This is a genomic window from Actinophytocola xanthii (assembly GCF_001921205.1).
In the GTDB taxonomy this organism is placed as follows: Bacteria; Actinomycetota; Actinomycetes; order Mycobacteriales; family Pseudonocardiaceae; genus Actinophytocola; species Actinophytocola xanthii.
In genome coordinates this window covers 1-56,413 of the sequence record NZ_MSIE01000027.1, presented here as the reverse complement: position 1 = coordinate 56,413, position 56,413 = coordinate 1, and the positions used below count along the sequence as shown (strand labels likewise).

General features: G+C 71.0%; 57 protein-coding genes, 2 tRNA genes and 1 riboswitch (1 of these 60 cut by a window edge). Of the genes, 16 read left to right on the top strand and 43 right to left on the bottom strand.

Going from position 1 to position 56,413, the window contains the following annotated elements:
• Window positions 1-73, bottom strand: the start of a protein-coding gene (locus BU204_RS15670) for an ABC transporter ATP-binding protein (RefSeq protein WP_075126411.1). 683 nt of this gene lie to the left of the window's left edge; 73 of the gene's 756 nt are visible here — the first part of the coding sequence; it begins with the start codon at window positions 71-73; its stop codon lies beyond the left edge, outside the window.
• 65 nt (window positions 74-138) lie between these two features.
• Here BU204_RS15670 and BU204_RS15665 point away from each other — a divergent pair, with 65 nt between their 5' ends.
• The 3 genes from BU204_RS15665 (at window position 139) to rpsT (ending at window position 1,702) form a co-directional block, all read left to right on the top strand.
• Window positions 139-1,077 (top strand): SPFH domain-containing protein, encoded by a 939-nt coding sequence (locus BU204_RS15665; RefSeq protein WP_075126410.1) that lies wholly within the window; start codon window positions 139-141, stop codon window positions 1,075-1,077.
• A 6-nt stretch (window positions 1,078-1,083) separates the two neighbouring features.
• Window positions 1,084-1,296 carry a hypothetical protein gene (locus BU204_RS15660; protein WP_075126409.1) on the top strand — a complete coding sequence of 71 codons (213 nt, stop codon included), beginning with the start codon at window positions 1,084-1,086 and terminating at the stop codon, window positions 1,294-1,296.
• Between the two features lie 145 nt (window positions 1,297-1,441).
• Window positions 1,442-1,702 (top strand): 30S ribosomal protein S20, encoded by a 261-nt coding sequence (rpsT, locus tag BU204_RS15655; protein WP_075126408.1) that lies wholly within the window; start codon window positions 1,442-1,444, stop codon window positions 1,700-1,702.
• Between the two features lie 96 nt (window positions 1,703-1,798).
• Here rpsT and holA read toward each other — a convergent pair whose 3' ends face one another.
• Window positions 1,799-2,776 (bottom strand): DNA polymerase III subunit delta, encoded by a 978-nt coding sequence (gene holA, locus BU204_RS15650; RefSeq protein ID WP_075126407.1) that lies wholly within the window; start codon window positions 2,774-2,776, stop codon window positions 1,799-1,801.
• A gap of 300 nt (window positions 2,777-3,076) precedes the next feature.
• Window positions 3,077-3,203: riboswitch (SAM riboswitch) on the top strand.
• Window positions 3,204-3,214: 11 nt separating this feature from the next.
• Between holA and thrC the strand changes: the two genes are divergently transcribed.
• Complete coding sequence (thrC, locus tag BU204_RS15645; protein WP_075126406.1) at window positions 3,215-4,474, top strand: threonine synthase; 1,260 nt, start codon at window positions 3,215-3,217, stop codon at window positions 4,472-4,474.
• On the opposite strand, the gene BU204_RS15640 is transcribed toward thrC, so the two are convergent.
• From BU204_RS15640 to nadD, 7 genes are all read right to left on the bottom strand, one after another.
• On the bottom strand, window positions 4,455-6,863 hold the full coding sequence (locus BU204_RS15640) for a ComEC/Rec2 family competence protein (RefSeq protein ID WP_083661353.1): 2,409 nt from the start codon (window positions 6,861-6,863) through the stop codon (window positions 4,455-4,457). The genes thrC and BU204_RS15640 overlap by 20 nt on opposite strands.
• A 154-nt stretch (window positions 6,864-7,017) precedes the next feature.
• Window positions 7,018-8,220 (bottom strand): helix-hairpin-helix domain-containing protein, encoded by a 1,203-nt coding sequence (locus BU204_RS41290; protein ID WP_233160350.1) that lies wholly within the window; start codon window positions 8,218-8,220, stop codon window positions 7,018-7,020.
• Window positions 8,221-8,361: 141 nt separating this feature from the next.
• Window positions 8,362-9,219 carry a DegV family protein gene (locus tag BU204_RS15630; RefSeq protein WP_075126404.1) on the bottom strand — a complete coding sequence of 286 codons (858 nt, stop codon included), beginning with the start codon at window positions 9,217-9,219 and terminating at the stop codon, window positions 8,362-8,364.
• 6 nt (window positions 9,220-9,225) lie between these two features.
• Window positions 9,226-9,969 (bottom strand): diglucosylglycerate octanoyltransferase, encoded by a 744-nt coding sequence (gene octT, locus BU204_RS15625; RefSeq protein ID WP_075126403.1) that lies wholly within the window; start codon window positions 9,967-9,969, stop codon window positions 9,226-9,228.
• A gap of 4 nt (window positions 9,970-9,973) precedes the next feature.
• Window positions 9,974-10,588, bottom strand: coding sequence for a histidine phosphatase family protein (locus BU204_RS15620; protein WP_075126402.1), 615 nt, complete (start codon window positions 10,586-10,588; stop codon window positions 9,974-9,976).
• Complete coding sequence (gene rsfS / locus BU204_RS15615; protein WP_075126401.1) at window positions 10,585-10,986, bottom strand: ribosome silencing factor; 402 nt, start codon at window positions 10,984-10,986, stop codon at window positions 10,585-10,587. The genes BU204_RS15620 and rsfS overlap by 4 nt, the downstream gene beginning before the upstream one ends.
• Before the next feature lie 70 nt (window positions 10,987-11,056).
• On the bottom strand, window positions 11,057-11,653 hold the full coding sequence (gene nadD, locus BU204_RS15610) for a nicotinate-nucleotide adenylyltransferase (RefSeq protein ID WP_075126400.1): 597 nt from the start codon (window positions 11,651-11,653) through the stop codon (window positions 11,057-11,059).
• Between the two features lie 121 nt (window positions 11,654-11,774).
• Between nadD and BU204_RS15605 the strand changes: the two genes are divergently transcribed.
• Window positions 11,775-13,880: a RecQ family ATP-dependent DNA helicase gene (locus BU204_RS15605; protein ID WP_075126460.1), complete on the top strand. Its 2,106-nt coding sequence runs from the start codon at window positions 11,775-11,777 to the stop codon at window positions 13,878-13,880.
• A gap of 33 nt (window positions 13,881-13,913) precedes the next feature.
• On the opposite strand, the gene proB is transcribed toward BU204_RS15605, so the two are convergent.
• From proB to BU204_RS15575, 6 genes are all read right to left on the bottom strand, one after another.
• A complete protein-coding gene (gene proB, locus BU204_RS15600) occupies window positions 13,914-15,044 on the bottom strand; it encodes a glutamate 5-kinase (RefSeq protein ID WP_408608012.1) in 1,131 nt (376 codons plus the stop codon).
• On the bottom strand, window positions 15,041-16,726 hold the full coding sequence (gene obgE, locus BU204_RS15595; protein WP_083661346.1) for a GTPase ObgE: 1,686 nt from the start codon (window positions 16,724-16,726) through the stop codon (window positions 15,041-15,043). The genes proB and obgE overlap by 4 nt, the downstream gene beginning before the upstream one ends.
• 87 nt (window positions 16,727-16,813) lie before the next feature.
• Window positions 16,814-17,071, bottom strand: a complete 258-nt coding sequence (gene rpmA, locus BU204_RS15590; RefSeq protein ID WP_075126399.1) for a 50S ribosomal protein L27 — start codon at window positions 17,069-17,071, stop codon at window positions 16,814-16,816.
• Between the two features lie 12 nt (window positions 17,072-17,083).
• Window positions 17,084-17,395 carry a 50S ribosomal protein L21 gene (gene rplU / locus BU204_RS15585; RefSeq protein ID WP_075126398.1) on the bottom strand — a complete coding sequence of 104 codons (312 nt, stop codon included), beginning with the start codon at window positions 17,393-17,395 and terminating at the stop codon, window positions 17,084-17,086.
• Window positions 17,396-17,561: 166 nt separating this feature from the next.
• Window positions 17,562-21,236, bottom strand: coding sequence for an Rne/Rng family ribonuclease (locus BU204_RS15580; RefSeq protein ID WP_456297886.1), 3,675 nt, complete (start codon window positions 21,234-21,236; stop codon window positions 17,562-17,564).
• Window positions 21,237-21,562: 326 nt separating this feature from the next.
• Window positions 21,563-22,276, bottom strand: a complete 714-nt coding sequence (locus BU204_RS15575; RefSeq protein ID WP_143229532.1) for a TIGR03936 family radical SAM-associated protein — start codon at window positions 22,274-22,276, stop codon at window positions 21,563-21,565.
• A gap of 283 nt (window positions 22,277-22,559) precedes the next feature.
• On the opposite strand from BU204_RS15575, the gene BU204_RS15570 reads away from it, so the two are divergent.
• Window positions 22,560-24,128 (top strand): S8 family peptidase, encoded by a 1,569-nt coding sequence (locus BU204_RS15570; protein ID WP_083661351.1) that lies wholly within the window; start codon window positions 22,560-22,562, stop codon window positions 24,126-24,128.
• 11 nt (window positions 24,129-24,139) lie between these two features.
• On the opposite strand, the gene BU204_RS15565 is transcribed toward BU204_RS15570, so the two are convergent.
• Window positions 24,140-26,056 (bottom strand): TIGR03960 family B12-binding radical SAM protein, encoded by a 1,917-nt coding sequence (locus BU204_RS15565; protein WP_075126395.1) that lies wholly within the window; start codon window positions 26,054-26,056, stop codon window positions 24,140-24,142.
• A gap of 106 nt (window positions 26,057-26,162) precedes the next feature.
• Here BU204_RS15565 and BU204_RS15560 point away from each other — a divergent pair, with 106 nt between their 5' ends.
• On the top strand, window positions 26,163-26,573 hold the full coding sequence (locus BU204_RS15560) for a DoxX family protein (RefSeq protein WP_075126394.1): 411 nt from the start codon (window positions 26,163-26,165) through the stop codon (window positions 26,571-26,573).
• Between the two features lie 6 nt (window positions 26,574-26,579).
• Here BU204_RS15560 and BU204_RS15555 read toward each other — a convergent pair whose 3' ends face one another.
• The 4 genes from BU204_RS15555 to BU204_RS15540 form a co-directional block, all read right to left on the bottom strand.
• Window positions 26,580-27,419, bottom strand: coding sequence for an ABC transporter permease (locus tag BU204_RS15555; RefSeq protein WP_075126393.1), 840 nt, complete (start codon window positions 27,417-27,419; stop codon window positions 26,580-26,582).
• Complete coding sequence (locus tag BU204_RS15550; RefSeq protein ID WP_075126392.1) at window positions 27,416-28,228, bottom strand: ABC transporter permease; 813 nt, start codon at window positions 28,226-28,228, stop codon at window positions 27,416-27,418. The genes BU204_RS15555 and BU204_RS15550 overlap by 4 nt, the downstream gene beginning before the upstream one ends.
• Entirely contained in the window at window positions 28,228-29,157 is a 930-nt protein-coding gene (locus tag BU204_RS15545) for an ABC transporter ATP-binding protein (RefSeq protein WP_075126391.1), read from the bottom strand. Before BU204_RS15545 ends, BU204_RS15550 begins: the two co-directional genes overlap by 1 nt.
• A 93-nt stretch (window positions 29,158-29,250) precedes the next feature.
• Window positions 29,251-30,438, bottom strand: a complete 1,188-nt coding sequence (locus tag BU204_RS15540) for an FAD-dependent monooxygenase (protein ID WP_075126390.1) — start codon at window positions 30,436-30,438, stop codon at window positions 29,251-29,253.
• Between the two features lie 69 nt (window positions 30,439-30,507).
• On the opposite strand from BU204_RS15540, the gene BU204_RS15535 reads away from it, so the two are divergent.
• Window positions 30,508-31,146, top strand: coding sequence for a TetR/AcrR family transcriptional regulator (locus tag BU204_RS15535; RefSeq protein ID WP_075126389.1), 639 nt, complete (start codon window positions 30,508-30,510; stop codon window positions 31,144-31,146).
• Window positions 31,147-31,196: 50 nt separating this feature from the next.
• Here BU204_RS15535 and ndk read toward each other — a convergent pair whose 3' ends face one another.
• Window positions 31,197-31,604, bottom strand: coding sequence for a nucleoside-diphosphate kinase (gene ndk / locus BU204_RS15530; RefSeq protein WP_075126388.1), 408 nt, complete (start codon window positions 31,602-31,604; stop codon window positions 31,197-31,199).
• Between the two features lie 237 nt (window positions 31,605-31,841).
• Between ndk and BU204_RS15525 the strand changes: the two genes are divergently transcribed.
• Window positions 31,842-32,204, top strand: coding sequence for a GntR family transcriptional regulator (locus BU204_RS15525; protein WP_408608011.1), 363 nt, complete (start codon window positions 31,842-31,844; stop codon window positions 32,202-32,204).
• Here the strand turns inward: BU204_RS15525 and BU204_RS15520 are convergent.
• The 4 genes from BU204_RS15520 to BU204_RS15505 form a co-directional block, all read right to left on the bottom strand.
• Window positions 32,197-32,721 (bottom strand): SgcJ/EcaC family oxidoreductase, encoded by a 525-nt coding sequence (locus tag BU204_RS15520; RefSeq protein WP_083661345.1) that lies wholly within the window; start codon window positions 32,719-32,721, stop codon window positions 32,197-32,199. The genes BU204_RS15525 and BU204_RS15520 overlap by 8 nt on opposite strands.
• 146 nt (window positions 32,722-32,867) lie before the next feature.
• On the bottom strand, window positions 32,868-33,245 hold the full coding sequence (locus BU204_RS15515) for a DUF4233 domain-containing protein (RefSeq protein WP_233160348.1): 378 nt from the start codon (window positions 33,243-33,245) through the stop codon (window positions 32,868-32,870).
• Window positions 33,242-34,603, bottom strand: coding sequence for a bifunctional tetrahydrofolate synthase/dihydrofolate synthase (gene folC, locus BU204_RS15510; RefSeq protein WP_075126387.1), 1,362 nt, complete (start codon window positions 34,601-34,603; stop codon window positions 33,242-33,244). Before folC ends, BU204_RS15515 begins: the two co-directional genes overlap by 4 nt.
• A 3-nt stretch (window positions 34,604-34,606) precedes the next feature.
• The gene (locus BU204_RS15505) at window positions 34,607-37,237 is read right to left on the bottom strand and encodes a valine--tRNA ligase (RefSeq protein ID WP_075126386.1); all 2,631 of its coding nucleotides are present in this window, start codon (window positions 37,235-37,237) and stop codon (window positions 34,607-34,609) included.
• Between the two features lie 276 nt (window positions 37,238-37,513).
• Between BU204_RS15505 and BU204_RS15500 the strand changes: the two genes are divergently transcribed.
• Entirely contained in the window at window positions 37,514-38,371 is an 858-nt protein-coding gene (locus BU204_RS15500; RefSeq protein WP_075126385.1) for a hypothetical protein, read from the top strand.
• A 69-nt stretch (window positions 38,372-38,440) separates the two neighbouring features.
• On the top strand, window positions 38,441-38,692 hold the full coding sequence (locus tag BU204_RS15495; RefSeq protein ID WP_075126384.1) for a mycoredoxin: 252 nt from the start codon (window positions 38,441-38,443) through the stop codon (window positions 38,690-38,692).
• A gap of 9 nt (window positions 38,693-38,701) precedes the next feature.
• Here the strand turns inward: BU204_RS15495 and BU204_RS15490 are convergent, their stop codons facing one another.
• The 3 genes from BU204_RS15490 to BU204_RS15480 form a co-directional block, all read right to left on the bottom strand.
• Complete coding sequence (locus BU204_RS15490) at window positions 38,702-40,237, bottom strand: phytoene desaturase family protein (protein ID WP_075126383.1); 1,536 nt, start codon at window positions 40,235-40,237, stop codon at window positions 38,702-38,704.
• A gap of 4 nt (window positions 40,238-40,241) precedes the next feature.
• A complete protein-coding gene (locus tag BU204_RS15485) occupies window positions 40,242-40,472 on the bottom strand; it encodes a hypothetical protein (protein WP_075126382.1) in 231 nt (76 codons plus the stop codon).
• Window positions 40,473-40,549: 77 nt separating this feature from the next.
• Entirely contained in the window at window positions 40,550-41,119 is a 570-nt protein-coding gene (locus tag BU204_RS15480; protein WP_075126381.1) for an ArsR/SmtB family transcription factor, read from the bottom strand.
• Between the two features lie 82 nt (window positions 41,120-41,201).
• Here BU204_RS15480 and fdhD point away from each other — a divergent pair, with 82 nt between their 5' ends.
• On the top strand, window positions 41,202-42,029 hold the full coding sequence (gene fdhD, locus BU204_RS15475; protein WP_075126380.1) for a formate dehydrogenase accessory sulfurtransferase FdhD: 828 nt from the start codon (window positions 41,202-41,204) through the stop codon (window positions 42,027-42,029).
• Here the strand turns inward: fdhD and BU204_RS15470 are convergent.
• From BU204_RS15470 to BU204_RS15445, 6 genes are all read right to left on the bottom strand, one after another.
• On the bottom strand, window positions 42,016-42,606 hold the full coding sequence (locus BU204_RS15470; protein WP_075126379.1) for an RBBP9/YdeN family alpha/beta hydrolase: 591 nt from the start codon (window positions 42,604-42,606) through the stop codon (window positions 42,016-42,018). The two genes, fdhD and BU204_RS15470, sit on opposite strands and share 14 nt — an antisense overlap.
• A 14-nt stretch (window positions 42,607-42,620) precedes the next feature.
• On the bottom strand, window positions 42,621-43,922 hold the full coding sequence (gene clpX, locus BU204_RS15465) for an ATP-dependent Clp protease ATP-binding subunit ClpX (protein ID WP_075126378.1): 1,302 nt from the start codon (window positions 43,920-43,922) through the stop codon (window positions 42,621-42,623).
• 248 nt (window positions 43,923-44,170) lie between these two features.
• Complete coding sequence (locus tag BU204_RS15460) at window positions 44,171-44,803, bottom strand: ATP-dependent Clp protease proteolytic subunit (protein WP_075126377.1); 633 nt, start codon at window positions 44,801-44,803, stop codon at window positions 44,171-44,173.
• 20 nt (window positions 44,804-44,823) lie between these two features.
• Window positions 44,824-45,414, bottom strand: coding sequence for an ATP-dependent Clp protease proteolytic subunit (locus tag BU204_RS15455; RefSeq protein ID WP_075126376.1), 591 nt, complete (start codon window positions 45,412-45,414; stop codon window positions 44,824-44,826).
• Window positions 45,415-45,571: 157 nt separating this feature from the next.
• Window positions 45,572-46,942: a trigger factor gene (tig, locus tag BU204_RS15450; protein WP_075126375.1), complete on the bottom strand. Its 1,371-nt coding sequence runs from the start codon at window positions 46,940-46,942 to the stop codon at window positions 45,572-45,574.
• A gap of 127 nt (window positions 46,943-47,069) precedes the next feature.
• Window positions 47,070-47,146, bottom strand: a tRNA-Pro gene (locus BU204_RS15445).
• Window positions 47,147-47,229: 83 nt separating this feature from the next.
• Here BU204_RS15445 and BU204_RS15440 point away from each other — a divergent pair.
• Window positions 47,230-47,300, top strand: a tRNA-Gly gene (locus BU204_RS15440).
• Between the two features lie 49 nt (window positions 47,301-47,349).
• On the opposite strand, the gene BU204_RS15435 is transcribed toward BU204_RS15440, so the two are convergent.
• The 8 genes from BU204_RS15435 to BU204_RS15400 form a co-directional block, all read right to left on the bottom strand.
• Window positions 47,350-48,501, bottom strand: coding sequence for a tyrosine-type recombinase/integrase (locus tag BU204_RS15435; protein ID WP_075126374.1), 1,152 nt, complete (start codon window positions 48,499-48,501; stop codon window positions 47,350-47,352).
• A complete protein-coding gene (locus tag BU204_RS15430; protein ID WP_143229528.1) occupies window positions 48,498-48,695 on the bottom strand; it encodes an excisionase family DNA-binding protein in 198 nt (65 codons plus the stop codon). The genes BU204_RS15435 and BU204_RS15430 overlap by 4 nt, the downstream gene beginning before the upstream one ends.
• 30 nt (window positions 48,696-48,725) lie before the next feature.
• Window positions 48,726-50,300, bottom strand: a complete 1,575-nt coding sequence (locus BU204_RS15425; protein ID WP_075126372.1) for a replication initiator — start codon at window positions 50,298-50,300, stop codon at window positions 48,726-48,728.
• Window positions 50,297-51,796, bottom strand: a complete 1,500-nt coding sequence (locus BU204_RS15420; protein ID WP_075126371.1) for an FtsK/SpoIIIE domain-containing protein — start codon at window positions 51,794-51,796, stop codon at window positions 50,297-50,299. Before BU204_RS15420 ends, BU204_RS15425 begins: the two co-directional genes overlap by 4 nt.
• Before the next feature lie 316 nt (window positions 51,797-52,112).
• Window positions 52,113-52,337 carry an AMED_5909 family protein gene (locus BU204_RS15415; protein ID WP_075126454.1) on the bottom strand — a complete coding sequence of 75 codons (225 nt, stop codon included), beginning with the start codon at window positions 52,335-52,337 and terminating at the stop codon, window positions 52,113-52,115.
• Between the two features lie 129 nt (window positions 52,338-52,466).
• Complete coding sequence (locus BU204_RS15410; protein ID WP_075126370.1) at window positions 52,467-52,682, bottom strand: hypothetical protein; 216 nt, start codon at window positions 52,680-52,682, stop codon at window positions 52,467-52,469.
• A 92-nt stretch (window positions 52,683-52,774) separates the two neighbouring features.
• Window positions 52,775-52,954, bottom strand: a complete 180-nt coding sequence (locus tag BU204_RS15405; protein WP_075126369.1) for a hypothetical protein — start codon at window positions 52,952-52,954, stop codon at window positions 52,775-52,777.
• A 56-nt stretch (window positions 52,955-53,010) separates the two neighbouring features.
• A complete protein-coding gene (locus tag BU204_RS15400) occupies window positions 53,011-53,451 on the bottom strand; it encodes a hypothetical protein (RefSeq protein ID WP_075126368.1) in 441 nt (146 codons plus the stop codon).
• A 113-nt stretch (window positions 53,452-53,564) separates the two neighbouring features.
• Here BU204_RS15400 and BU204_RS15395 point away from each other — a divergent pair, with 113 nt between their 5' ends.
• Genes BU204_RS15395 through BU204_RS15385 form a run of 3 tightly spaced genes read left to right on the top strand, consistent with a single transcriptional unit; the run spans window position 53,565 to window position 55,742 of the window.
• Complete coding sequence (locus tag BU204_RS15395) at window positions 53,565-54,347, top strand: GntR family transcriptional regulator (RefSeq protein WP_075126367.1); 783 nt, start codon at window positions 53,565-53,567, stop codon at window positions 54,345-54,347.
• Window position 54,348: 1 nt separating this feature from the next.
• Complete coding sequence (locus tag BU204_RS41935) at window positions 54,349-55,236, top strand: DMT family transporter (protein WP_075126366.1); 888 nt, start codon at window positions 54,349-54,351, stop codon at window positions 55,234-55,236.
• A gap of 35 nt (window positions 55,237-55,271) precedes the next feature.
• Window positions 55,272-55,742 (top strand): NUDIX hydrolase, encoded by a 471-nt coding sequence (locus BU204_RS15385; protein ID WP_075126365.1) that lies wholly within the window; start codon window positions 55,272-55,274, stop codon window positions 55,740-55,742.
• Window positions 55,743-55,902: 160 nt separating this feature from the next.
• Here BU204_RS15385 and BU204_RS39145 read toward each other — a convergent pair.
• Window positions 55,903-56,413 (bottom strand): NYN domain-containing protein (locus BU204_RS39145; protein ID WP_143229527.1); only part of this gene is annotated, 511 nt, incomplete at its 5' end.

Sequence of the window (56,413 nt, the reverse complement as noted above, 5' to 3'; positions counted from 1 at the left end):
GGTCGATGTGGTCGACCGCGACGGTCCGGTCGAACCGCTTGAGCAGTCGTGTGAGCCCCAGTGCGTCGGTCATGGCGCTGAGTCTACTTAATGTGATATCACTTTGATAGTCACCGGAACCGACCCGCAGGGGGCGCCATGAGCCAGCTCGAATCGTTCGAAACACCGATGCCGCCGCCGCACATCCGTGAGCGGCCGGCGTTCGGCACCGGGGGGATGCCGATGCTCGGCGTCGCGGTGCTGCTCGAGCTGGCGGGGATCGCGCTGGTGTTGGTGGGGGTGCTGGACCTGGTCCGGGGTGGGGAGGAGACCACGCTGCCGGTCGCGCTGGTCGTGGCCGGCAGCGTGGCCATCCTGGGCGGGGGCGTCGTCGGGGTGGGCCTGATCATGGTCGCGCCCGGTGAGGCACAGGTGATCCAGTTCCTGGGCCGGTACGTGGGGACGGTGCGGGAGGACGGGTTGCGATGGATCAACCCGTTCACGTTCCGGCGCAAGATCTCCACCCGGATCCGCAACCACGAGACCGCGGTGACGAAGGTCAACGACGCCGACGGCAGCCCGATCGAGATCGCGGCGGTGGTGGTGTGGCGGGTGACCGACACCGCGCGGGCGGTGTTCGAGGTGGACGACTACATCGAGTTCGTGAACATCCAGACCGAGACCGCGGTCCGGCACATCGCGACGTCCTACCCCTACGACGCCCACGGCGAGGACCAGCTGTCGCTGCGCCAGAACACGACGGCGATCACCGATCAGCTGTCGGAGGAGATCGGGGCGAGGGTGGAGTCGGCCGGGGTGGAGGTGATCGAGTCGCGGATCACGCACCTGGCGTACGCGCAGGAGATCGCCGGTGCGATGCTGCGCCGCCAGCAGGCGGGTGCGGTCGTGGCGGCACGGCAGCGGATCGTGGAGGGGGCGGTCGGCATGGTGCAGCTGGCACTGAACCAGCTGGCCGAGCATGAGGTGGTGGACCTGGACGAGGAGCGCAAGGCGGCGATGGTGAGCAACCTGCTGGTGGTGCTGTGCGGGGACCGAGACACCCAGCCCGTGGTCAATGCCGGTTCCCTGTACAACTGAGGACCCGTGGCCGAACGGAAGAAGATCCTGCTCCGGCTGGACCCCGCGATCCACGACGCGGTCACCAGGTGGGCAGGCGACGAGCTGCGCAGCACGAACGCGCAGATCGAGTTCCTCCTCCGCATGGCCCTGGCGCAGGCCGGACGCCTACCCGACAACGCCGGTGGCCCCCCACGCCGCGGCCGTCCTCCCAAGGCCGAGCCCGACGACCAGGAGTGAGGCAGCTCCGGTCGGCCTCGAGCCCGCTGTTAGGATCGTTCCTCGTGCCGTGTGGCATTCCGCCCAGGAGGAAGCTCGCCGAGCAGGCGAGGCCACACCTACCGCGGCACACATCTTCTACGAGCGATACCCGAGGAGCCTTCCCGTGGCCAACATCAAGTCCCAGATCAAGCGCATCAAGACGAACGAGAAGGCGCGCCAGCGCAACAAGGCGGTCAAGTCCTCGGTGAAGACGGCGATCCGCAAGTTCCGCGAGGCGGCCGAGGCCGGCGACAAGGAGAAGGCGGTGGAGCTGCTGAAGGACGCGAGCCGCAAGCTCGACAAGGCCGCCAGCAAGGGCGTGATCCACGACAACCAGGCCGCCAACAAGAAGTCGGCGATGGCCAAGCGCGCCCAGCAGCTCTGAGCTGAGCTTCTCCCGCACTGAGCGTTCCACGGTGCCGGCCGCCCACCCGGGCGGCCGGCACTGTGCTTTTCCAGCACTGTGCTCCGCGCGAGGACGTCAGGTGCGGCGGCGAGCCTCCGCGAGACGGAGAACGGCATGCTGGAGTGCGTAGTCCGCGTCCACCGCGACACCCTTGACCTCGGCGTTCACCGCCGCCACGACCTGCATCGCGACCACAAGGCCGGCCGGGTGCCAGCCGCGGGACTGGGAGAGCGCCTTGCGCACCTTCCAGGTCGGCATGCCCAGCTCCGACGACAACCGGTAGGGGTCGGCCCGGCCAGCGCCGGCCACCCGCGCGACGGTGCGGACCGCGTCGGCCAGGGCGTCGGCTACGAGCACGTGTGGGACGCCGAGTTGCATGGCCCAGCGCAACATCTCGAGCGCACCCGCGACATCCCCGGTCACCGCCTTCTCCGCCACGGCGAACCCGGTCACGTCGGCCCGGCCGCGGTGGTAGCGACGCACCTCCTCGGCGGTTACCTGGCCCCCGGTGTCGGCCACCAACTGCGCCGCGGCCGAAGCCAGCTCACGCAGGTCCGAGCCGACCGAGTCGATCAAGGTGCTGATCGCGTCGGCGTCGGTCTTGCCCCCGGCACGGCGGATCTCGTTGCGGACAAAGGCTTCCCGGTCCCCGGGCTTGGTGATCTTCGGGCACTCGACGAGGTGGGCACCGGCCGAGCGCAGAGCCGCCACCAGATCCTTGCCCGGCTTGCGCCCACCGCCGTTGTGTAGCACGACCAGCTGCACGCTGTCGGCCGGTTCCTTGAGGTACGCGGTGACCGCGGCGGCGATGTCCTTGCCCGCGTCGTGAGCGTTCTCGAGCACGATCACCCGTCGCTCCGCGAACAGCGACGGGCTGACCAGCTCCACGAGCTCGGGCGGCGTGATGTCCGAGATCTTCACCCGGGTGAGCTCCGCGCTCGGGTCGGCCAGCTTGCTCGCCTCCACCGCCGCCCGTACCGCGCGTTCCACCAGCAGCTCCTCGTCGCCGAGCACGAGCTGCAGGGCGGGCGGGGTCACGGCGGGCGCCTTCACGCGGCCATCCTCGCACCACCGCTCCCGCCGGCGCGCGAGGTGGGGGCCGAACGCGGCTAATCACTCAGCGCAACCTCCACAGCGGCCACCGCGCCGAACGAGTGAAACCCGCATGCGCGGGCACCGAGCCGGCACGGAGCGCTTCCCCGGCGCCTCGGAGCAGGTCAGGACGGCATGGCGCGAGGGGGGAGCACGCGCTGGCGCCACCAAGGATCACTAGAGGTCTTCTCGGATGATGGACCTCACAATGGCCCCGTGACCGGGCCGTGCCGTACGGTGGTCAACAGCACAACTGAATACCGCTCATCCAGAGGGGCAGAGGGATCGGCCCGAAGAAGCCCCGGCAACCGGCGTCAGCCATTTCGCGTACGCGAGGACGGCGACGAACACGGTGCCAATTCCGACCCGTACGCGGGACAGATGAGGAGATACCTCGCGATGACAGTCACTGCCGACGCCGGCACCACCACGCTCGACCTCGGACCCGCCCACGCCCTGAGCTGTCGTGAGTGCGGCCACCAGGTTCCACTCGCCCCCGAGTTCGCGTGCGCGGAGTGTTTCGGCCCCCTCGAGGTCGCCTACCAGTTCGGCGACATCAGCCGAGCCGCGATCGAGGCGGGTCCCCGGTCCATCTGGCGCTACCGCCACCTCCTTCCCGTTCCGTCCGATGTGGACAAGTATCCGAACACGGACCCCGGCCTGACCCGCCTGGTCAAGGCCGACCGGCTGGCCGCCGCTCTCGGCGTGAAGTCCTTGTGGGTCAAGGACGACACGGGCAACCCCACGCACTCGTTCAAGGACCGCGTGGTCGCCGTGGCGCTCGCCGCGGCCCGCCAGCTCGGCTTCACCGTGCTCGCCTGCCCCTCCACCGGCAACCTGGCCAACGCGGTCGCCGCCGCGGCCGCGCGCGCCGGCTGGGAGTCGGTGGTGCTCATCCCGTCCTCGCTGGAGCGCGCGAAGGTCCTCACCACCGCCGTCTACGACGGCGCCCTGATCGCCGTCGACGGCAACTACGACGACGTGAACCGGCTCGCCACCGAGCTCGCGGCCGAGCACGAGGACTGGGCGTTCGTCAACGTCAACGTCCGGCCCTACTACGCCGAGGGCTCCAAGACGCTCGGCTACGAGGTTGCCGAACAGCTCGGGTGGCGCCTGCCCGACCAGATCGTCGTTCCGATCGCCTCGGGTGCCCAGCTCACCAAGGTGGACAAGGGTTTCCGCGAGTTCGCTCACCTGGGGTTGGTGGAAGACAAGCCGTATCGGGTGTTCGGCGCCCAGGCGACCGGCTGTTCCCCGGTGTCGGCCGCGTACAAGGCGGGCCTGGACGTGGTGAGCCCGGTCAAGCCGGACACCATCGCCCGCTCGCTCGCGATCGGCGCCCCCGCCGACGGCCCCTACGTGCTGGACGCCGTGCGCCGCACGAACGGCGCTATCGAGGACGTCAGCGACGAGGAGGTCGTCGAGGGCATCCGCCTGCTGGCCAGGACCGAGGGCATCTTCGCCGAGACCGCGGGCGGAGTGACCGTCGCGACCGCCAAGAAGCTGATCGAGACCGGCCAGCTCGACCCGGACGCCGAGACGGTCCTCCTCATCACCGGCGACGGCCTGAAGACCCTCGACGCCGTGCAGGACAGGATCGGCCCCCGGGCGACCGTGCCGCCGTCGGCGGCCGCGGTCCTCAAGGCGCTGGAGTCCTGACCCGACATCGCCGCGCGCTCACCGAAGCGCCACCGCACCACCAGGTCCGCCCGGACCGTCGCCGCACCCTCGCGCGCGGCGGCGGTCCGCGGGCCGTTCCTCGGGTCACGGCCCGCGGTCCGCGCTCGCCGGGGACGATCGCCGCGTCCCCGTCCATGTCGGTCCGGACCACCAGTGCTCCGGTCCGGTCGAGCATGCCCAGCGTCGTCGGGTTCGGGTGCCCGTACCGGTTCCCTGCCCCCACGCTCACCACGGCGATCCGCGCACCCACCGCCGAGAACAACTCCGGTGACGTGTAGCGGCTTCCGTGGTGGGGCACCTTCAACACCTCGGCGGACAGGTCGACACCCGAGTCGAGCAGGGTCGCCTGGGCGGCCAGCTCCACGTCGCCGCTGAGCAGAACCCGCCCCGCCGACGTCGCCGCCCGCAGCACCAGCGACGCGTTGTTGATCTCCGTTCCCTCGGCCTCCGCTCCCGGCATCACCTCCCGTGCTTGCGGCGCCAGCACCTCCAACACCAGTCCCGGCCAGGTCAGCCGCCGGCCGGCCTCGAGCTGAACCACCGGCACGCGTGCCGCTCCGGCCAGCTCCCGCACCTCCTCCCATGCCCAGTCCGGTTCACGAGCGGCGCTCACCCCCACCGCGCCGACCGCTCGGTCGTCCAGCACCGCCGCCAGCCCACCGACGTGGTCGGCATGCAGGTGACTGAGCACGACCAGCGGCACCCGCGAGACGTCGAGCCGGTCGAGGCAGGCGACCAGCGGCGCGGGCTCAGGCCCCGCGTCCACCACGACTGCCCGCCCCGGGTCGGCCGTCGCCAGGACGGTCGCGTCCCCCTGGCCGACGTCGCAGGCCACCATCGCCCACCCCGGCGGCGGCCATCCCGGCGAGATCACCCGGACCGGCAGGACCACCACCAGCAGTGCGCTGAACGCGGCACAGACCAGCACCCGAAGCCGCGGCCGCCGCAGGAGCGCCACCAGCAGCAGCACACACGCCACCAACAGCAGCCCGCCCCACCAGCCCTCCGGCCAGCCGATCGCCGCACCCGGTACCCGTGAGGCGTGCCGGGCGACCAGGATCAGCCAGTCCACCTCGGGTCCGGCGACCCGGACCAGGAGCTCCGCCAGCCACGACCAGGCCGGCGCGACGAGCGCGGCGAGCACCCCCAGCACCGTGGCCGGCGCGACCACCGGGGCCGCCACCAGGTTGGCCAGGACGGCCACCAGGCTGACCTCCCCCGCCATGCCCGCCACCACCGGCGCGGTGACCAGATGGGCCGCGGCGGGCACCGCGAGCGCCTCGGCGAGCCCTCTCGGCACACCGCGGCGGGCCAGACGCTCCGACCACCGGGGCGCGAGCAGCACCAGCCCGGCCGTGGCCAGCACGGAGAGCGCGAACCCGACGCTGACCGCCATGGCCGGGTCCCAGAGCACCAGCACGATCACGGAGGTGCCCAGCGCCGGCAGGGCGCCCCGCTCCCGCCCCATCGCCAGCGCCAACAGCCCGACCGCGCCCATCACGCCGGCTCGCAGCACGCTCGGCTCCGGCCCCGCGAGCACCACGAACCCGACCAGGGCGAGCATCGCACCCGCCGCGCACCCTCGGGGCCCGACCCGCAACACGCGCAGCAACAGCAGCACGGCGACGCAGACCACGGCGAGGTTCGCGCCGCTGACCGCGAGCAGATGCGCCAGCCCCGCTGTCTGGAACTCCTCCTCGACCTGCCGGGACAACCTGTCGGTGTCCCCGACGACCAGGCCGGGCAGCAGTCCCGCCGGCTCCGGGTCCAGCACCGACGCGGCGTCCCGCAGACCGGCGCGGAGCTCCTGGGCGCCGCGTTGCCACGCGGGCGCCACGCCGAGCGCGGTGGGCGGACCGCGCACTCGCAGCACCGCCACGGTCAGCTCGCCCGGTCGCGCCGGCGCCAGCCGCGCCGAGGCCGTCACGTCCTGCCCGGGCAGGAGTGCGGCCCACCGATCCACCGGCGCGACCAGAACCACCCGCCCGGAGGAGACGACGGTCGTTCCGCCGACCACGGCGCCGCGGGTGCGAGCCGGGATCACGACGGCCCGCACACCGCCCTGCCGCCCGCCGAAGCCGGCGGCGAACAGCGGTCGCGGCCGCTCGGTCACCGTCACCCGAAACACCCCCTCCCCGCCGGCGAGCGCGTGCTCCCGAAGCGGGTCCTCCGCCGCGGCCCGCAGCCGCGCGGTCCCGCCGATGCCGACCACGAGACCGCAGACCAGCAGCGACCACCCGATCCCCTGCCGCCACCACCGGACCATCCCTGGCCTGCCCCGGGCGAGGCGCACGACCACGACTCCGGCGATGACCGCCAGGAGGCCGACGACCGCGGCCCACCACCAGACGAGCAGCAGACCGGCCATCGTCGCGAGCCAGACAGCCAGCGCCGCGGGCGCGAGCCGCCAGTCCGGCGCGACCGCCGGATCCGTCCACGGGGAGCTCACGGTTCCGCCCCGCGGTGGCCGGAGCGCGTCACGCGCCCTGGGACGACGGTTCCGGGCGCTGGCAGACGGTGTCTCACCAGACCACCACGAGGTCCTTGAGCCGGGCGAACCGCGTGGGACCGATCCCCTCGATCTCTCGAAGCTGCTCGACCGAGGCGAACCGGCCGTTCTGCGTCCGCCAGTCGATGATCCGCTGGGCGGTCACCGGACCGATGCCGGGCAGCGTGTCCAAGGCGCTGAGCGACGCCGAGTTCAGGTCGACCGGGCCGGTTCCGCCGGTGCCGGCAGCCGGCGCCCCACCGGGCCCACCGCCTCCCGAGGTGCCGGCGCCCGGGTCCGCCCCCGGCGGAACGGGCACACCGACGTAGATTTGCTCTCCGTCGCTGAGCCGGCGGGCGAGGTTGAGGCCACCCAACTGGGCGCCCCGAGCCGGACCGCCGGCCGCCTCCAGGGCGTCGGCGACCCGGGATCCCTCGGGCAGCGTCACCAGCCCGGGGCGGGCGACCTTGCCCACCACGCTGATGACCATGGAGCCGCCGGCGGTGTCCGGCGCCCCCGCGGTGCGGCCGGACGCGCTGACCGACGCGACCGGCAACGCCGGTGCGATCTCGGGCACCTCGGGCGTCTCCGGTGCCGACGCCAGGACGAGCCCGACGGCCACGGCGATGCCGAGGACGACCCCGGCCGCGGCGAGCGCGGCCAGGCGCCACCGCGGCGCGCCGGGACTGTCGGTCGACGCCGGGCGTTCGAGCAGACGTCCCGCGCCGCGTCGCCACCATGGCTCCACAGGACGAGGCTCCACAGGACGAACACCCGGCGGCAGAGCGTCCGGGGCCTGGTCGGCGTCCTCCCCCTCGGCGAAGGCACGCGGCGGGTCGGCGCCGTCGGTCGGTGACCTCGTGTCCAGCGGGTACACGAGCTCGCCCGGGTCTGCCCGGTGCGCGAGGGCCGGATCAGGAGGGGGCGGGTCGCCCCAGGTCGGATCGGTGATCAGCGGCCCGCCGGCGATGCCGGCCGGTGGGTCGGGGGGTGGTGGCGCGGCACGAATGCCCGGCGGACGGGACGATTTCGAGCCCGGCCGGGTGTCGGCCGGAGAGCCCCACGGTCCGGTGTCGAGGAGGCGATGCGGGTCCTCGGGGGCGAGGTCGAGCCACGTCTGGCCGGGTGGCGACGGGGGATGGTCGGCGAGGTCCGGCCTGACCTGGCGGATCAGGCGCTCGAGACGGCTACGGGCGAGGGCCGCACGACGGTCGCGGCGGGAGGTGGTGTGGATCACGCCTTCGACGCTAGGCCGGACGGGCGGGGTAGCGGGGTGGCCGGAGCCGAACTGTGGACAACCGGGCAGGTTGTGGACAAGTGGGGTGTTTCGCGGGAGGGAGCACGCGAAATGTCGGTGCTGCGTGCCACGCTGGCGGGTTCAGCCAGTGGCGGGGCAGACGACCACGCCGAGCATGCCCGGGCCGGTGTGCGCACCGATGGCCGCGCCCAGCTCGGAGACCACACAGCCGGACGGCGGAGCGAGCCGCTCGTCGAGCCGGGTGGCGAGTTCGACGGCGCGGTCGTGCGCGGCCAGGTGGTGCACGGCCACCTCCACCGCGCTCGCTCCGGTCGCCCGCGCCGCCTGTTCGGCGAGATCGACCAGCCGCAGCACCGCGCGATTGGTGGTCCGCACCTTCTCCAACGGCGCGATCCGCCCGTCCAGGACGTGCAGCAGCGGCTTCACCGCGAGCGCGGTCCCGAGGAACGCCGCGGCCGACCCGATCCGACCACCCCGCCGCAGGTACTCGAGCGTCTCCACCACGAAGAACGTGGTCGTCCGCCCCGCGGCCTCCACCGCGACGTCCTCGACCTCCGCACCGGAGGCGCCGTCGGAGGCCACGCTGGCCGCCCGCAGGACCGAGAAGCCGAGCCCCATCAACGCCGTCCGCGAGTCCACCACCCGCACCCGGTCCACCCCGACCTCCCGAGCCGCCAGCCGCGCGGACTCCCAGGTACCGGACAGCTCCCGGGACAGGTGCACCGACACGATCCCGTCGGCACCGTCGTCGAGCAACCGCTGGTAGAGATCCACGAACTCGTCCGGGTTGGGCCGCGAGGTGGTGACGGTGCGCCGCCCCGTGAGCGCCCTGGCGACCTCGCCCGGCCCCACGTCCACACCGTCCAGACCGGACCGGTCGTCGACGAGCACGTGCAGCGGCACGACGTGCACGGCGTGCCGGGCGGCGAATCCGTCCGGCAGGTACGCGCTGGAATCGGTGACCACGGCGACCGGCACGGTCGGTCAGCCTACGGGGTGCTCGTCCGGTTCCCGGGTAACCAGCGGCGCGACGACGTCGGCCAGCGCGGCGCCGACCCGGGCGTGCGCCTCCCAGCCCCAGTGCATGCCGTCGGGGTTGCCGCGCCCGCTCAGCACGTGCTCCCCGGTGAGCTCGGCCAGGTCGAGCAACGGCACGCCGGCGCCGGCGGCCCACGCCCGGATGGCCCTGATCGCCTCGACCCGTCCGGTGTGGACGAGGCCGTAGGACGCCGCCCGGTGCACCGGCGGCAGCACCCCCACCGCCGGGAGATCGGGACGCAGCGCGCGGATCGACCCGAGCATCCGGTCGAGGTAGCGGATGGTCAACGCGGGAGGCAGGGCCACGGGACGCCCTCGGGTGGCTCTCGCCAGCCACGGCTGAGCCGCCAGGTAGCGGGCGCGGACGAACCGCCGCAGGGGCTCCGGCCGCAGATAGCGCAGCCCTTCCCGCAGATAGGTCGGCAGCGGCGAGGGCAACGTGTCCATGCTGCCCACGGCCAGGACCAGTACGTCCGCCTTCGGCAGCAGCGACCAGACGCGGGGGTCCCCGGCCAGCGACCAGAACGCGTCGCGGGAGGTCCAGCCCAACCCGGCGAACAGCTCGGCACGGCCTCCCAGCGCCGCGGCCGCGATGTTGGGCCACAGCCGCTCGTCGTCGGCGGGGTGCGGTCCGTCCGGGCCGTGGAAGCTCAGCGAGTCACCGAACACGAGCAGGGTGGGCGCGGGCATCGGCTCAGCCGGTGATCCCGGCGTTGTAGGCGCGCAGGCGCCAGGCCATGCCGCTCGTCGTGCGACGGGCCAGTACCACCCAGTGGCAGTTGCCGATCCCGCCCAGCTTCGCCCAGGCGGCGACCGGAAGCTCGAGCAGGTGTCCGGTCAGCGCGGCGATCATCCCGCCGTGTGCGCACAGCACGGCGGTCCCCTCCGTGGACTCGTCCAGGTCGGCGACCACCTCGGCCGCCCGGGCCGCGACCTCGAGCCGGGACTCGCCTCCCGGCGGCGTCCAGGTCGGGTCGGTCTGCCACACCTGCCGCGCCCCCGGCCACTGCTCGTCCACCTCGGCGCTGGTCATCCCCTGCCACAGGCCCAGGTTTGTTTCCCGCAAACGTTTGTCCACGCGCAACGGAACCCCGGCGACCTGGGTGAACGTCGTCGCGGTGTCCATCGCGCGACGCAGGTCGGAGGTCACCACGATCTCCGGCGCGAACCGGACGAGCGCCGGCACCGCGAACCGGGCCTGGTTGCGTCCCACCTCGGTGAGCTGCGAGTCGAGGTGCCCCTGCATGCGGCCGGTCGCGTTGTAGTCGGTCTCGCCGTGCCGCCACATCACGAGGCGGCTCAGGGTCACGTCGAGCCGCCCTCGACGCCACCCGACTCGGCGACGGCCGCGTCCGGGTCGAACTCGATCCGAGGGCAGTCCTTCCACAGCCGCTCCAGGCCGTAGAACGCCCGTTCCTCGGCGTGCTGCACGTGCACGACGACGTCGACGAAGTCCAGCAGCACCCACCGGCCCTCGCGTGCGCCCTCCCGCCGCACCGGCTTGGTGCCGGCCTCGCGCATCTTCTCCTCGACGTTGTCGACGATCGCGCCGACCTGCCGCTCGTTCGGCGCGGACGCGATCACGAAACAGTCGGTGATCACCAGTTGCTCGGAGACATCGAGCACGATCACGTCGCTGGCCTTCTTGTCGGCAGCCGCGTTGGCCGCGACCAGTGCCAACTCCCGTGCGTCGTGCGTTGCGACCACGTCACTCCTCGATCGTCGAAGTCGGCCTACCAGCCGGTGAACCCCAAAAGCGTACCCGGGCCCGACGTGATCACGGGGCACCGTCTCGGTAGAGGTCACGCTTGGAGATGTACTGCACGACACCGTCGGGCACCAGGTACCAGACCGGGCGACCGGCAGCGACACGCGCCCGGCAGTCGGTCGAGGAGATGGCCATCGCCGGCACGTCGACCAGGGCCACCGAGCCGTGGGGCAGGTGCGTGTCGTCCAGCTGATAACCGGGGCGGGTGACACCCACGAAGTGGGCCAACGCGAACAGCTCCTCGGCCTGGCGCCAGGACAGGATCTGCTCGAGGGCGTCGGCGCCGGTGATGAAGTACAGCTGCGCGTCCGGGTGGGCGGCCTTCAGGTCGTGCAGGGTGTCGACCGTGTAGGTGGTACCGCCGCGGTCGATGTCGACCCGGCTGACCGAGAAGCGGGGGTTGGACGCGGTGGCCACGACCGTCATGAGGTACCGGTCCTCGGCCGCGCTGACCTGTCTGTTGCTCTTCTGCCACGGCTGCCCGGTCGGCACGAAGATCACCTCGTCCAGGTCGAAGATCGCCTGGACCTCGCTCGCCGACACCAGGTGCCCGTTGTGCACGGGATCGAACGTGCCGCCCATGATCCCGATTCGCCGACCCGACATAGCTGGTCAGAGTACGGGAGCGGCTCCGGACGCCTTCGGCTCGCGAACTTTTCCGAGCGAATGGTCCATTCGCTCGGGCGATTTCTGGCGACTGTCGGTGCCGTAGGCCAGTGTGGAGGTCGTGGACCAGTCAGCCGCTCTCCGTGCCTCAGCCGAACGTCGCCTCCGCGCCCTCGCCGGTGAGGGGGCCCGGCTGCGTGATGACCAGTGGACCGCCATCGAGGCCCTGGTCGTCGCCGGTCGTCGGGCTCTGGTCGTGCAACGCACCGGCTGGGGCAAGTCGGCGGTGTACTTCCTGGCGACCGCCTTGCTCAGGGAGCTTGGCGCGGGGCCGACGGTGATCGTGTCGCCGCTGCTCGCGCTCATGCGCAACCAGATCGAGGCGGCGGCCAGGGCCGGCGTGCGGGCGGCCACGATCAACTCGGCCAACCTCGACCAGTGGCACGAGGTTCAGCAGGATGTCCTGGCCGGCCGGACCGACGTGCTGCTGGTCAGCCCCGAGCGGCTGAACAACCCCGACTTCCGGGACACGGTCCTGCCCGAGCTGACCGCCTCGGCGGGGATGCTCGTCGTGGACGAGGCACACTGCATCTCCGACTGGGGCCACGACTTCCGGCCCGACTACCGACGGCTGCGCACGCTGCTCGGTGAGCTGCCGCCGGGGGTGCCGGTGCTCGCCACCACGGCCACCGCGAACGACCGCGTGGTGCGCGACGTCGCCGACCAGCTCGACCTGGGTGGCCAGGACACCCTGGTCCTGCGTGGGGAGCTGGACCGGGAGAGCCTGCACCTGGGGGTGTTGCGTCTGCCCACCGCGCAGGCCAGGTTCGCCTGGCTCGCCGAGCACCTCGGGGAGCTGCCGGGCTCGGGGATCATCTACACGCTCACCGTGGCCGCGGCGGACGAGGTGTCGGCGTTCCTGCGCGAGCGCGGGTACGAGGTCGCGGCGTACTCGGGCAAGACCGACCCAGACACGCGGGAACGGATCGAGCAGGACCTGCTGGCGAACCGGATCAAGGCGGTCGCGGCGACCTCGGCGTTGGGCATGGGGTTCGACAAGCCGGACCTCGGGTTCGTGGTCCACCTCGGTGCGCCGCCGTCCCCGATCGCGTACTACCAGCAGATCGGCCGGGCCGGCCGAGGGGTGGAGCGGGCCGAGGTGCTGCTCCTGCCCGGCGTCGAGGACCAGGACATCTGGTCCTACTTCGCCTCGCTGGCGTTCCCGCCGGAACAGGTGGTCCGGCGGGTGTTGGACGTGTTGGCCGACGCGGACCGGCCACTGTCGACGGCGGCGATCGAGCCGGCCTGCGACCTGTCGCGCAGCCGGCTGGACATGGTGCTCAAGGTGCTGGACGTGGACGGCGCGGTGCGCCGGGTGAAAGGAGGGTGGACAGCCACCGGGCAGGGCTGGGAGTACGACGCCGACCGCTACCTCGGCATCGCGAACGCCCGCCGGAGCGAGCAGCGCGCGATGCTCGACTACCAGCGGACCGAGAGATGCCGGATGGAGTACCTGCTCCGCCAGCTCGACGCGCCCCGCGCGGAGCCGTGCGGGCGGTGCGACAACTGTGTGGGCGGCCGGTGGAGCACGGAGGTGGCCGAGGCGCAGGTGGTCGCCGCGCAGCGGCTCCTGCACCGGCCGGGCGTCGAGATCGCCGAACGCCGCATGTGGCCGAGCGGCATGAGCGGGCTCGACGTTCCACTCTCGGGGAAGCTGCGTGCCGGGGATCTCGCCGAGCCGGGACGCGCGCTGGGGCGGCTGACCGACGTCGGGTGGGGGAACCGGCTGCGGACGCTGCTCGCCGTCGACGCCCCGGACGAGCCGGTGCCCGACGACGTGATCGAGGGCTGTGTGGCGGTGCTCGCGTCGTGGGAGTGGGCGGCGCGTCCGGTCGCGGTCGTGGCGATGGGGTCGGTGAGCCGGCCGAAGCTGGTGTCGAGCCTCGGCGAGCGGATCTCGACGATCGGCAGGCTGCCGCTGCTGGGTGAGCTCGGAGTTCGGCCGTCGGGCGAGCGTCAGGCGAACAGCGCCCGGCGCCTGGCGCAGGTGTGGCGCTCGCTCGAGGTGGGACCCGAGCTGGTCGATCGTCTGTCCACTGTGGACGGTCCGGTCCTGCTCGTGGACGACCGGGTGGACACGGGTTGGACCATGACGGTGGCGGCCAAGCTGCTGCGTGACGCGGGGGCTTCGGCCGTGCTCCCGTTCGCGCTCGCCACAACGAGCTGACCGACGACGTTCAGGCTCGTTCGCCGGTCCCCCTCAGCGGCGGAGGGGAACCAGATCATCGGCGTGGACCACTTCACGCCGACTTTCCGAAGGGAGGTCCTGTGTCTTGCGGCCGATGAGTGAGGGGAGCTCGACGGCGTCGTAGGCGACCACCCCTCGGGCCACCGTGCGTGCCGCGGGGTCGACCAGCTCGACCACGTCACCCGCGTCGAACTCACCCTCGACGGCGGTGATTCCGGCGGCGAGCAGGGACCGGCGGCGGGTGACCACGGCGGCGACGGCGCCGTCGTCGAGGTGGAGGCGGCCGCTGGGGCTGGCGGCGTAGGCGAGCCAGAAGCGTCGCGGGGTGAGGCGCCGAGGGCTCGCCGCGAAGGCGGTGCCCACCTCGGCCGGGCCCAGGGCCTGCGCGGCGTCCTCGGCGGCGGCGATCAGCACGGGGACGCCCGCGGTGGAGGCGAGCCGGGCGGAGGCGAGCTTCGAGGCCATCCCTCCGGTGCCGAGGTCGGAGGTGGGCTCGTCGGCGCGGACGTGCTCCACATCGGACTCACCGGCCACCTCGGTGATCCTTCGGGCGTCCCCCCGGCGGGGGTCGCCGTCGTACAGACCGTCCACATCGGAAAGGAGAACCAGAGCGTCAGCACCGACAAGATAGGCGACCAAAGCGGCGAGCCGGTCGTTGTCGCCGAAGCGGATCTCCTCGGTGGCCACGGTGTCGTTCTCGTTGACGACGGGGACGACCCCGAGGGCGAGCAGCCGTGACAGGGTGCGCTGGGCGTTGCGGTAGTGGGCGCGTCGGACGACGTCGTCGGAGGTGAGGAGGACCTGGCCGACCCGAAGCCCGTAGCGGGCGAACGAGGACACGTACGCGTGCCCGAGCACCAGCTGGCCGACGCTGGCCGAGGCCTGCTGGGTGGCGAGGTCGCGCGGACGGCGGCCGAGCCCGAGCGGGGCGAGACCTGACGCGATCGCGCCGGAGGACACCAACACGACCTGGCTACCGGCGGCGCGGCGGGTGGCCAGGGCGTCGACCAGAGCATCGAGCCTGGCCGGGTCGAGGCCTCCCTCGGCGCTGGTGAGGGAGGACGAGCCGACCTTGACCACCACGCGCCGGGCGTCGGCGATGCGTGACCGGGCGTCAGGCAGGACCGCGACCCGGTCGGTCACGACGGATCCGAACGACGACCCGCGAGGTCGTCGGGCAGGTCGTGCCCGGCTTCCTCGGCGCGCCCGCCGTCGCGACCCCTGCCGTGGTTGTCGTCGGTCCCGACGCTGTCCCCGTCGAAGTCCCCGTCGAAGTCCCCGTCCGGGCCGTCCTCGAGGTCGTCGTCCACGTCGTCCACGTCGTCGTGGAGGTCGTCCTGGAGGTCGTCGTCGAAGGTGGGGGCGGTGGCTTGGGTGGGGCGGTCGGGCTGGGAGGCGGGGGGTTCCAGGCCCCTGCGCGCCCGCTTGGCGGCCTTGCGTTCGGCCGCGCCGACGCGGCTGTTGCGGTCCAGCCGGGGGTCCTCGCCCCGCTCGTACAGGAGCACGCTGATTCCCGCCGGCGTGGACGGCTCCCAGTCGAACGTGACGTCGCCGATCGTGACGGGGCAGCCCGGTTGGGCACCTCGCTCGGCGAGGGCCTGTTCGACCCCGAGGCGGGCGAGGCGGTCGGCGAGGTAGCCAACGGCCTCGTTGTTGTCGAACGCGGTCTGGCGGACCCAGCGTTCGGGGCGCTCCCCGCGCACGATGAACGCGCCCGGCTCCTCGGGGTCCTCCACCACCGTGAAGCCGGCATCGTCGACCGCGCGTGGACGCAGCACGATGCGGCTCGCCTCGAGGGTCGGGCGGCTGGCGCGGTCCTCCGCCACGATCTTGGCCAGGGCGAACGACAGCTCGCGCAGGCCCTCGTGGCTGGCGGTGGACACGCTGAAGACCGGCAGCCCTCTGGCCTCGAGGTCGGCGGTCACCATCTCGGCGAGCTCGCGTGCGTCGGGCACGTCGATCTTGTTGAGCACCACGACCCGGGGGCGCTCGGCGAGGCTCTCGCCCAGCGCCGGGGAGTAGCGGGCGAGTTCGGTCTCCAGAGCGTCCACGTCGGACACCGGGTCACGGCCGGGCTCGTAGGTCGCGCAGTCGACGACGTGCACCAGCACCGAGCAGCGTTCGATGTGGCGCAGGAAGTCCAGCCCGAGGCCCTTGCCCTGGCTGGCTCCCGGGATCAGGCCGGGCACGTCGGCGATCGTGTAGGTCGACTCGCCGGCGGTGACCACGCCCAGGTTCGGCACGAGCGTGGTGAACGGGTAGTCGGCGATCTTGGGCCGCGCTGACGACAGCACCGAGATCAGCGACGACTTCCCGGCCGACGGGAACCCGACCAGGCCGACGTCGGCGACCGACCGCAGCTCCAGCACCAGGTCACGGGTCTCGCCCGGCTCGCCCAGCAGGGCGAACCCCGGCGCCTTGCGGGCCTTGGACGCGAGCGCGGCGTTGCCGAGACCGCCGCGACCACCGCGGGCGGCGGTGAACCGGGTGCCGTTGCCGACCAGATCGGCCAGCAGCTCGCCGTCCTCGGTGAGCACGACCGTGCCCTCCGGCACCCGCAGCTCGAGGTCCTCGCCGGCCGCGCCGTCGCGGTTGCTGCCCTGGCCCTGTTTGCCGTTGGTCGCCCTGGCGTGCGGGCGGAAGTGGAAGTCGAGCAGGGTGTGCACCCCGGAGTCGACGACGAGCGCGACGTCGCCGCCGTCGCCGCCGTTACCGCCGTCGGGGCCGCCGAGCGGCTTGAACTTCTCGCGGTGCACCGAGGCGCACCCGTTGCCGCCGCTGCCCGCTGCCACATGGATGACCACGCGATCGACGAATCGGGACACTGAGGAACCTTCCAGAGAATGCACGAGGGGCGGGCCGCCTCACCGCCGGCCCGCCCCTCGTGGGGTCTTGCTCCAGTCTGCCGGGCCTCAGCCCTCGACCGGGACGATGTTCACGGTCTTGCGACCGCGCTTCTCGCCGAACTGGACCGCACCCGCGGCCAGGGCGAACAGCGTGTCGTCGCCGCCACGGCCGACGTTGACGCCGGGGTGGAACTTGGTACCGCGCTGACGGATCAGGATCTCGCCAGCGTTGACCACCTGGCCGCCGTACCGCTTCACGCCGAGGCGCTGAGCGTTGGAGTCGCGCCCGTTGCGGGAGCTGGACGCACCCTTCTTGTGTGCCATTGCTGTCAGCTCCTACTTGGTCTTGATGCCGGTGACCTCGACGCGGGTCAGCTTCTGCCGGTGACCCTGCCGCTTGTGGTAGCCGGTCTTGTTCTTGAACTTGTGGATGCGGATCTTCGGGCCCTTGGTCTGGGAGACGACCTTGCCGGTCACCGCGACGTTGGCCAGCTTGGCCACGTCGGTGGTGACGTCGTCGCCGTCGACGACGAGCAGCGCGGGGAACGTGAGCTCGGCTCCCGGCTCACCGTCGAGCTTCTCGACCTCGACGATGTCGCCGACGGCGACCTTGTACTGCTTGCCGCCGGTCTTGACGATCGCGTACATCGGGACGGAACTCTCCTGCTGCTCGATGTTTCTCGACTAGGGCTACGCGGCCGGACTCCGTGACGGCTCACGTCGAGCCGGTGCCGGTCCCGCGCACGAGTCGGCCCACCAAGCGGCGGGCCGACCTACAGATTACGTGGCCATCGAAATGAGGGTCAAACCGGGGTCAGCCGTCGTGCGTGGCGCCGGCCGGAGGGCCAGCCGGGCGGGACGCACCGCGGCGCACCGGGCGCCTGGCCGGCGGGGTCACCGCCGGCACCCCGGCCGCCGCACCGCCCGCGCTGTCGGCTCCCGTGGACCCCGCGGCCTGCTCCACGCCCGGTCCGTGCCCGTTGGTGTGGTCCGACCCTGCCTCGCCAGCCGGATCCGAACCGCTCGCCGGGTCACCGGACGCTGCCGACGCGGAGCCGTCGAGGACGCTCGAGGCGCCCGGCTCGCCCGCCGGAGCGGTCGGGTGCGTGGCGGCCGCGGCCGTGCTCCCCGCCTGCGCGGCGGTGACGCTCGGCTGCCCCGCGCTCCGACTCGACCGACGGCGGGTCCTGGAGGGAACCGACTCGGCCTGTGCCGGCACGAACGGGTCGTCCGCGACCGCGGCACCAGCGGAGTCCGAGTAGATCCCGCCGCCGACGAGGTCGGTCCCGGCGGTGTCCTGGCCGAGCGTGTCCCGGCCGGCGGTGCCCTGGCCGAAGGCGTCCTGGCCGAGGGCATCCTGGCCGGCGGTGCCCTGGCCGGCGGTGCCCTGGCCGAGCGTGTCCCCTCCGAGCGTGCCCTGGCCGGCGGTCTCCTGGCCGGGGGTGTCGCCTACGGCGGAGCTGCTGGCCGTACCTACCTCGGCACCCTGCCTGGCCGCGTCCCGCGAGCCGCTCCTGCCGGACCGCGAACGGCGTCGGCTGCCGCCGATCTGTCCGGTGGAGGCGACATCACCGCTGTCGCCCGCCGCGTCGACAGACGAGGCCGCCAGCCCAGCACCACCGCCCCTCGAACCGAAGGACGAGCCAGCATCACCTGCCCCGCTGCCGACCGTCGAGGTGGCCGTCGCCGGATCAGGAGACGGCGTGCCGGCGCCGGTCAGGCCGGACGACGACGTTGCCGCCGCGAACGATCCGCCAGCACCAGCCCCGGCCAGTGCCGAGGAGTCAGCCGAACCGGCACCAGCAGGCACCGGGGCGGACGCGCCGGAACCCGGCGACGAGTCGACCGAACTGCCGGCGGAAGCTCCCACGGCCATGGGCGAACCGGCATCGGGCGAGGTGGCCTGGGGGGAGTCGCCGGAGAGGGTGGACAGGCTGTCGGAACCGGCGGACTTCGGGGCGACGGCGGCGGTCGTCGCCGCGGCGATGTCGCGGACGGCCTTCGCCGCCTCCTTCGCGGAGGCGTCCTTGGCCGCCGCTTCCTTGGCGGCGGCTTCCTTGGCGGCTTCCTTGGCTGCCGCGTCCTCGCCTCGGCCTCCGCGGGAGCGGCGGCCGCCGTGCTGGTGAGTGCCGGCGTGGCCGTTGCCACCGCCGCCAGAGGACTTGCCGACCGAGTCGGTCGAGATCAGCACCCCACGGCCCTTGCAGTGCTCACAGGTGGTGCCGAACGCCTCGAGCAGACCCGTCCCCACCCGCTTGCGGGTCATCTGCACCAGCCCGAGCGAGGTCACCTCCGCCACTTGGTGCCGCGTGCGGTCCCGGCCGAGGCACTCGGTCAGCCGCCGGAGCACCAGGTCCCGGTTGGACTCCAGCACCATGTCGATGAAGTCGATCACGATGATGCCGCCGATGTCCCTCAGCCGTAGCTGGCGGACGATCTCCTCGGCGGACTCCAGGTTGTTCCTGGTGACCGTCTCCTCGAGGTTTCCACCCGATCCGGTGAACTTCCCGGTGTTCACGTCGATGACGGTCATCGCCTCGGTGCGGTCGATGACCAGGTACCCGCCCGACGGCAGCCACACCTTGCGGTCCAGCGCCTTGAGCAGCTGCTCGTCGATCCGGTACTCCGCGAACACGTCGGTCGTCCCCACGTGCCGGCGCACCCGGTCCGCCAGCTCCGGCGCGACGTGCCGGACGTAGGCGTCCACCGTCTCCCACGCCCCGGAGCCCTCGACCACCAGCGCCGAGAAGTCCTCGGTGAACAGGTCGCGCACGACCTTCACCAGCAGGTCCGGCTCCTCGTACACCAACGCCGGCGCGTTCACCCTGCGCACGCCGTTGCTGCCCTGCGTCTTGTCCTGGATCACCTGCCACTGCGCCTGGAGCCGGCGCACGTCGCGAGCCAGCTCCTCCTCGCTGATGCCCTCCGAGGCCGTCCGGATGATCACGCCGGCGTCCTCGGGGACAACCCGCTTGAGCACGTCCTTCAACCGGCGCCGCTCGTTCTCGGGCAGCTTCCGGGAGATGCCGGTGGCGCCGCCGCCGGGCACGTAGACCAGGAACCGGCCGGGCAGCGAGATCTGCGTGGTCAGCCGCGCGCCCTTGTGACCGACCGGGTCCTTGGTGACCTGCACGAGCACGCTGTCGCCCGTCGAGAGGGCCTGCTCGATCCGGCGGGCCTTGCCCTCCAGGCCGGCGGCGTCCCAGTCGACCTCACCGGCGTAGAGCACCGCGTTGCGGCCGCGGCCGATGTCGACGAACGCCGCCTCCATCGAGGGCAGCACGTTCTGCACGCGCCCCAGGTAGACGTTGCCGACCAGCGACCCGGTGCCCGACGAGGTCACGAAGTGCTCGACCAGCACGCCGTCCTCGAGCACCCCGATCTGGATCCGGTCGCCCCGCTCGCGCACCACCATGGCGCGGTCGACCGACTCCCGGCGGGCCAGGAACTCGGCCTCGGACAGGATCGGCGCCCTCCGCCGCCCGGCCTCGCGGCCGTCCCGGCGGCGCTGGCGCTTGGCCTCCAGCCGCGTCGAGCCGCGCACGCTGCGCACCTCGTCGCGGCCGTCGGACTCGCCCTTGTCCTTCTCCTTGTCGTCACGCGCCTCACGCACGTGCACGACGGTGTTCGGCGGATCGTCCTCGGTCAGGCCGCTCTCGTCGTCCCCGCCGCCCTTGCGCCGGCGACGCCTGCGACGGCGACGGGTCTGGGCGTCGGTCTCGTCCTCGGCCGACTGCTCGTCGTCGGCGGGCTCCTCGGGCTCCTCGGCCTTCTCGACCTTGTCGGCCCTGGTCCGGCTCCGGCGCCTGCTCTCCGGCTTGTCGGACTTCTCCTGCTTGTCCGCGACCTTGTCCGCGGCCGGCTCGACCGGCTCGTCGTCGATGCCGTCCTCGCCCAGCTCGTCCGCCCCGCCCTTGCCCCGGCCTCGGCCGCGGCGACCGCGGCGACGGCGCGGACGCGAGTCGTCGTCCTCGGCGGTCTCATCGTCCGGGACGTCGTCGGCCGGCTCGAGCGGCTCGGGCTCGTCATCGACCCGGGTCTCGATCCGCGGCTCGGGCTTGCGCGGCGGCGGGGCTGCCGCCGGCTCGGGCGGCAGGAACAGCGGCGACGCCGAGGCGAACACCGGGGTGGGCGGGACCACGCGCCTGGGCGGCGCCGACGACGCGGCGGAGTCGGCCGGCCCGGCGGAAGCGGCCGGCGCACTCGGGCCGGCGGGGGCGCCGGAGCCAGCGGGGGCGCCGGAAGCAGCGGGAGCACCGGAAGCAGTGGGGGCGCCGGAAGCAGTGGGGCCGGCGGGGGCCGGCGGCGCGGCGGAAGGCTCGGCCACGGTCAGGCCGAACGACTCGGCGACCCGCAGCGCGGTCTCCCGGTCGATGCTGGACTGAACGCTCCGCCCGTCGGCGCCCAGCTCGGTGACCGCGTTCAGCACCTCGCGACTGCTGCGGCCGAGCAGCTTGGCCAGCGCGTGGATCCGCAACCGTGCGGGCAACTCGGCCAGTGCGGCTGAGATGGATGTGGGCGTATCCCCGCCGGAGTCTCCGGCAGGCGTCGTCGTATCCGACATGTAGCTCCTTCGCCCCCGGGCGCGGTCCCACCGCGGCGATGCCTGAGCACCGGCGCTGTCGGACGCGGCCGCGCAGGGGCCTCGTCGTCTGGCCTCACCGTGCTCCGACGGTGAGGCGTGTTGTCGTTCCGCCGCGAGGCGGCGGGAATCCTCGCCTCTCGCCGTGTGGTCGCCGAGCGAGCTCGCCGGCCGGTCACGGCAGGTCAGTGCAACGCCACGCCGAGTCGGCTCCCCGAGCGCCGGACCGGATGTCAGCCCTGGCGAACGGCCCTGTCCTGGGCCAACGGGTCGGCCAGTCCTCCGCTGTCGTCGAGCTGTCCCTGGGCCATCCGGGTCGCCTTCGCGGGCACCGGCGGTTCCAGACCAGCGACGACACGGAGCGCACTCAGCACGTCGTCCGGTCGCACGGCGGGCGTTGTCTGCCGCACAACCACGTCGAGTATCCCACACGGGCCCCCGGAGGGTCGCGGCTCGCCGGGGACGTCCGCGTGGACAGTGGCGCTTACCACGGCCGCCCTGGCATCGATCGTGCGCATCCCGTGCTTGGTCAGCCGCTCGACCTCGACGACCGACGCGGCCAGCAGCCGGGCCACCGCCTCGCCCAACAGCTCGGCCGACACGCCGTCCAGCTCTATCCGCCACCGGCTCGCCTCAACCCGGTCGGCGAGGCTGCCGCTCCCGTCCGCGACGACCGCCTCCAGCAGGTCGAGCCCGGGTGGCATGGCCGCGTCGAGCACGGCCACCAGCTCGGTCGGCTCGACCGGCGTGACGACCGCGATCTCGACGTACTCGGCCTCACTGGCCACCCCGGTCGGCGCCGCGCCGATCCAGGAGATCTTCGGGTGCGGGTTGAACCCCTGCGAGTACGCCATGGGCACGCGCGCCCTGCGCAGGGCGCGTTCGAAGGCGCGGGCGACGTCGCGGTGTGAGGTGAACCGCAGCCGTCCGCGCTTGGCGTAGCGCAGCCGCAGCCGCTGTGCCGCGGGGGCCGATGGGTTGGGGCGGTCCTGCCTGCTCAGCGTTACTCCTTCTGGTGGTCCCTGCCTACTCCGGTGGTGTTCGCGCCCACCTGCTGGCACGGTACCCCCAGGTCCAATTGGAGCGTTGCGCTTGTCTGGTCGCGGTGTGGGTAGTTACCGTCGGCGGACATTGGACTGCCGGAACCCCCCCGAACCGGCCGGCCCGACAACTGGAGGTTCACCCGTGCCTCTGCTGCGCCGAATTCCGGTGGCAGCGGTAAGCGCCGTGATGCTCGCGAGCAACCTGGCCACGGCCGGGGCGGTCGCGAGTGCGCAGACACCCGACACGCCGCCCGTGTGCTCGAGCAGCCAGCCCGAACTGCGCTACCTGGTGCTGTTCGACGGCGGCACCACCCACCGGAGCGCGGCGGCCGAGATCGCGGCCGCCTGCGGCACGCTGACCGGGTACTACCCGCAGATCGCGGTCGCCGTGGCGACCTCGACCGACCAGCGGTTCGACCAGCGGCTCGGCCCGGACCGCGCCTTCTCCGCCCAGCGGGTAGTCGAGGAGCGGCAGGCCGACGACCAGGACGAGGACGACGACGAGACGGAGTCGTCCGGGGCCAGGGTCACCGAGAACGCCGCTGCCGTGCCCGCCGTGGACCGCACGAGCGAGCAGTGGGACATGGCGATGATCGGGGCGGACACCGCCCGGGCGATCAGCCGGGGCGACCGGGACGTCGTCGTCGGGGTGCTCGACTCCGGAGTGGACCCCCACCACCCGGACCTCAGGGGCGCGCTCGCGCCGTCGCTGTCGGCGGGCTGTCTGTCCGGCGTGCCCGACACGGCGCCCGACGCCTGGATCCCCACCGCCTCCGCGCACGGCACCCACGTCGCGGGCACCATCGCGGCCGCCGACGACGGGCGCGGCACCGCCGGCGTCGCCCCCGGGGTGCGGATCGCCTCGGTGAAGGTGGTCGACGACGAGGGCTTCATCCTCCCCGAGTACGCCGTCTGCGGTCTGATGTGGGCGACCGCGAAGAAGATGGCCGTCACCAACAACAGCTACTTCGTCGACCCATGGCTGATGACCTGTGACCGGGGCAGCGAGCGGGTCGTGTTCGAGGCCGTGCGGCGAGCCGTCGACTACGCCACAACCCAGGGCGTGCTGACGGTCGCCGCGGCTACCAACGAGGCGACCGACCTGTCCGCCCCGGGTGGACGGACCGACACCTCCGAATCGGAGGAGCCGCGGACGCTGGACACGAGCTGTCGCGTCCTCCCGGCCGGGCTTCGTGGCGTGGTCGCCGTGTCCGCGGTCGGCCAGAACGAGCTCAAGGCCAGCTACAGCGCCTACGGTCTCGGCGTGATCGACGTCGCGGCGCCGGGCGGAGAGCCCAAGGAGATCTCCCAGCCGGCTGGCGCGGAGTCGGCGACCAGACCGGAGGACGGCTGCGTGCTGTCCACGGTCCCGGGCGGGTACGAGCGGTACTGCGGCACCTCGATGGCGGCCCCCCACGTCACGGGCGTCGCGGCCCTGCTCGCCTCCGAGCACCCCGACGCGTCACCGCAGAAGCTCACCCGGATGCTCACCGACCAGGCCGAGCCCATCGGCTGCCCCGCCGACTACGACCTCGACGAGACCGGGGCCCAGGACGCCTACTGCGAGGGGTACGAGCCCTACAACGGCTTCTACGGCCACGGTCTGGTCGACGCCGAGGCCGCGGTCAGCGAGGACGCCGCGCCGGCGATGGCCACGGCGGGCAACGGGTCCGGCGACGAGCCGGCGAGCGCCGAGGACGACACCCCCGGCGACGACGTGGTCACCCAGGGGACCCCGGCGCTCCCGACCAGGTAGGGCGGGCTTGGCTACACCGGGGTCAGCGGCAACAGCTTGCGGCCGGTCGGCCCGATCTCGATGTCGGTGCCCATCGCCGGGCAGACACCGCAGTCGAAGCACGGCGTCCAGCGGCAGTCCTCGAGCTCCCGCTCGTCCAGCGCGTCCTGCCAGTCCTCCCAGAGCCAGTCCTTGTCCAGGCCCGAGTCCAGGTGGTCCCAGGGCAGGACCTCGTCCTCGGTGCGCTCCCGGGTGGTGAACCACGCGAGGCTCACCCCGAGCGGCTCGAGCTCGGCCGCGGCGGCGGCCGTCCAGCGCTCGAAGGAGAAGTGCTCGCTCCAGCCGTCGAACCTGCCCCCCTCGCGCCAGACCCGCTCGACGACCCTCCCGACGCGACGGTCGCCCCGGGACAGCAGGCCTTCGATCAGGCTGGGTTTGCCGTCGTGGTAACGCATCCCGATGTTGCGGCCGAGGTCGCGGTCGCTGTTGACCGCCTCGCGCAGCTTGCGCAGCCGGTCGTCCACGGTGTCCGGGTCGCACTGGGCTGCCCACTGGAACGGGGTGTGCGGTTTGGGAACGAAGCCGCCGATCGACACCGTGCAGCGGATGTCCCTGCGTCCGCTGGCCGCGCGCCCAGCCCGGATGACCTCCTTGGCCATCGAGGCGATCTGCAGCACGTCCTCGTCGGTCTCGGTCGGCAGCCCGCACATGAAGTAGAGCTTGACCTGGCGCCAGCCGGCCGCGTACGCGGCGCTGACCGTCCGGATGAGATCCTCCTCCGACACCATCTTGTTGATGACGCGGCGGATCCGCTCACTGCCGCCCTCGGGCGCGAAGGTCAGCCCGGAACGGCGGCCGTTGCGGGACAGCTCGTTGGCGAGGTCGATGTTGAACGCGTCGACCCGCGTGGACGGCAGCGACAGGCCGGTGTTCGTGCCAGCGTAGCGGTCGGCGAGGCCCTTGGTGATGTCGGCGATCTCCGAGTGGTCCGCACTGGACAACGACAGCAGGCCGACCTCCTCGAAGCCGCTGGCCTCGAGCCCACGCTGGACCATCGCGCCGATTCCCTCGATCGAGCGCTCCCGCACCGGTCGGGTGATCATCCCGGCCTGGCAGAACCGGCAGCCGCGGGTGCAGCCGCGGAAGATCTCCACGCTCATCCGCTCGTGCACGCTCTCGGCGAGCGGCACCAGCGGCTGCTTCGGGTAGGGCCACGCGTCGAGGTCCATCGTGGTGCGCTTGGCCACCCGCTCGGGCACCCGGTCGCGGTTGGGCCGCACGGGCGCGAGCCCGCCGTCGTCGAGGTAGCCGACGTCGTAGAAGCGCGGGACGTAGACGCCACCGGTCTCGGCGAGCCGGGTCAGGATCTCGTCGCGGCCGCCCGGGGAGCCGGCCAGCTTCCAGGCCCGGACCAGGTCGGTGATCTCGAGCACCGCCTCCTCGCCGTCGCCGAGCACGGCGGCGTCGACGAAGTCAGCGATCGGCTCGGGGTTGAACGCGGCGTGACCGCCGGCGACCACGATCGGGTGGTCTTCGGTGCGGTCGGCGGAACGCAGGGGGATCCCGGCGAGGTCGAGTGCGGTCAGCAGGTTCGTGTAGCCGAGTTCGGTGGCGAAGCTGACGCCCAGCAGGTCGAACGCGCCGACCGGGCGGTGGCCGTCGACGGTGAACTGGGGCACGCCGTGCTCACGCATCAGCGCCTCGAGGTCGGGCCAGACCGCGTAGGTGCGCTCTGCCAGCACGTCGGGCTGCTCGTTGAGCACCTCGTAGAGGATCATGACGCCCTGGTTGGGTAGGCCCACCTCGTAGGCGTCCGGGTACATCAGGGCCCACCGGACGGTCGTGGCGTCCCAGTCCTTGACTGTCGAGTTGAGCTCCCCGCCGACGTACTGGACCGGCTTGGACACCCTGGGCAGCAACGGCTCGAGCCGGGCGAAAACGGACTCCATAATGCGCCAAGCCTAACCCCGGTCCGCCCGCGCCACGCTTGCGCCGGATGTTCCCGCGCGAGACAGTTGAACCCTTGACTACCTTCCCCGTCACCGGGAGGCCTCCATGGACGTCCTCGCCCTCATCGGCCGCATCCTGTTCGTCCTGCTGTTCCTCGGCTCCGGCTTCGCCCACATCGCCCAGGCCGACGCCATGAGCGGGTACGCCGCGAGCAAGGGCGTACCGCAGGCGAAGCTCGCCACTGTCGCAAGCGGCGTACTTCTCGTCGTCGGCGGCCTGATGGTGCTGCTCGGGGTGTGGATGGACCTCGGAGCGCTGCTGCTGGTCCTGTTCCTGGTGCCGACAGCGGTGCTCATGCACGCGTTCTGGAAGGAGACCGACCCGCAGACCAAGCAGCTGGAGATGATCTCCTTCCAGAAGGACGTGGCCCTGGCCGGCGGCGCGCTGCTGATCCTGGCCCTCTACGCCGGCTACGGCGAGGAGCTGGGCCTCACGATCACCGGACCGCTGTTCTGAGCGGCCTCAGCCCAGCAGCAGCCTGCCCAGCCGGCGCGCGGCGACCGTGACACCGACGGCGACCATGACCGCGAAGTACGCCAGGTGCCCGAGCAGTGACACGTCGACGAACCCGGTGCACAGCGCACGCATGATCTCGATCGCGTGGTAGAGCGGCATGCAGCGCACCGCGACCTGCACGACGTCCGGGTACACGGTCAGCGGGAAGAACGTGGTGGAGAACAGGAACATCGGCATCAGCGCGAGCTGCACCAGGTCGAAGTCCTGCCAGGAGCGCATGAACGTCGTGCAGGCCATGCCGACGGCGGCGAAGGCGAACGCCACGAACAGCGCGGCGGGCAGCGCGAGCAGGGCCCAGGCCGAGGTGATCAGCCCCATGCCGAGCATGACCGCGAGGAACCCGCACGCGTACATGCCGCCGCGCAGCAGGGCCCACGCGATCTCGCCGACCGCGATGTCGATCGGCCCGAGTGGGGTGGCCAGCATCGCGTCGTAGAGCTTGGCGTACTTGAACTTGAAGAAGATGTTGAATGTGGCGTCGTAGACCGCGCCGTTCATGGCCGACGCGGCGAGCAGCGCTGGCGCCACGTAGGCGACGTAGTCCATGGGCTCGCCGGTGGGACCGGCCACCTCACCCACCAGCCGACCGAAGCCGACCCCCATGGCGAACAGGTAGAACAGCGGCTCGCAGAACCCGGACACCACCGTGAGCCAGGCCCGCCGGTTGACCAGCAGCGAACGTTCGACCAGGACCCGGACGCGACCGGCGTACATGCCGGTCGGCAGGACCCGCAGGAGCAGACCGCGGGGCCCCGGCGGAGCGGGGCGTTCGAGGGTGCCGGTCATGAGCTCAACCGCCGTCGGAAGTTGCGGGCCGCGAGGCGGGCGCCGAGGAGGAACAGGACCACCAGGAAGGTGAGGTGCCCGAGCGCGGGCCACCAGGACAGCGTGCCGAACGCCGCGTCGCGACCGAGCTCGGTGCCGTGCCAGACGGGGGTGAACCAGGCGATCGGCCGCAGCCACGCCGGGAGCTGCTCGACGGGGAAGAACGCCCCGGCGAACAGCGTCATCGGCATCACGATGAACCGGAAGATCGCGCTGAACTGCTGCCCCTCGCTCTCCAGCGTCGCCGAGTAGGCGGCGACCGGGGCGGCGAAGGCCATGCCGGTGAGCACCGCGACCAGCAACGTGAGGACGACACCCGGTCCGGTGAGCGCGCCGAGGACGGCGGCCACCAGCAGGTAGGCGGCGCCGGACCCGGCCAGCCGGATGGCCAACCAGGTGAGCTGCCCGCCGAGGATCTGCGCGGGGGTGATCGGCGAGGCGGCGATGGCGAAGTAGGTCTGCTGCCACTTGAAGGCCGAGAGGATGGGATACGTGGACTCGAACGACGCGATCTGCACCGAGGTGGCGACGAGCAGCGCGGGGGCGAGGTACACGACGTAGGCGAGCCCGCCGGTGGCCTCGGTCGGCTGGACCTGAGAACCGAACCCGAAGCCGAGCGCCAGCAGGAACAGCACCGGCTGGACGATGCTGGAGACGACGGTCGCCCGCCAGTTGCGCCGGTACCAGGTCCACATGGCCTCGACCACGAGCAGCGCGGCGCGCACGGGTCCGACGACCCGCCCGGTGCTGGTGGCTGTCGCGGTGGTCATCAGTCCACCAGGGTCCTGCCGGTGAGGCGGAGGAAGACGTCCTCCAGGGTGCTGCGACGAACCAGGCTGGACAGCGGCTGCACTCCCCTGGCGTGTGCGGCGGCCAGCACCGCCTCGCCGTCCGCGGCGTAGAGGAGCAGGCGGTCGGGCAGCACCTCGAGCCGGTCGGCGAGCCCCTCGAGCGCCACCTCGGGAGCGGCCGCGTCCGGCGGGAAGCGCAGCTCCAGCACCTCGCGGGTGGAGTAGCGGCCGATCAGCTCCGCCGGGCTGCCCTCGGCCACGATCCGGCCGCCGTCCATCACCACGAGCCGGTCGCAGAGCTGCTCCGCCTCGTCCATGTAGTGGGTGGTGATGATCAGCGTGACGCCGCTCTGCTTGAGCCGGAACAACCGGTCCCACAGCAGGTGGCGGGCCTGCGGGTCCAGGCCGGTCGTCGGCTCGTCGAGCAGCAGCAGCTCGGGGTCGTTGATCAGCGAGCGGGCGATGGTCAGCCGCCGCTTCATGCCGCCGGACAGCGGCTCGACCTCGTCGTCGGCGCGCTCGCCGAGCTGGGCGAAGTCCAGCAGCTCGGTGGCCTTGGCCCGGACGTGCGCCTTGGACAGCCCGAAGAAGCGCCCGTAGACATGCAGGTTCTGCCGGACGGTCAGCTCGGTGTCGAGGTTGTCCTGCTGCGGCACGACCCCGAGGCGGGCGCGGATCGCCGGGCCGTCCCGCTGGGGGTCCATGCCGAGCACGGTGAGCTCGCCGTCGCTGCGCGGGGAGACACAGCCCACCATCCGCATGGTCGAGGACTTGCCGGCGCCGTTGGGACCGAGGAAGCCGAACGCCTCGCCCCGTCGGACGTCGACGTCGATCCCCCGCACCGCCGCGAACTCCCCGAAGCGCTTGACCAGCTGCCTTGCCCGAACCAGTGCCCCGTCGTCAACCACGTTCGCAGACTAGATGCCGACACCGACAGTCGACGAACGAGTTAGGGCACGTCCGCACAGCCCTCGATCGCGGTCTTCGCGCCCAGCTCGCCGCTAGGCCGCATAGGAGGGAAGGTCCAGCGCCGTCGTGGCCCGGCGGGCCGAACGGCCGACCAGCCCGGTCCGGACGAGCAGCGGAGCCACCCGGAGCAGCCGGTTGCGCAGCCACAGCCCGCTGGCCGTGGCCGGCGCGAGCATGCTCCCACCCGTGTCCGCGAGCGCCTGGTTGACCCGCACGAACGGGCGCATGGTCCGTTCGTAGGAGGCGAAGCCGGCGGCGAACGAGCCGGCGCGGGCGAGTTCGCCGGCGAGCACGTAGGCGCCGACCAGCGCGGTGCTGGTGCCCTGGCCGGAGAAGAACGAGGGCGCGTGGGCCGCGTCACCGGCCAGCGCCACCCGGCCCCGCGACCAGCTCGGCATGTGGATCTGGCTGGCGAGGTCGAAGAAGACGTCGTCGGCCGTGCGCATGGCCTCGAGCAGGCGGGGGATCTCCCAGCCGTCGCCGTCGAACGCGCGGGCCATCAGCTCACGCTGGGCGGCGACGTCGTCCAGCTCGGCCAGCGGCGGTTCCGGGCGGGCGAGCATCAGGAAGCCGTGCAGGGTGTCGGTGCAGCCGGGGGCGTACAGCACCCCCATCCGCCCCGGTGCGGCACCGTTGACGCCCTCGTGGGCAAGGCCGAGGTCGTTGGGCAGGGTGAACCCGGCGAAGCAGTACCCGAGGTAGCGCGAGTAGCGCTCCTCCGGCCCGAACGCGAGGCGCCGGGTGTTCGAGTGCAACCCGTCGGCGCCGAGGACCAGGTCGAACTCCCGCCGCGCACCCCCGGCGAAGCTCACCTCGACGCGGTCGTCGTGCTGGTTCAGCTCCGCGATGGAGTCGCCGAAAACGAACTCGACGTCGTCGCGCACCGCCTCGTGCAGGATCGTGGCCAGGTGCCCGCGCGGGACCTCGAGGTCGCGGCCGTCGCCCCCGCCGGTGAGCGCCTCGGGCCGCAGCGACCCCACGCTCCGGCCCCGGGCGTCGACGAAACGCAGCGTGTGGGTGTGGATGTGGGCGGCCCGCACGCGCTCCAGCACGCCCATGCGCTCCAGGACCCCGAGCGCCGTGCCCCGGACGTCGATGGGATAGCCGCCGAGGCGCATGGCCGGCGCCTTCTCCACCACAGTGACCTCGGCGCCGTTGCGCCGCAGCCAGTACGCGAGCGTCGGACCGGTGACGCTCGCACCGGAGACCAGGACCTTCATGACGAACCCCGTTTCCTCGTCGATACTTCTACACTACACCGTACAGTGTAGTTCGGATACGATCACGAGGTGGCTGACGGAAAGGTCCTGCGTGCGGGCTCGGCGCCGAAGCGCGCGGCCATCCTGACGGCGGCTCGGGAGCTGTTCCTCAGCGTCGGCTTCGACCGGTCGAGCGTCGACGCGGTCGCCGCGCGGGCCGGGGTGTCCAAGCGGACGGTCTACGACTACTTCGGGGACAAGCAGACGCTGCTGCAGGCGGTGGTCGACACCGCCGGCCGGGCCACGATGGCCACGATCGAGCGCACGCTGGACGAGACCCTCGCCGGGGTGACCGAGCCGGCGGAGCTGGAGGACGCGCTGGTCACGTTCGCGATGCGGATCTCGACGGAGATGCTCGGCTCGGCGGAGTACGCCACGCTCGCCCGGCTGGCGCTGGCCGACTCCCGGCCGCGGGGGGCGCAGGTGGACAGCCAGCTGATCACGAACGCGCCCGAGGAGGCCGTCGCCGCGCGGTTCGCCGCGCTCGGGCGGGCCGGCCTGCTCGAGGTCCCGGACCCGCGCCTGGCCGCCGACCACTTCGTCGCGCTGACCTTCGGGGTCGCGCTGAACCGGCTCGGCGCGGCCGACCTCACCCGGGACGAGCGGGTGCACCCCCTGGTCGTCGAGGGTGCCCGGGTGTTCCTGCGGGCATACCGGGCCGCGTCCTGACAGGCCCCCGGAAAGGGCTCCTGCCAGGACGGGCTACCACGTTCTCGGCGTCAGTGGCCGGGGAACCAGAGGTCGATCTCGCGCTTGGCCGACTCCGGCGAGTCCGAGCCGTGCACGATGTTGTACTGCACCTCGACCGCGTAGTCGCCGCGGATGCTGCCGGTGGCGGCCTGGACCGGGTTGGTGGCGCCGGCGAGCTGGCGGAAGGCCGCGATCGCGTTCTCCCCCTCGACGACCATCGCCACCAGCGGGCCGCCGGTGATGAACTCGAGCAGGGACTCGAAGAACGGCTTGCCCTCGTGCTCGGCGTAGTGCTGCTCGGCCACCGAGCGCTCCACGTTCCGCAGCTCCAGGGCAGCCAGCGTCAGGCCCTTGCGCTCGATCCTGGAGATGACCTCGCCCACCAGGCCACGGCTCACACCATCCGGCTTGACCAGGACCAACGTACGCTCGCTCACGACACTCCTTCATAGCGGGAAGCTTCTGCGGCCGAAGCCTAGGGCACGTCCGCACAGCCCTCGATCGCGGTCTTCGCGCCCAGCCCGCCGCTGGCCGCGTTGTCGGACAGGCCGAGTACAACCCGGTACGAGGCCCGCCCTCCGCCTTGCCAGCGACGACCTGGATCACCAAGCCCATCGACCGGAACTGCGCGGCCGCGCCCTGGCACCCTCACTCCCGCCGGTTACCGTGAAGTCGTGCCCGCAGATCTGATCACGATCGACGCCGAGTCAGCACAACCGCCCTTCGAACAGGTGCGTGCCCAGCTCGCACGCCAGATCAGCGACCGGACCCTCGCCGTCGGCACGCGGCTGCCGACGGTCCGCGCGCTCGCCACCCAGCTCGGGCTGGCCACCAACACCGTGGCCAGGGCCTACCGCGAGCTCGAAGAGGCCGGGATGGTGGAGACGCGGGGCCGGGCCGGGACGTTCGTCAGCGCGCTCGGCGACCGCAGCCGGGTGGCCCTGCGCGACGCGGCGGCCGAGTACGCGGCCACCGCCCGTGCACTGGGCATCGACCCGGGCGAGGCGCTCGAGGCCGTACGCGCCGCGCTCAGGTAGTCGGCGGCAGGGCGACGACCCGGGTGTTCTGGAACGAGTCCTGCAGCCAGCGGCCGTGCTGGCGCACCATCACGTTGGTGTTCCTGGACAGCGAGTCGGGCCGGCAGGTCGTCGAGGGCGGCACCAGCTGGCAGCCGGTCCGGACGATGACCGCGCGGTCGGGGCCGGCGAAGCGCACGTGCTCGTCGAGCGTGTGCAGCCGGGTGTGGTCGATGTAGGTGTCGAAGTAGTACTGCATCCCGGTGGCGATGCCCTCCCGGGTGCGCAGGTGGTCCCCGTTGAAGGTGACCACGTCGGCCTCCCGGGTGAACGTCGCCGCGAAGGCCCGCCCGTCCTCCCGGAACCAGGCGTCGGCCTGGCGGTCCCGGATGCGGGCGAAGGCCGCGAGGGCCTGGTCCCGGTCCCCGCCGCCACCGGCCGCCGCGGGCTCCGCGGCGGCCAGCAACGATGCCGAGACCGCGGCCACCGCCGCGACGGTGAGGGTGACCAGCGTCCTGGTGCGCCTGGTGTTGCCCATGCTCTGTCTCCGTCCTCGATGCACGTCCGCCGCGTTCGGCGGACGGCCCAGAACGTAGGGCGGGCCTCGGGACACCGTCGTCGTCCCGCGGTTGCCTCCCGCACCCCGGGCACTACTCCCGGAGTCGCACCCGCGCCGGCCGCGCCTCAGCCCTGCTGGTCGGGCAGCCGGCCCTCGGCCATGCGGCGGGCGACGTCCCAGCGCATCCACAGCAGGATCGCCCACACCAGGCCGAACACCAGCCCGAGCACGCCGAGGGCGGGCAGGGCCACCCAACACGCGATCATCACCACCTGCAGGCCGGCCGCGAGCCCGAGGCCCCAGGGCTTGCGCAGCACCGCGCAGGTCAGCAGCAACGCCAGCGCCAGCGTGCCGACCAGCACCCCCTGCCAGGTGGCGAGCCCGCTGCCGAGGTTGGCCACCACCGGCATCGAGAGCAGCACGACGATCACCTCGAGCAGCAGCGTGCCCGCCGCGACCCCGGTGAAGGACCTCATCGGGTCCACCGGCCGGTCGCCGCTCACGTCGGCTCCTTGCCGAACAGCGCGCGGGCCTCGCCCGCGGTCACGACCGACCCGGTGACCACCACGCCGACCCCGGAGAGCTGGGCATCCGCCTCGGCCTCGGCCAGCTCGACGGCCAGCTCCAGCGCGTCGTCGAGCCGCGGGGCGACGCTGACCCGGTCCGGGCCGAACGCCTCGGTGGCCAGGTCGGCGAGCTCGTCGGGCGCCATCGCGCGCTCGGAGGAGTTGGTGGTGACCACGATCTCGTGCAGCACGGGCTCGAGCGCCGAGAGGATGCCCGCCGCGTCCTTGTCCCGCATCACCCCGACCACGCCGACCAGCCGGGTGAAGCCGAACTCGCTGTCCAGGGCGTCGGCGAGGGCCCGGGCGCCGTGCGGGTTGTGCGCGGCGTCGACGAACACGCTCGGCGCGGAGCGGACCCGCTCCAACCGCCCCGGCACGACGACCGACGCGAAACCCTCGCGGACCGCCTCGAGGTCCAGGGACCGCTGCGCCCCGGCCCCGAAGAACGCCTCGACCGAGGCCAGCGCGAGTGCGGCGTTGGCCGCCTGGTGCTGGCCGTGCAGCGGAAGGAAGATGTCGTCGTAGGCGCCACCGAGGCCCTGCAGCCGCAGCATCTGCCCACCGACGGCCACATCGCGGCGCAGCACGCCGAACTCGAGGCCGGCCCTGGCCACGGTCGCCCCCACCTCCGCGCAGCGGGCGAGCAGCACCGCCGCTGCCTCGGGCTGCTGCTCGGCGAGCAGCGCGACCGCTCCCGGCTTGATCACCCCGCCCTTCTCCCGCGCGATGCCGGCGATGTCCGAGCCGAGGTACTCGACGTGGTCGATCCCGACCGGAGCGATGGCCGCGACCCTGGCGTCGGCGACGTTGGTGGAGTCCCAGGTGCCGCCGAGACCCACCTCGAGCACCGCCGCGTCCACCGGGGCGTCGGCGAACGCGGCGAACGCCATCCCGGTGAGCACCTCGAACTTGCTCATCGCGACCTCGTTGCCGCGGTCGACCATCGCCACGTACGGCTCGACGTCCCGGTACACCTCGACGTAGCGCTCGGGTGAGATCGGCGCCCCGTCGAGCGCGATCCGCTCGGTCACGACCTGCAGGTGCGGGCTGGTGAACCGCCCCGTGCGGAGCCCGATCCGGGTGAGCAGCGCGTCGATCATCCGGGTCACCGACGTCTTGCCGTTGGTGCCGGCCACGTGCAGCGCCGGGTAGGACCGGTGCGGGTCGCCGAGCAGGTCGACCAGCATGCCGATCCGGTTCAGCGTCGGCTCGATCTTCGTCTCGGGCCAGCGGGTGTTGAGCTCCGCCTCGACCTGGAGCAGGTCTTCCCAGGCCGTCTCGTCCACAGCAGACATCGCTCAGACCGCGGGCAGCGCGTCGAGCCGGGCGGTGATCCGCTCGATGTCGGCCTCGGCGATCTCCCGCCGCGCCTTGATCTTCGCGACCACCTCGGCCGGCGCCTTGTCGGTGAAGTTGGGGTTGCCCAGCTTCGCGTCGCAGCCGGCCAGCTCCTTCTCCGCGGCGGCCAGGTCCTTCGCCAGCCGCTTGCGCTCGGCGACCACGTCCACCGTGCCGGACAGATCCAGCTCCACGGTCACCGTGCCGTCGGCGAGCGCGACCTCGATCGACGCGCTCGGCGCGAACCCGTCGACCGGGGACTCCAGCCTGGCCAGCGAGCTCACCGCGGGAACGAGGGCCGACAGCCCCGCGCCGTCCACTCCGGAGAGCCGGGCCGGCACCCGCTGCCCGGGCTTGACGCCCTGGTCCGAGCGGAACCGGCGGATCTCGGTGACCAGCTTCTGCACCGCGACCACGTGCCGGCCGGCGGCCTCGTCCGGCTGTGCGCCGGTGGCGGTCGGCCACGGCGCGACGACGACGGACTCCCCGCCGGTGAGCGTGGTCCACAGCCGCTCGGTGACGAACGGGACCAGCGGGTGCAGCAGCCGCAGGACCAGGTCGAACACGTGCCCGAGCACCGCTCTCGTCGACTCGGCGCGGTCCCCACCCTCGGCCAGCTGCACCTTGGCCAGCTCCAGGTACCAGTCGCAGAGCTCGTCCCAGGTGAAGTGGTAGAGCGCGTCGCACAGCTTGGCGAACTGGTAGCCCTCATACAGTCTGTCCACCTCGGACACCAAGGCGTCGGCGAGGTCGAGGATCCACCGGTCGGCCTCGGTGAGCGACTCCCGGGCGGGCACCGGCCGGGCCGTGGTCGCGCCGTTCATCAGCGCGAACCGGGTGGCGTTCCACAGCTTGTTGCCGAAGTTGCGCGAACCTGCCGCCCAGTCCTCGGCCAGTGCCATGTCCCCACCCGGGTTGGCACCGCGGGCCAGGGTGAAGCGCGTCGCGTCCGCGCCGAAGCGGTCGAGCCAGTCCAGCGGATCGATGACGTTGCCACGGGACTTGGACATCTTCTTGCCCGACGCGTCGCGGATGAGCCCGTGCAGGTACACGTGGTCGAACGGCTGCACACCGTCCATCGCGTACAGACCGAACATCATCATCCGCACGACCCAGAAGAACAGGATGTCGTAGCCGGTGACCAGGACGCTGTTCGGATAGAACTTCTCCAGGTGCGGGGTCTGCTCGGGCCAGCCGAGCGTGGAGAACGGCCACAGCGCCGAGGAGAACCAGGTGTCTAGCACGTCGGAGTCCTGGGTCCACCCCTCGCCGGACGGCGGCTCCTCGTCCGGTCCGACGCAGACGACCTTGTCGTTGGGCCCGTACCAGACCGGGATGCGGTGACCCCACCAGAGCTGGCGCGAGATGCACCAGTCGTGCATGTTGTCGACCCAGTCGAAGTACCGCTTCGCGAGCTCGGGCGGGTGGATCGTGGTCCGACCGTCGCGCACCGCGTCGCCGGCCGCCTTCGCCAGCGGGGCGACGCGAACGAACCACTGCAGCGACAGGCGGGGCTCGACGACCGTGTCGCAGCGGGAGCAGTGCCCGACCGAGTGCTTGTACGGCCGCGTCTCGGCGACGATCCGGCCCTGCTCACGCAGCGCGGCGACGACCGCGGGCCGGGCCTCGAACCGGTCCAGGCCCTCGAACGGCCCGTGCGCGGTGATCAGACCACGCTCGTCCATGATCGTGATGGCCGGCAGGGACGCCCGCTGGCCGATCTCGAAGTCGTTCGGGTCGTGGGCCGGCGTGACCTTCACCGCACCCGTGCCGAACGTGGGGTCGACGTGCCCGTCCGCGACGATCGGGATCATCCGGCCGGTCAGCGGCAGCTCGACCTCGGTCCCGACGAGGTGGGCGTACCGCTCGTCGTCCGGGTGGACCGCGACAGCGGTGTCGCCGAGCATCGTCTCGGCCCGGGTGGTGGCCACGACGATGGAGCTCTCGCCCTCGCCGTACCGGATCGAGACCAGCTCGCCCTCGTCCTCGGAGTGCTCGACCTCGATGTCGGAGAGCGCGGTGTGGCACCGCGGGCACCAGTTGATGATCCGCTCGGCGCGGTAGACCAGGCCGTTCTCGTAGAGCTTCTTGAAGATGGTCTGGACCGCTTTGGACAGTCCCTCGTCCATCGTGAACCGGTCGCGCGACCAGTCGACCCCGTCGCCGAGCCGACGCATCTGCCCGAGGATCTTGCCCCCGTACTCGGCCTTCCACTCCCAGACCCGCTCGACGAACGCCTCCCGACCCAGGTCGTGCCTGGTCAGGCCCTCGTTGGCGAGCTCGCGCTCGACGACGTTCTGGGTGGCGATGCCGGCGTGGTCCATCCCGGGCTGCCAGAGCGCCTCGTACCCCTGCATGCGGCGGCGCCGGGTCAGCGCGTCCATCAGCGTGTGGTCGAGAGCATGTCCCATGTGGAGGCTGCCGGTCACGTTGGGTGGTGGCAACACGATGCAGAACGGCGCCTTCTCGCTGCGTGCATCCGAGGTGAAGTAGCCGGCGTCGACCCACCGCTGGTACAGCTCCGCCTCTACCGAGGCCGGTTCCCAGGCCGGTGGTAGGTCGGTGGTCTGCGGCGATGAGGTGTCAGTCACCTCGAAGAGTCTACGAACCGTGATGGAGGGCGCGCATTCGAGTTCCCTACGTCCCACCTTGTTAACGCGGCGAACTGTCCGATCGATGAGCTGAGCACCAGAGGGTATGAGTTTTTCCTGGTTAAAGGATCAACCACAGATGATTTTGGGGAGCCGGTGAACCCACGTCGTTCAGCCGCGGATCCCGCGACTGGTGACGCCGAGTGGGCGGGTCGGACGCGAGGGGCGCCCGACACCGACGTCCGGCAGCCACGCGGGACCCGCCGGCGTCACCCGGTGCGCTGGCTGGCCGCTGCGCTCGTGGTGGCGGTGGCCGCTGCCGTGGTGGCCGTCCTCGTCCGGACCGGCGCGTTCGACGCCGAGCTCAACGACGACGAGACAGCCGCCGTCGGCGGTGGCGCGGCCGAGGCGGCACCGGCCACGGACCCGGCGATGCTCGACCTGGACCGGCCGTTCGAGCCGACCCCGGCCGCCGGCTGGGCCGACGGGGTGGAGGGGATCGTCCCGCCGACCGCGAAGCCGGTCGGCGACTTCACCGCCTCCGAGGTGGCGGACGCGCTCGACCAGGTGCGCGACGTGCTGGTGGCGAGCCGGCTGGACCGGACCCTCGTGGTCGACCACGACCCCACGCGGTTCCTCTCCCTGCTCGCGCCCGACGCGCGCCGCCAGCTCGAGCCGCTGTTCGACGGGCGCGAGCCGGACGTCCAGTCGCTGGTCAGCCTGGCGGCGGGAGGAAGCGCCCTGCTGCCGGCCGAGCCGAAGGTCCGCGGTGAGATGACCGTGTCGCGGGGAGGCACCGGGGAGCTCGTCGTGCACACGAACTACGTGTTCGTCTACGCGTTCCAGCCGACCCAGCCGCTGCGGCTGGTGGACGCCATGGACACGATCGTCGTCGTCCGCGCGGACGTCGACTACGTCCTGCGTGCCGGGGAGCGGTGGACCGAGGGCAGCCGAGGCCTGTGGTACGACAATGCGACGGGCTACGCCTACTCGATCGGCTGCGCGCAGTACCGCCGCGGCTACCTGGCCCCGGCCACGAGCGAGCGCGCGGTGACCCCGGACACCACGCGCGAGCCCGCCTCCTACTTCGACCCGGCGAGCCCGGTGCGGTTCACCGACGGGTGCTCTGCCTGAACCGGCGGGCATTTTCCGCGGCTCTGGGACGTTGACCCCGGCAACGACGACCGTTCCCAGGGAGTTGAGATGAGCCAGGCGCCCGACACGTTGACGATGTACTCCACCACGTGGTGCGGCTACTGCCGCCGGCTGAAGTCGCAGCTGGACCGCGAGGGCATCGAGTACCGCGAGGTCGACATCGAGCGCACGCCGGGCGCGGCCGAGTTCGTGATGAGCGTGAACGGCGGCAACCAGACGGTGCCCACGCTCCACTTCCCCAACGGCACCGCGCTGACCAACCCGAGCCTCGCGCAGGTGAAGGCGCAGCTGGTCGGCTGACGCCTCTGGTCAGCGGCCCAGCACGGCCATCGCGGCGTTGTGCCCGCCGATCCCGCTGACCCCACCGCCGCGCCGGGCGCCGCTGCCGCAGAGCAGCAGGTTGGGCACGTCGGTCTCGACACCCCAGCCGGGGCCGTCATCCTCGACGTGGGGCCAGGCCAGGTCGCCGTGGAAGATGTGGCCGCCCGGCATCGCGAGCTCCCGCTCCAGATCCAGCGGCGTGCGGGCCTCCACGCAGGGGCGCCCGTCGGCGTCAGTGGCCAGGCACTCCTCGATCGGGTCTCGCAGGTGCCGGTTGAGACCCGCCAGGTACCGGTCGACGAGGGTCTCGCGCAGGCCCGCGTTGTCCTCCTCGAACAGGTCGGCCGGCAGGTGCAGGCCGAACAGGGTCAGCGTGTGGGTGCCGGCGTCCACGATCGAGGTGTCGGTCAGCGTGTGGCAGTACGTCTCGCCGGGCAGCGGGTCGGGCACGGTGCCACCGGCGCTCGCCCGGTAGGCGTCCTCCAGCTCCTGGTAGGACTCGTCGAGATGGAACGTGCCGGCGAAGGCCAGCTCCGGGTCCACGCCGCTGCGCAGCCGGGGCAGCCGGTCCAGCAGGATGTTGATCTTCAGCTGGGCGCCGCGCGGGGCAGCGGGCGCGCGACCACGCAACCGGTCCAGGACCGCCGGTGCCACCCCGGACAGGACCGTCCCGGCGGCGACGGTGTGCTCCTGCTCGCCGGCGACGTAACGGACCTGCGCCTCCACCCCGTCAGCGGCGACGGCGGTGGCCGTGGCACCGGTGCGGATGGTCGCGCCGGCCGCGCGGGCCACCCGCTCCAGCTCCGCGGTGACCGCCCCCATCCCGCCGACCGGCACCCGCCACTCGCCGGTGCCGTCACCGATGAGGTGGTAGAGGAAGCACCGGTTGGCCAGCAGGTCCGGTGCGCGCAGCGAGGTGTGCGTGCCGATCAGCGCGTCGGTCGCGACGACCCCACGGACCAGGTCGTCGGCGAACGTCTCCTCGACGGCCTCGCCGAGCGGGCGTTCGAACACCTGCCGCCACACCCGCTCGCCGGCCGCCCCGACCACCAGCGAGCGCAGCTCGGCGCGGGTGGGCAGTGGACCGAGCATGGTCGGCGCCACCGCCCGGGCCATGGCCGCCAGGGAGTCGTACCAGGCCGACCAGCGCTCGAACTCGGCGTCCGAGCCGGTCAGCGCGCGGAAGGACTCGGCGGTGGCCGGCCCCGGCTCCCGCTCGACCAGCAGTCCGGTCGGCACGCCGGACCGGACGGTCGGCGTGTAGGAGGACACCCGGCGCGAGCGCAGGGAGATCCGCAGCCCGAGGTCGTCCACGATCGCCCGCGGCAGCAGGCTCACCAGGTAGGAGTAGCGGGACAGCCGGGCGCCAGTTCCGGAGAACGGGCTCGCGCTGACCGCCGCGCCGCCAACCCGCTCCAACCGCTCCAGCACGAGCACGCTGCGGCCCGCACGGGCCAGGTACGCGGCGGCGACCAGGCCGTTGTGCCCGCCGCCGACCACCACCACGTCGTAGCGCTCCGTCACACGATCACGCTACTCGGGCGCGTCCGCACCGTCCCGGTCGATGGGCTTCGTGATCCAGGTCGTCGCTGGTGGCAGTTCGGCGCGCCCGTGCACGTCGGCGCTCCCCGCGGGCCGGCTCCGGCGGCGGGTGCTGCTCACCCCTGCGGGCCGCCGCCGCCAGCCGGGCCTGCTCGGCGGCCGCCATGAGCTCCTCGCGACGGCTGGTGGCGATGATCTCGGAGCTGAACGGGTCCATGACGAGTCCTTTCCGGGCAGGGCGAACCAGGCCGCCGGGGTGGCGACCGTGAAGGGTCTGGCTGGGGGTACTCGAGGTCAGTCGGTGCGGGGGGCGACCGTTGTCGAGAACAGCAAGGTCACCGGCCGCGCGCCCTCGGGACGCAGCTCCGGCCTGGTCCGGCGCTCGCTGAACCGCCCCATCAGCTCACGGACGGCGGCGCGCAGCTCCTGCACCTCCTCGGCGGTGAGGTAGTCGTGGACGTTCTCCACCCCCACGGCGTGGCGCCACTCCGGCGGCTCGAGATGCTCGACCGCATGGCGCTCCCGGATCTGGTTGAGCTCGTAGTCGAGGAAGGCGCCCGAGGCGGCCCGCACGGCGAGGGTGCCGTCGGTGTCCATGCCGACCGAGTCGAGGGAGATTCCGCTGACAACCCGCCAGGGCTTCTCCCGCCCCTGCCCGCCCTCGGCCTTCTCCACGAGGTGGTACTTCGCGAGCAGGTTGAGGTGGTATGAGCAGTTCGCGACGCTCTCCCCGGTCTCCTTCGCGCACTGGGTGGCGGTCGCCGTGCCCTCTCGGCCGACGATCTCCAGCAGCTGCCAGCGGAGGGGGTGGGCGAGCGCGCGCAGAGCCTTGGGGTCGGTGATGCGCGGAGACGGGTCGGCCATGGGATCAACCTATCTTTAGCAACAACCCTTTAGCAAGAGTTCTTGCTAAAGGTTCCTTGTTATGGGCGTGTAGGCTGTATGCATGGGAAGGGTGACAGTTCGTCGGCCAGTGCTGCGGTTCGCGGAGGGCACCACCCGCCGTCGGCAGGACAGCCTCGCCGCGGAGGAGCCGCTGGAGCTCCGGGTCGATGGGCGGGCCCTCGCGGTCACCATGCGCACCCCCGGTCACGACGTGGAGCTCGCACACGGGTTCCTGCTGACCGAGGGCGTGATCGGCGCCGCGGCCGATGTGGTCACCGCGCGCTACTGCGACGGGGTGGACGAGGAGGGTCGCAACACCTACAACGTGCTCGACGTGGCCCTCGCGCCCGGGGTCGAACCCCCGGACACGGGCGTCGAGCGCAACTTCTACACGACCTCGTCCTGTGGGGTGTGCGGCAAGGCGGCGCTCGACGCGGTGAAGCTGAAGACGCGGTTCTCCCCCGCGGCGGACGGGTGCGTGGTGTCCCCGGAGACGCTGACCGCCCTGCCCGACCTGCTGCGGGAGCGGCAGCGGGTGTTCTCCTCGACCGGCGGGCTGCACGCCGCCGGCGTGTTCACCACCGAGGGCGAGCCGCTGGTCGTGCGGGAGGACGTGGGCCGGCACAACGCCGTGGACAAGGCGACCGGCTGGGCCCTGCTGGAGGGCCGCGTGCCGCTGGCCGGATCGGTGCTGATGGTGTCCGGCCGGGCGTCCTTCGAGCTGGTGCAGAAGGCGGCGATGGCCGGCATACCGGTTCTCGCGGCGGTGTCGGCGCCGTCCTCGCTGGCCGCGGAGCTGGCCGAGGAGCAGGGGATCACGCTGGTCGGGTTCCTACGCGGGTCGAGCATGAACGTCTACACCCACGCGGAGCGGATCACCGGTTGCTGACCATCCTGACGTGCCGGTCCGCCACCCAGTCCCGGACGGCCGGCCAGGGTCCGTAGCCGGCGGCCGGGTCGAGGTGCCCACCGCCGGGGACGACGTCGAGGTCCACCTTGAGCCCTGCCGCCATCTCCACGGCCTCGTTCACCGAGCACGCCCCGTCGTCGTCCCCGACGACCACCTGCGTCCATCCCGCCGCACGCCGCACACCGGCGGCGTCCAGCGGCCCGGGTGAGAAGTCGTGCACGTCGGGGTGGGTCCAGCGAGGCCCGGGCGGTGCGACCAGCAGGACCCGGTCGAAGCGCAGGTCGTCGCGGTCGTCGGCGAGCCGGGCGGCGTGGTGCAACCAGAGCAGGGCGCCGCAGGAGTGCGCGAGCAGGACCCGCTCACCGTCGCGAGGGGCGGCCTCGAGGTGGTGGCACAGCTCGGCCAGCCAGACGTCGAGGTCGGGTCGGTCGGGGTCGGTCAGCTGCGGGACGTCGACGACTCCGCCGGCGTTCGCGAGCTCACCCGCGAGCCAGCTCTGCCAGTGCTCGGGCCCGGCGACGGTGTGGCCGTGCAGGAGCAGCACGTAGGGCGGCATTGCCCGGCGGGTGGCTAGGCGGACTTCTCGCGACGCTCGCGGCGGGAGGGCTGGCGGGCCACGATCGTCGGGTTCACGTTCTCGCGGACCGTCTGCTCGGTGATGACGACCTTGGCGACGTCGCTGCGGCTCGGGATGTCGTACATCACCGGCTGCAGGACCTCCTCCATGATGGCGCGCAGGCCACGGGCGCCCGTGCCGCGGAGGATCGCCTGGTCGGCGACGGCCTCGAGGGCGGTGTCGGTGAACTCAAGCTCGACGCCGTCCATCTCGAAGAGCTTCTGGTACTGCTTGACCAGGGCGTTCCGCGGCGCGGTGAGGATCTGCACGAGCGAGGGCTTGTCCAGGTTCGTCACGCTGGCGACGACCGGCAGGCGGCCGATGAACTCGGGGATCAGCCCGAACTTGATCAGATCCTCGGGCATCGTGTCGGCGAAGAAGTCGGCGGTGTCGATCTCGGCCTTCGAGCGGATCTCGGCGCCGAAGCCGAGGCCGCGCTTACCGATCCGGTCCTGGATGATCTTCTCGAGGCCCGCGAACGCGCCGGCGACGATGAACAGGACGTTGGTCGTGTCGATCTGGATGAACTCCTGGTGCGGGTGCTTGCGACCACCCTGCGGCGGCACCGACGCCGTCGTCCCCTCCAGAATCTTCAACAACGCCTGCTGAACACCCTCACCCGACACATCTCGCGTGATCGACGGATTCTCCGACTTCCGCGCGATCTTGTCCACCTCGTCGATATAGATGATCCCCGTCTCCGCCCGCTTCACGTCATAATCAGCGGCCTGGATCAACTTCAACAGGATGTTCTCCACATCCTCACCCACATACCCCGCCTCCGTCAGCGCCGTCGCATCCGCGATCGCGAACGGAACGTTCAACAACTTCGCCAACGTCTGCGCCAGATACGTCTTCCCACACCCCGTCGGACCCAGCAACAGGATGTTGGACTTGGCCAGCTCGACGGTCTCCTCGCGGGAGTCGCGGCCCTCACGGCCCTCGGGGCGGGCCCGGTCACCGGCCTGGATGCGCTTGTAGTGGTTGTAGACGGCGACGGCGAGGGTTCGCTTGGCCTCGTCCTGGCCAATCACGTACTGGTCGAGGAAGTCGTCGATCTCGGCCGGCTTGGGCAGCTCGTCGAGCTTGACGTCGCCGGCCTCGGCGAGCTCCTCCTCGATGATCTCGTTACAGAGGTCGATACATTCGTCGCAGATGTACACGCCGGGGCCGGCGATGAGTTTCTTCACCTGCTTCTGGCTCTTTCCGCAGAAAGAGCACTTCAACAGGTCCCCGCCGTCACCGATACGCGCCATGACCGCTGACCTCTGTCCCCTCCGACGTACCCGTGGGCACGTCTGGATGTGTGGCTTCTGGATCGGGCCTCGAGTGCCAGTGTTGCCCACCGCGCTCCAGGCCCGGTCGAGTGCCTGTTGCCTTCGACGGTACCTGCCAACCCCCACTCAGTGGGAGAACCTACCCGTCGAGTTGTCGGATTCGGCCGATCAGGTGGCCCCGTTTCCCCGGGTCCGGGGCCACCTGCCGCCGGGAGTGGTGCGTTGGCTCACGGCTTGGTAGCAGAGAGCTTCCGGTAGGACAACACCTCGTCGACGATGCCGTAGTCCTTGGCCTCGTCGGCGGTGAGGATCTTGTCCCGCTCGATGTCCTTGCGGATCTGCTCGGCCGACCGGCTGGTGTGCCGGGACAGCGTGGACTCCATGAGCCGGCGAACGCGCTGGATCTCGTTGGCCTGGATCTCCAGGTCGGAGACCTGTCCGTAGACGCCCTCCATGGCGGGCTGGTGGATCAGCACGCGGGCGTTGGGCAGGGCGAAGCGCTTGCCGGGGGTGCCGGCCGCGAGCAGGACGGCCGCCGCCGAGGCCGCCTGGCCGAGGCAGTAGGTCTGCACGTCGGGCCGGGCGAACTGCATGGTGTCGTAGATCGCCATCAGCGAGGTGAACGAGCCACCGGGCGAGTTGATGTACATGATGATGTCGCGGTCCGGGTCGACCGACTCCAGGTACAGCAGCTGCGCCATCACGTCGTTGGCCGACGCGTCGTCGATCTGCACGCCGACGAAGATGATCCGCTCTTCGAACAGCTTGTTGTACGGGTTGGACTCCTTGACCCCGTAGCTGGTCCGCTCCACGAAGGAGGGCAGCACGTACCGGGACTGCGGGAGGTGAAGCTCACTCACTGTGATCTCCTCGGGGCTGGTCAGCTGCCGCTGCCGTTGGGGGTCTGGCTCGCGCGGGTGACCACGTGGTCGACGAAGCCGTAGTCACGGGCCTCCTCGGCGGTGAACCAGCGGTCGCGGTCGGCGTCCTCGGTGATCTGCTCGACGGTGCGGCCGGTCTGCTCGGCGGTGATCTTCGCCATCTCGAGCTTCCACTTGGCGTAGACCTCGGCGCGGATGGCGATGTCGGAGGCGGTGCCGCCGACCCCGGCGGACGGCTGGTGCATCATGATCCGCGCGTGCGGCAGGGCGTAGCGCTTGCCCGGGGTGCCGGAGGAGAGCAGGAACTGGCCCATCGAGGCCGCCAGCCCCATGGCCCAGGTGGCGACGTCCGGCTCGATGAGCTCCATGGTGTCGTAGATGGCCATGCCGGCGGTGACCGAGCCGCCCGGGGAGTTGATGTAGAAGGTGATGTCCTTCTCCGGGTCCTCCGCGGCCAGCAGCAGCAGCTGCGCGGTGATCCGGTTGGCGATCTCGTCGTCGACCTCGGAGCCGAGGAAGACGATGCGCTCCCGGAGCAGCCGCTCGTAGACGGAGTCGTTGAGGGTGAGGCCTGCGGTCGTCGACCGCATGTCGGGCGTCCGCAGTGGTTGCGTCACGTCTGCCTGCTTTCTGCGCTCACTCCGGCACCGCGACGGCGCTGGAGATGACCTTGATCTGTCTCATGTCCGACAGTAACGAAGCCGGGGGTCGGGGCATGCCCAGGAATGCTCAAGTTCGCTCAGAGCGTCACTGGTCCGCCGTCGCGGGTTCGGCGGCCTGCTCCGGGGTGGCCTGCTCGCGGGGGCCGAACAGCTCCTCGAGGTCGACGGTGTTGCCGGAGGCGTCGGTGACGGTGGCCAGGCGGACCACCGAGGCCAGCGCCTTGCCGCGGCGGACGTCGGCGAAGATGGCGCCGAGCTGGCCGGACTGCTGGGCACGCTGGACGTACTCGTCGGGGCTGACACCGAAGCGCTGAGCCTGGTAGATGATCCGCTCGGTGAGCTCGTTGTCGTCGACGGTGACGTTCTCGGCGTCGGCGATCTGGTCGAGGACGAGCTGGGTCTTGACGGCCTTCTCGGCCTCCTCGCGCACGTCGGCGTCGAACTCCTCGCGGGTCTTGCCCTGGGCGGTGAGGAACTCGTTGAGGCGGTCGTCGTCGTGGTCGAAGGTGTGCACGGCGTCGTGCTGGCGGACCTCGATCTCGGACTCGACGACGCGCTCGGGGAGGGGGACCTCGGTGCTGTCGAGGAGGGCGTCGAGGACCTTGTCGCGGGCCTGCACGCCCTGCTGCATGCGCTTGACGCGGGTGAGGCGCTCGCGCAGGTCGCCGCGGAGCTCCTCGATCGTGTCGAACTCGCTGGCGAGCTGGGCGAACTCGTCGTCGGGCTCGGGCAGCTCGCGGACCTTGACGCTGCGGACCGTGACGACGACCTCGGCGTCGCGCCCGGCGTGCTCACCGGCGACGAGCTTGGTGGTGAAGGTCCTGGACTCGCCGGCGGAGGTGCCGATGATGGCCTCGTCGATGCCCTCGATCATCTCGCCGGAGCCGACCTCGTAGGAGAGGCCGGAGGTCTTGGCGTCCTCGACCTCCTCGCCGTCGACGGAGGCGGTGAGGTCGATGGAGACGAAGTCACCGTTCTCGGCGGGGCGCTCGACGCCGGTGAGGGTGCCGAAGCGGGCCCGGAGCTCGTTGAGCTGCTCGTCCACCTCGTCGTCGCCGAGCTCGATGTCGTCGACGGTGACGGAGAGCTCCCCGAAGGCGGGGACGGTGATCTCCGGGCGGACATCGACCTCGGCGGTGAACGCGAGGTGGTCCCCGTCCTCGATCTTGGTCACCTCGAACTCGGGCCGCCCGAGGGCGCGGACCTCCTCGGCGGAGAGGACCTCCATGTACTTGGCGGGGATGGCCTCGTTGACGACCTCGTCGAGGATGGGGGCGCGCCCGATGCGCTGCTCGATGACGCGGGCGGGGGCCTTGCCGGGCCGGAAGCCGGGGATGCGCACCTGGCTGGCGATCTTCTTGTAGGCGCGGTCGAAGTTGGGCTTGAGCTCGTCGAACGGCACCTCGACGTTGATCCGGACCCGTGTCGGGCTCAGCTGCTCGACGGTGCTCTTCAACGTGATCTCCTCGGGCTGGTTTGACCTGGGACACCCGGGCCGACCTGAGCCACGGGGTCCGGTCGAGTCTATGGAACTGGAGAGGTCGCGGGCACGTCGGGGTTGACCCGTTGGATGGTCTCCCCACTGGTCGGGCTGACAGGATTTGAACCTGCGACCCTTCGCTCCCAAAGCGAATGCGCTACCAAGCTGCGCCACAGCCCGCCGCCCCCGCGAGGACGGGGGACACACCACCACCCTATCGCGACACGCTAGGCTGTTTCGGCGGACGCCCCCTCGGGCCGCACGCGGGTGTAGCTCAATGGCAGAGCCCCAGCCTTCCAAGCTGGTCATGCGGGTTCGATTCCCGTCACCCGCTCTCTTCTTCCCTCGCAGGTCAGCGGCTCGTCGGCCGGCTCCTGTGGACATCACGCCGGCTCCTTCCCGGTCGTCGTGCCCTCCGCGTGCCCCTTCTTCTTCCGTGCCTTCTTGACCATCTTCTCGATGCCCCGCGCGATCTCGTGCCCTCGCTCCTCCCTCGCGTGCAGGTAGATCAGCGCGGCGCGGGTGGAGGCGTGGCCCATCCGCTCCATCAGCTCCCGCAGGATGGCCCCGGTCTCGGCGGCGAGGGTGTTGCCGGTGTGCCGGAGGTCGTGCAGATGCAGGTCCGGGATACCGGCCGCGTTCCTCGCTTTGGCCCAGATCGAGTGAAAGTTGTTGCGGGTCGGTCGGGCACCCTTCGGCCCCTCGAACACCCACGCCGACTTCGCCGGCCGGACGTACTGCCTCAGGTGCGCCTCGATCTCCGGCACCAGGAACGCCGGCACCACGACCCGCCGCTTCCCGGCCGCCGACTTCGGATCAGTCTCGAGGATCTGACCGGAGTTCGTCTGCACCGCCTGCCGCCGGACGTGGACGACACCTTTGTCCAGGTCGAGGTCACCCCGCTGGAGCCCCACCATCTCCGCGAACCGCAGGCTCCCGAACGTCGCGAGCAGCACCATCAGCCGGTATCGCGGCCGGATCGCGTCGGCCGCCGCGAGCGCCTGGGCGATGGTGGCGATCGGTCGTTCCGGGCTGTCCTCCTTCCCCGCCCCGCGGATCGTGCACGGGTTCGCCTTCACTAGCTGGTCGTCCAGGTAGGCCGTGTTCATCACCGCCTTGAGCAGCCGATACGCCTTCGCGACGGTGACCGAGCTGGCGCCCGCGTCGAGCAGCTCCTTACGCCACCGCCGAACACGCGCCGTGGTCAATTCGGCGAGCATCACCCGTCCGATGTACGGATCGATGTGCAGCCGCAGCAGACCCCGGTACAGCTCCACTGTTCGCACCGCCAGGTTCGGCCGCTCCTCGATCCAGGTCGCCGCGTACTCGCCGAGCGGGATCAGCCCCACCTCCGGGTCGGCCCAGTCCCCCCGACCGATGTCGGTTTCAACCGCGGCTAACCACCGGTCAGCGTCACCCTTCGTCGCGAAGGTCTCGGGAGCGGTCCGCAGCAGCCCGTCCGGCCCCGGGTACCGCGCCTGCCACCGTCCGGAGGGCAGTTGCCGAACTCTCCCGAATCGCCGCCGCGCGCTCACGACGCCCGCCGAACATGTCGCCGCACCGCTTCCCGGTCGAACGCCTCGACCCGACCGGCCGCCGCAAACGCTTCCAAGTCGTCGATCTTGATGCGGACGAACTTGCCGACCTTGTGGAACGGGATCCGCCGCTCCGCGATCAGCCGCCGCAGGAACCGCACACCCGTGCCGAGGTACTCGGCCGCCTCATCCACCGTGTAGTAGACCTTCATTCCCGCTGCCCCTTATGCCGCTGGTTGAGTTGCCGAAAGTTCGCCGGCCGCGAGTAGCGCGCTGTCGTACTCGGCCCGCCATCTGATCCGTTCCGCGATCGCGTGCATGAGCAAGTGCGCCCGGGGAGGCACGTTCGGGTCACCGGGCTGCACCTTGTGCCAGACCAACCGCCGAGGCTCCTCCGCTGGCTTCTCGATCCCGATGTCGGCGAGGGCCTGGAGCACGAACGCCCGCCGATCGGCCTTGTGGTCGGCGAGGCTCTTGCCCGACCACTTCCGCGACACCAACACCCGCCTGCCAGGCAGCCCCAGCGTGGTCCGCCGATGAGCCCGCCCCTTGCAGTGCCCCGGCGTGGTCTTCGCACCCGCACCGAGCGGCTGAACCCCGTACAGCAGCCACACCGCGCACCGCGGCGAGCACGGCGTGACCGACAGCTCCTCGTGCAACCGGTCATGGTGCCGCCGCTGCCGCTCGCTCTCCGCCTGGACGACCTCCCCGATTGACTTGGTGAGGTACTTCGTCAAATAGCCGACGTGCCGCCCGGCCTCTTCCGAGCCGCCGAGGATCCCCTTGGAATGCACCTGCCGCCCAAAGGCGACAACGTGCGCCGGCTCCTCCACCGCTTCCAGGGCCTCAGCCCAGCTCGTCAACGGCTCCCTCGTGTCCGGGTCGACGAACCGCTTCCCGTCCCACGTAGGCAGCTGTTCGATGTAGACGAGTTCGTCATGCGCCGGCCACCACACCTGGTGGTACGTCGCAGCCGTGACCGCCCGAAGCAGCTCGTGCGGGACGGAACCGCGGATCGCCGCGTGCAGATGCGGCGCCACCCGCTTCTGCGGCTCCACAGTCGCGAAGTACTGCACATCCCAGCCCACGCAGCGCCGAAGGTTCTGCCACCACCGATCGACCAAGGCCGCGAAGTGCACAGCGTCCCGAGCCGCCCGCCGGTAGTCGTAGGTGGACGGATCAACCGGCGTGCCGTCATCCCGCACCCGCCCGTAGCTGTCACAGGTCAACGTCAAGAACATCGACGGCCGAAACCGACCCGCGAACTCCCGCCCCAAGGTCCGCCGCTCCACCCGCTTCCGAGGCAGATCCGGCGCATCCTGCCGCCGCCTCGTCGACCGCTTCGGCGACGCCTTCTCGGGCAGCTCGGGCGACGGGAGCCGACCACGCATCCCGAGTTGCCGAAGCTCCTCATCGACCGAGCGAATCTCCTCCCGCAGCTCGTCCACCTCGGAGCCCTCAGCCTGCCGATAAGCGGCCACCAGGTCCGCCCGCAGCGCCAGCAAAGCCTTGTGATCCTCACTCGGCGACTCCGGCGTGAAGTCCGGCTCCTCCGCCAGGTGCCAGCCCTCCCGGCACTGCACGATCCGCAACGCCCGGGCCTTCCGAGCACAGGGCCCACACTGCGATTCCACCGTGGACCCACACGGCACCGCGACATGCCGCAGCTCCCCCGTGTCCAGGTCCCCGACCTCCATCGTGAACGGCCGCACGCACACCCCGTGCTTCTCGGCAGTTACGGTGACGACGTCGATCGCCAGCGGCACCCGCATCCGCTCCGCCCGCGTCTGATGTGTCATGCCGCACCCCCGCTCCGCTCGTCGACGCGGTCAGGAAACGCGACCACCTCCGCCGACACAGGCGGTATCGCGACCCGGCCAGTGAGGTAGGCAACGAGCTGGCCCAGGTGGTCATCGGTCACGTGGAACACCCGAGCCCGGACCGGCTCCCGCTTCCCGTCCTCCTTGACCCAGGCCACGCCCGGTGTGTGTTCGGAGATCTCGTGCGCCGCCGCACCGCGCTGACGAACGCCGTCCCCGAGGACCATGTCGACCTGCGCCGGCTCGTCGAGCCGCATGGCGATGCGGGTGGAGAAGAGGTGCCGGAAGGCGATGATCTCCTTGCGTGGGTCCTGCAACAGCCCCAGCACACAAACCCCCGGCGCCCGCCCCTGGGAGGTGATCGCCTGGACCGCTCGTGTCGCGCGGTCGCGGAGGTTGCGGTCGGTCTGGTAGGCGATCACGTCGGCCAGCTCATCGACCACGAGCAGCAGGAACGGATCCCCCGACTCCGGCGTCCACGCCCGTCGCCGGCCCCGGTAGGACTCGGCCCGCCGCTTGACCTCCTGCGCCAGCCACTCCAACAACGTCACGGCGCGGGAGCCGTTGTCGTAGACGACCTGCTCGAACACCTCCGGCGCCTGCCCCAGCTCCATCCCACCCTTGGGGTCGATCCCGAACACCTTCACCTGACCCGCCTTGATGGCCGGCGCGAGCGCGCACGCGACCGCCCACAGCAAAGAGCCCTTCCCCGCCCCGGACACGCCCACGGTGAGCACGTGGGTGCCGAGGAGCCGCAGCCGCAACGGCTTGCCGGTCTCGGTTCGGCCGATCACCACCCGCCGCAGATCCACCCCGGCCGCGTCCTCGGCCAGCGCCGGCACCGGGATCGAGCACGACAGAGGATCAGAGTGGATGAAATCCAGTTCCAGCCGGCGCGGCTTCACCACCCGCACTCGACACGACTGTGCGTTAAACGAATGCGCCAGACCCGACGCGTGCAGCTCCCACTGTTCCGGCGCCTGCCCCTTAACCATCTGAACCCGCACAAGGTCACGCCAGCCCTCGGCACGCACCCGACCGAGCTTTGGGCGGTACTCCCGGCCCCGCTTGTCCTTCGCCAGGTCGGACAACCGCATCACGGTGCGCCAGTCGTAGGCGTAGACGAAGAATCGGCGGGTCTCCGTGCGCGCCCATCGCAGTGCGAACCGCTCACACGACGAGGGGTGGCGCCACCACCACACCCACACCACAGCCAGTAGGCCGGCCAGCAGGGTGCCGAACCACCAGGGGCCGAGCCCCGAGTAGGACCACCAGCCGGCGGCCAGCAGGCACAGCATCAGTGGGTACCGGTACATCACCCGGCCCAGTTGGTAGCCCACCCAGCCGAGCAGCACCACGGCCGCGACCGGTGAGAGCACGAGTTTGACCCAGCCCGGCAGCATGGTCCACCACGGCAACCGCGGCCGCGACACCTCCAACGGCGCCGGGTCGACCCATCGGGAATCGCGCACCATCAGCGACCACCGCCGATGGCAGGTCCGAACTCGAGCGGTAACGCGCCCACGCATCGGGCACAGCGGGTCTCGCCGGGCAGCAGCCGAGCGAACCGTCGGCACCGTGCGCAGCGTGTTCGGGTGACCCCCTCTGGTGCCCGCACTGGAGTTGGCTCTAGCCTTGTCACTGTTCACTCCTCACCGGGTGGACAGCGCAGAAGCGGACGAGGTTGGTAGCCGGATATCCGCTTCTGCGCCTACGCATTTGTTGCAGCACAGGAAGACGTGCGGCATCGCCACACGACCCAACGTGCGTTGTTTGTCTAAATAGGACCAATTATCGGCTGGTGTAGGTCTCCAGCAGGTCGATCAGATCGTTCTCGATCGTCTCCGCTTGGCGCCGCTCGATCCGCGCCCACGCCAACGCCTCAAAGCGATGTCCGGGGTCCGCAACGGCCATGTCGTCGTACGCCTTCGCGCACCGCCGGTGGTAGGCGATGAGGTCGGTCAACCCCGCGTCGGCTCCTGGACACCGCGCCCACAGCTCGTCATGCAGATCCATCACCGGGCTACGTCCGTCGCCGGCCCATGACCTGTTCGACACTCGATTCCTCCTCTCAATCGGATCGATGGAGGTGGCGCGGAGCGGACATGGCGGGATTGCCATCGGGGATGCCCGCCCCGCGCCGGCTCAGTTGCCCGCTCCGGAGTCGCCGAACTCGTCCCGTGCCAGGTAATGGCGTGGATGGGTGTTCTCGGGTGGCGCGGGCTGTCCGTCGGGATCGAGCAGATCCGCCAACCGGCTCGCCTCGTGCGCCAGCTCGCGGCAGAAGTCGGCCAGCGCCCGGGCGCCCGCGATGGACGCCGGTGGGTGGATGGTCATGTTGACCGGGTCCAGATAGACCATCAGGACCGGTCCACCACCCGGTCCGCGAGTCATCGTCGCCGCAGCGTTCGGCCCCGGAGCACACGCGACCTGATAAGCCGTGCTGTAGCCGGTCATCGGCGCGCACCACCCTGGTCGAGATCGGTGGCGAGCCGGGTGGCCGTGTGGGCGAGGTTGAGGCAGAACCGGGCGAGGATGATGCCGCCCCCGTTCACCGAAGGGACGTCGATCACGACGCGTCCCGGGTCCATCGACAGAACGAGCGACAGCCACCCGGAGGCGATCTGTCGCACCTCGGCACCCGCCTCGCGGCCAGGGGCACATGTAACCGTGAACATCGCTTCCCCGTTCAGGCCGCAGCGGACTTGGACGGGGCGCTCTTGGCCGGCCCGGCGTCAACCGCGCGCAGCCCGGTGGCCCTCACCACCCAGGTGATCCACTTGGCTTGCCCTGACGTCTCGGCCCGCGGCTGAACCGTCAGCCCCTCCAGCACAACTGGCCGGAACGGCAGGTTCCCCATGGCCGACGGCGGCACCGGCTGAACCTTGGCCGCGATCTCCACCGTGATCGACTTGTCGCGGTCCTTCTCAGCGGACGGGTCCGCGATCGTGACCTTGTAGATCGGCAGCCCAGTGGCCTCGTCGATCCGTGGCCGCACCGGCCGGTTGCGAGCCTTGTCCTCCTGTGACTGGTACTCGGTGACCGGAACGACCTCGCCCACGATGTACGCGCCCTGCGGGAACACCACGTCGAAGTCAACGGCGAACCTCGTGCCGTACGGAACAGCCATGATCTTGTCTCCCAGTGTCAGACTGGCTTGAGCCAGTAGTGGCTTAAGCCAGTGAAACACAGGACCGCGACGGACGCAACCAACTGGTTTAAGCCACTTGTATGCTCACTGGCATGAGCCCCCAGACGAGCGGAGACGCCGGCCAGCTCCCGAGCCGCCGCATCGCCGATGCCGTGCGCGAGCTGATCACCTCCGGCGAGCTGGCCCCGGGGGACAAGCTGCCATCCGAGCGGGAGCTGGCCCACCGCTTCGGCACCGCCCGCAACACCGCCCGCGAAGCGATCCGCCTCCTGACCGAGGAAGCCCTGGTCACCCCGCACCACGGCAAGGGCGTCTTCGTCCGCGAGAAGCAACGCCTGTTCCGCTGGGGCAACGACCGCTACTCCCGCAAGACCTACCGTGAGACCGGCCTGACCCCGTTCCGCTTGGAGATGCAGCGCCAAGGCAAGGCCGCCAGCATCCAGGCGGTGGCGATCGACCGCGTCACTCCTCCGCTCGACGTCGCCGAACGCCTCAACGTCTCCCCCGACGAGGAGTCAGTCCTACGCCGCCTGAACGAGTACCACGCCGACGACGAACCGGTACAGCTCGTCACGACCTATGTCCGCTGGTCGGAAGCCGAAGGCACCCCCCTCGCCGAGCCCAAGACAGGCCCCGGCGGCATCTACGGCCGGCTAGAGGACAAGGGCCACACCCTCACCACCGGCCGCGACGAGATCACAGCCAGGATGCCCACCCACGCCGAGGCCCAGTTCCTCCAGACCCCGTCCGGCGTCCCCGTCCTGGACGTCCTCCACACCAGCTTCGACCAGAACGGCGAGCCCTTCGAGGTGAGCAGGTTCGTCCACCGCGCCGACCGCTCCGGCCTCGTCTACAACTTCCCCATCGAGAACTGAAGTGAGGACGTCCACAAAGGGCACCCTGCTCATAGCGACGCTCGCGCTGGTTTGGGGCTCCAACTTCCTCTGGATCAAGATCTCCCTGGAAGCCTTCAGCCCCATCCAGCTGACCGCGGCCCGCATGATCCTCGGCGCCCTCGTCCTCCTGGCCGTCATAGCGGCCCGCCGCGACAAACTCCCCCGCGACCTACCGACCTGGGGCCATCTCTTCGTAGCCGCCCTGGTCGCCAACGCCGCCCCCTACCTCCTCTTCGCCCTCGGCGAGACCCGCGTCGACTCCGGCATCGCCGGCGCCCTCAACGCCACCACGCCGCTCTGGACCCTCGCCCTGGCCTTCGCCGTCCGCCAGTCCAACCGTCTTGGAGCCCTCCAGCTCGCCGGCCTGCTCCTGGGCTTCCTGGGCAGCCTCCTGATCTTCACCCCCTGGAACGCCGGCGGGGTAGACACGCTCGGCGCCCTCTACTGCCTGCTAGCAGCGTTAAGTTACGGCATCAGCTACCTCTACATGAGCCGCTACCTGACGCCGCAGAACCTGACCCCCACCGTGCTCTCCACGAGCCAGCTCATCGCCGCGAGCATCCTGACCGCCGCCTGCCTCCCCCTAGACACGGCCAGCGCGCCCACCTGGTCGCTAACCCCGTGGCTGTCCCTAGCCGTCCTCGGCATCATCGGCACCGGCCTGGCGTACGTCATCAACTACGCCCTCATCCGCACCGAAGGCCCAGTAGGCGCGTCCGTCGTGACCTACCTGGTCCCCATCGCATCGGTCGCCCTCGGCTTCCTCATCCTCGACGAGAACGTTCCCCTGCTCTCCCTGCTCGGCGTCGCTGTCATCCTCATCGGCATCTACGCCTCGCGCCGCACCTCAGCGCCGGCCAGCTCATAGTCCACCCGCTCGACGCACCTGGTAGGTAGGAAGCCATGGCGCGAATCGACCACTACCGCAACCCACACGCCCCCGCCGCGAACAGCATCGTGGTGGCCGTGACCGCCTTGGTCCAGAACGAAGCGGGCGAGATCCTCCTGATCCGCCGCACCGACAACGACCTCTACTCCATCCCCGGCGGCGCCCTCGAACTCGGCGAGACCCTCACCCAGACCGTATATCGCGAGGTCCTCGAAGAAACCGGCATCGAGGTCGCGGTGACCGGCCTAATCGGCATCTACAGCGACCCCAACCACGTCATTGAGTTCACGGACGGCGAAATTCGCCAAGAATTCTCGATCTGCTTTTACGCCAGTCCCACCGGCGGTGAACTGCGAACGAGTAATGAATCAAAGGAAGTCCTCTGGATCCACCCGGCCGAGCTTGACCAACTGAACGTCCACGCCAGCATCCGCCTACGCATAACTCACGGCCTCGAACGCAGAGACTTCCCCCACTACTCGTAGTCCGCAATTGACCTTGCAGACTCCCAGCCAGCCGGAACTTAAATTTGGCCTGACTATAAACCAACAGCAGTAAGATGCTGGGCGTCGATTCAATAGTTCTAATTAAAGAAACGAGTGGCCAAAGGAGGACACTAATAAAGCCCTAGGCCACCTGCTACTACTAGTATTCATTACGATCCCAACAACGCTCAAACTCGGACTGTCCAAGCCGAGTATTCCAAACAGTTCTACTAGTGGGTCTTAGCTGGCTTGATTGTCGGGGTCGTGTCGCGTCGAACCAACTAGTCGTCTCGATCTTGGCTTCTCCCAGATCAAGAGCTTGATCTAGCGCTGGCGCAAGATCCGAGTCGGCGGACGCCAGAATAACCAGGTCGACATTACTCTTTAGCGATTCCGTAACAACCGCCAGTGCGCAAAGTACGTCGATACCCTTTTCCCGCTTTCCGTTGAATACTTTATCTCCCTTCTCGTCTTTCAATATCTTACCGTCATCATCATACTCGTACAGATATTTTAGAGGTCTTTGATGAACAATTACACGCTTGTCTCTTTGCCAATGCGCTTTCTGTGATTGATTGCGTGCATACGCCTTTGCGTCATGTACCGGAGAGGGCTGACCACGGAAGACTAGTGTCCTGAGTCGGTAGTTCGTTGGCAGTTGTAGGGTGTGG

Coding starts and splice junctions, on each gene's coding strand:
- fdhD (WP_075126380.1), top strand. CDS start 41,202: ATGGGAAGGGTGACAGTTCGTCGGCCAGTGCTGCGGTTCGCGGAGGGC.
- BU204_RS15385 (WP_075126365.1), top strand. CDS start 55,272: ATGGCGCGAATCGACCACTACCGCAACCCACACGCCCCCGCCGCGAAC.
- BU204_RS15415 (WP_075126454.1), bottom strand. CDS start 52,337: ATGGATCTGCATGACGAGCTGTGGGCGCGGTGTCCAGGAGCCGACGCG.
- rplU (WP_075126398.1), bottom strand. CDS start 17,395: ATGTACGCGATCGTCAAGACCGGCGGCAAGCAGTACAAGGTCGCCGTC.
- clpX (WP_075126378.1), bottom strand. CDS start 43,922: ATGGCGCGTATCGGTGACGGCGGGGACCTGTTGAAGTGCTCTTTCTGC.
- folC (WP_075126387.1), bottom strand. CDS start 34,603: ATGTCTGCTGTGGACGAGACGGCCTGGGAAGACCTGCTCCAGGTCGAG.
- nadD (WP_075126400.1), bottom strand. CDS start 11,653: ATGTCGGGTCGGCGAATCGGGATCATGGGCGGCACGTTCGATCCCGTG.
- BU204_RS15470 (WP_075126379.1), bottom strand. CDS start 42,606: ATGCCGCCCTACGTGCTGCTCCTGCACGGCCACACCGTCGCCGGGCCC.
- BU204_RS15410 (WP_075126370.1), bottom strand. CDS start 52,682: ATGGTCTATCTGGACCCGGTCAACATGACCATCCACCCACCGGCGTCC.
- BU204_RS15520 (WP_083661345.1), bottom strand. CDS start 32,721: ATGGGCAACACCAGGCGCACCAGGACGCTGGTCACCCTCACCGTCGCG.
- BU204_RS15560 (WP_075126394.1), top strand. CDS start 26,163: ATGGACGTCCTCGCCCTCATCGGCCGCATCCTGTTCGTCCTGCTGTTC.
- BU204_RS15565 (WP_075126395.1), bottom strand. CDS start 26,056: ATGGAGTCCGTTTTCGCCCGGCTCGAGCCGTTGCTGCCCAGGGTGTCC.
- BU204_RS15425 (WP_075126372.1), bottom strand. CDS start 50,300: ATGACACATCAGACGCGGGCGGAGCGGATGCGGGTGCCGCTGGCGATC.
- BU204_RS15540 (WP_075126390.1), bottom strand. CDS start 30,438: ATGAAGGTCCTGGTCTCCGGTGCGAGCGTCACCGGTCCGACGCTCGCG.
- BU204_RS15395 (WP_075126367.1), top strand. CDS start 53,565: ATGAGCCCCCAGACGAGCGGAGACGCCGGCCAGCTCCCGAGCCGCCGC.
- BU204_RS15455 (WP_075126376.1), bottom strand. CDS start 45,414: ATGCGGTCGACGACCGCAGGCCTCACCCTCAACGACTCCGTCTACGAG.
- rpmA (WP_075126399.1), bottom strand. CDS start 17,071: ATGGCACACAAGAAGGGTGCGTCCAGCTCCCGCAACGGGCGCGACTCC.
- BU204_RS15555 (WP_075126393.1), bottom strand. CDS start 27,419: ATGACCGGCACCCTCGAACGCCCCGCTCCGCCGGGGCCCCGCGGTCTG.
- BU204_RS15495 (WP_075126384.1), top strand. CDS start 38,441: ATGAGCCAGGCGCCCGACACGTTGACGATGTACTCCACCACGTGGTGC.
- BU204_RS15420 (WP_075126371.1), bottom strand. CDS start 51,796: ATGGTGCGCGATTCCCGATGGGTCGACCCGGCGCCGTTGGAGGTGTCG.
- BU204_RS15665 (WP_075126410.1), top strand. CDS start 139: ATGAGCCAGCTCGAATCGTTCGAAACACCGATGCCGCCGCCGCACATC.
- BU204_RS15640 (WP_083661353.1), bottom strand. CDS start 6,863: ATGGCCGGTCTGCTGCTCGTCTGGTGGTGGGCCGCGGTCGTCGGCCTC.
- thrC (WP_075126406.1), top strand. CDS start 3,215: ATGACAGTCACTGCCGACGCCGGCACCACCACGCTCGACCTCGGACCC.
- BU204_RS15550 (WP_075126392.1), bottom strand. CDS start 28,228: ATGACCACCGCGACAGCCACCAGCACCGGGCGGGTCGTCGGACCCGTG.
- BU204_RS15485 (WP_075126382.1), bottom strand. CDS start 40,472: ATGGACCCGTTCAGCTCCGAGATCATCGCCACCAGCCGTCGCGAGGAG.
- octT (WP_075126403.1), bottom strand. CDS start 9,969: ATGCCCGCGCCCACCCTGCTCGTGTTCGGTGACTCGCTGAGCTTCCAC.
- BU204_RS15400 (WP_075126368.1), bottom strand. CDS start 53,451: ATGGCTGTTCCGTACGGCACGAGGTTCGCCGTTGACTTCGACGTGGTG.
- BU204_RS15570 (WP_083661351.1), top strand. CDS start 22,560: ATGCTCGCGAGCAACCTGGCCACGGCCGGGGCGGTCGCGAGTGCGCAG.
- BU204_RS15480 (WP_075126381.1), bottom strand. CDS start 41,119: ATGGCCGACCCGTCTCCGCGCATCACCGACCCCAAGGCTCTGCGCGCG.